The organism is Pseudomonas sp. 1D4, from assembly GCF_001728925.1.
GTDB lineage: Bacteria > Pseudomonadota > Gammaproteobacteria > Pseudomonadales > Pseudomonadaceae > Metapseudomonas > Metapseudomonas otitidis.
This window is the reverse complement of record NZ_LXJQ01000048.1, coordinates 1-47,695: the sequence shown is the minus strand read 5'-3', so window position 1 is coordinate 47,695 and position 47,695 is coordinate 1. Positions and strand designations below refer to the sequence as shown.

Here is a 47,695-nt window from a genome sequence, read left to right as displayed (position 1 = left end):
TATGCCGCCATGCCCCGATTCGAGGGTGGAGCGGGCTGTTGCCCCATGCAACGCCGGTGACCCCACGGGCGGGTCCGTAGGATGCGGTGAGCTGTGCGAACCGCATCGACTCCCGGCGCTCGGGCAATGATGTGCTTCGCACAGCTCAGCCCATCCTACGTTCGCCGCCATGGCCCGATTCGATGCCGGTCGGTGGAGGGAAAGAAACACCCACGGCAGCCCATGCAGGCGCTGCCGTGGGGTGTGGGGTCAGGCGTCGTCGGCGCCGCGGTAGCGGGGGTAGGGCAGGCTGTTCCAGGCGCGGTTGGCGAGGCGGGTGGCGTCCATCGCCGTGGGGATGTCGTCGAGAAGGGTGCGGGCGGCGCTCAGTTCCCGCTGCACTTCCGCCTGGTCCTGGTACATGAACTCGTCGGAGGCCTGCTCCGGCGCCTGCTTGAACTTCTCGTCCAGGTCATCGAGCAGGCGCCGCTGCTGCCGGTGCAGGGCGTCGCGCGCGTCGTCCACCCAGGCCGGTTGAAGACTGCGGTTGTGGTCCAGCAGGGCGGTGTATTCGCGGTAGACGCCGTCGTAGACATCGCCGGTGTGGGTGCGCGCCTCGTGGCAGGCCAGTTCCAGGTCGCGCACGGTGAGTGCCTCCGCGTCCAGCGGCTGCTGGCGCGGTGCGCCGCCCAGGCGGGTGAAGCGGGTGTAGAAGGGGAACAGGCTCTGGATCACCTTGGCCACCGGCAGGGTGCCTTCGCCGTCGTCCCCCAGCCCTTTGGGCTGGATGCCCTGCATGGCCGCCAGGGCCGACTCCGGGCGCACCACCTCCTTGGGCGGCACCAGGCCGTGGCGCAGCATCTCGCGGATGCCGGTGCCGGAGATGTTCAGCTGGTAGCGCTCGTCGTGGGGGCAGGTTTCGGTCGTGGCGTGGCTGGCGCAGCGCACGCAGTAGAACACCTCGTGGAACAGGCGCACTTCGATGCCCAGCTCGTCCGGGGTGAACTGGTCGAAGATGCTGTGGCTGGCGTACTTGTCGTAATAGCTGCCGATCCCCGCGTGGTCGCGGCCGATCAGCGCGTGGGTGCAGCCGTAGTTCTTCATGATCAGGGCGTGCAGCACCGTCTCCCGGGGGCCGGCGAAGATGTAGGTGACCCGCAGCGGGGAGAGGATGGCGCGGTCCTTCGGGTAGTAGGTCTCCAGCACGTTGCGGTAGGCCTGCATGCGGTATTCGTGGCGCACGTATTCACGCTTGGCCATTTCCACCAGCGGTTGCAGCAGCAGGCCGTCGATGCCTTCCAGGGCGTTGCGGTGGATGTATTCGTGGCCCCGGTGCAAAGGGTTGGCGCCGGTGATGAAGCCGGCCACGGAGCGGAAGCCGCGCTCCTCGTAGAAGCGCTTCCAGGTGTCCCGGGGCTCCAGGCGCAATGATTCGAAGGGGCCCCAGTCGACCCGTTGCAGCAACTGCAGCGTGCCGCCCAGGGCGACGTCGCCCATGCGCCGGTGGATGGCGTCCACCCCTGGGTGGTTGCGGTCGGTGGTGCCGAACAACTGGCGGGCGCGCTCTTCCTTGTCGTAATCGAAGATGTCCTCGATGGCGAGGATGGCCACCGGCTCGTTGCGGTTGTCGATCAGGGCCACTTCATCGCCCACCGCCAGGGCGGCGATCACCTCGCGGTTGCGCTCGCCCACCGGCGCGAAGCTCAGCGGCACCGGCCACACCACGCCGTTGGCCAGCCGGCCGCTGCCCAGCACGGACAGGTAGTCGGCCTGGTTCATGAAGCCCTTGTTGGGCGAGAGCACGCCGGTGGTGATCATCTCGATGGTGATCACCGCCTCCAGGTCGATGCGGATCGACGGCAATGCGCGTGCGCGCGCTATTTCTGCCCGTACCTGGTCGGCGGGCACCACCTGGTTGACCAGGGTTCCACCGTGGGGCTGCTGGGGGTAGCGATCGAAGGCGAGTTCCATGTTTCCTCCTGCTCGGCTCTGGCCCCGCTCGCTGGTCGCCTGAGCGGCGAACGGGTCGCACTGTGCCGTTTTGTTATGGGTAGGACATGGCCGGTCACTGCGGCCGTCCGGCCTGCCTGTGGGCGCACCGGACTGGCTGAACGGTAGGGGCCGGGGGCCGGGGCGGACAAGGACGTTGCCCTGTGGGGAAAGTCTGGAAGTTACCGGCGGAGCGTCTGCCGGGCGGGGTGGGTGTTGTGCGGGGGTGTGCAAGCGGGCGTTGGCCGTTTGCCGGGCGCACCCTGCGACGGCTCGGCTGCAGGGGCTTTGCGCGTTGCGCGGGGGCTCAGCCGATCACCCGTGCCGGTCGCTGCAGCAGGCGGTGGCATTCGCTGGCATCCAGCCAGGTGCGGCCCTGCCAGTGCAGCACCTCCAGCGGGCGTTCCTGCCAGTGCACCACGTCGCGGTAGGGGCGCAGGGCATCCGGGTGCTGGGCCTCGCGCAGGCGCGGGATCACCTCGCGGCTGATCCAGCGGCGGATGCCGCCGTTCTCCGGGTGGTAGTAGAAGATCAGCAGTGCGTAGACGCCGCAGTCGCTCACCAGCAGCTCGCGCTGGTACTCGCCCCTGCTGTCGCGCACCCAGGCGGGCTGCAGTTGGTCCGGGTCGAGGTTGCGGGGCGCGCGTTCGTCGAGCGGTACGCGGTTGATCAGCCGCGCCAGGTCGTTGAGGACGAACCAGGGCTCGTCGTCCAGCAGCAGCGCACGGAGCTGGCGGCGGTGGCGGGTGAACAGGGTGGGGATGAGGATCTCGTCGTGGAGCTGGGGTGAGTCGGGCATGTCCATTACCTCTGCTAGGTCTTACAGCTTTCTCAGGGCTGTTGGCGTCGGGAGTTAAGAAACCCCACCTAGAGGGCCGGACGTATTTCCCTTTCGGGTCTTGTATTAGCCCACTCCCGACATACAGAGGTTTTGAGCGTGCGCGAGTGTGCCGCATGCACAAAAAAGCCGCTGAACTTTCGGGAGCGGTCAGGCCGCTAGGTGAGTAAGCGTTTCTTAGGCGCCGGGGACGGAGGCTATGGGCGCACCCGGAAGGTGGCAATGCAGTTGCTGCGTGGGAAATGGCTGATCGGGCAGGCGGAAGCGTGAGGGCGGGGGCGGGTGGATCGCGCCTCATCGATCCACCGTTGTGTTGCGCTCAACGAAAGAGCGCCATCCACCCTAAATACTGATCGGCATGGCAGTTTTAAATTTCGGACTAGTGTCCACCAAATAGAAGGCCGCATATATCGCTAGCGGTGTTCTTTCCATTTCTATGGTCGCTGGGTGTTTTTGCTAGCGTTATTATATAGCGGTTGTCTCCGTTAAAGGTTAGCTTGTAATGATTACCTTCACTTATTATTTCAAATCCAATCCGCTCAAGCGTTCTTTTGGTGCGTTCATCCATTCTTTGATAGTTTGTTAGTGTGTCTTTTATTGTCTTTATGAGTTCGGTTTTTCTTCCTATTTTAGGGTTTTCTGATAAAACCGATTCTATTAAATCTAGGCGCCTTTTATGTTTTTCAGGAGTGTGCGTGCGCAGTGATTCAAATGCGTCGATAGCCATGTCTTGAAGTTCCCCAGCGTATAGTTCGGTTTCGCTGGTTGGAATGGAGATAGACGTGGGTTCATCCTGTTCCCTAGAAAAAGCTTGTGACTTGAGCCGTGTATTCTCTCGCTCAAGCTTAGAGATTTCTTCGCGTAGGGATTGGATTTCAGTGTCAAAGTGGCTTATGTATTCGTCTATCTGCGTTGAACCACTTGATATGAGTGCGTCAATTGCGGCTCTGGCTTTTTGCTCTGAGATATATTGGTAATTGCAATCTTTCAGTGGTCTCATTGAAAGGAGTGCGCTTTTAACTATCTTCCTTATTTCGGTCTCAACAGTCTCGGGGTCTTCATATTTTCCCCATGGCAGAAATAGATACCTTCCAAGTCCCTCTGGCCAGTAAATAGCAACTGCTCCTCCATATGCATTTTTATTTTTTGTTTCTCGGCGAAGCTCAAAGGAAAAATCCCGATTTGGCTCCACTATGATGTGCGCCATTCCAGACAGTTGATATGAAAGTTTTTCTATGTTGATTTTCTGACTGTCATCCTCGTTGGCGCTTACATAAATTGCTGGCATTAAATTTGAGGAGATGCCATTTATAATGTCTGCTGCTAGATTGATTTCTTTGCTATTTAATTCTGTGGGGGTTGTTGTGACAGTTATTTCCCCGTCTTTTCCTCCTTTCAGCTTCTCTAATAAGAGCTTTATTATGTGGGGTTTTTTTGTGTTGGGGATTTTATGGGTTGGTACTGAGTTGTCGCATGAAACCTGTATTGATATCCAAAAGGAGAATTTTTTCTTTGATCCTGAGATTTCAGTGGTCCAGCGTATAGAGTCACTGGTTGTCGTGTGTTTTGCCCCAATTAAATCGTGTTCTTCTCTGCTGAGGTAGATTAGTTGGAGCGATTCGTTACTTGTTCTTATGTAGCAGTCTTCTCCTTTTGTTAGGGCTTTTAATTGTTCTTTTTGAAGTTTTGAGTGAGGGCTTTTAAGTAGCCATGTCCTTATAATTTCAAATACATCGTCTATAGTGTTTTCTTTATCTATTGGAAACTGTGTATTAAAAGTAAGCATCGAATTTCTCTCAAAAAATAAACCCCGCACTAGGCGGGGTTCTAATTGAGGTTTAACCCAGCATCCTTGGCAGGTGTGGGGTTAATCTACTCTGATGCTAATTGGCCATCAATCCCAGCTCAGCGCACCACCGGTCTGATACTCGATCACACGGGTCTCGAAGAAGTTCTTCTCTTTCTTCAGGTCCATGATTTCGCTCATCCAGGGGAACGGGTTGGTGGTGCCCGGGTATTCCTCTTTCAGGCCGATCTGGGTCAGGCGGCGGTTGGCGATGAACTTGAGGTAGTCCTCCATCATCGCGGCGTTCATGCCCAGTACGCCGCGCGGCATGGTGTCGCGTGCGTATTCGATCTCGAGCTGGGTGCCCTGGAGGATCATCTGGGTGGCTTCGTCCTTCATCTGGGCATCCCACAGGTGCGGGTTTTCGATCTTGATCTGGTTGATCACGTCGATGCCGAAGTTCAGGTGCATGGACTCGTCGCGCAGGATGTACTGGAACTGCTCGGCGGTGCCGGTCATCTTGTTGCGGCGGCCCATGGAGAGGATCTGGGTGAAGCCGCAGTAGAAGAAGATGCCTTCCAGTACGCAGTAGTAGGCGATCAGGTTGCGCAGGAACTGGCGGTCGGTTTCCGGGGTGCCGGTGTTGAACTGCGGATCGGAGATGGAGCGGGTGTACTTGAGGCCCCAGGAGGCCTTTTTCGCGACGCTCGGAATCTCGTGGTACATGTTGAAGATCTCGCCTTCATCCATGCCCAGGGACTCGATGCAGTACTGGTAGGCGTGGGTGTGGATCGCCTCTTCGAAGGCCTGGCGCAGGATGTACTGGCGGCACTCGGGGTTGGTGATCAGGCGGTACACGGCCAGCACCAGGTTGTTGGCAACCAGGGAGTCGGCGGTGGAGAAGAAGCCGAGGTTGCGCATGACGATGCGGCGCTCGTCTTCGCTGAGGCCGTCCTTGCTCTTCCACAGGGCAATGTCGGCGTTCATGTTCACTTCCTGGGGCATCCAGTGGTTGGCGCAGCCATCCAGGTACTTCTGCCAGGCCCAGTCGTACTTGAAGGGTACGAGCTGGTTGAGGTCGGCACGGGCGTTGATCATCTGCTTGTCGCCGACCTGTACGCGCGCGGAGGCGCCTTCGAGGTCGTCCAGGCCTTCCTGGATGTCGAGGGCGTCGAGGGCCTTCTTGGCGCGGGCGACGGCGTCGGAGTCGTCAGCCGACACGGCGCGGGCCTCCTGCACGGAGCCGGCGGCTTCGTCATCGAGCTTGTCGGCGTTCTGCGCGGCCTGGGCAACGGCGGGCGCGGCCTTGGCTTCGGTGGGGTCTTCTTTGTCGAATTCGTCCCAGCTGAGCATGTTTCCTCTCCTGGTGTCTGGATGCGTGAAAGTGGGTTGCACGCTAAAGCGATCATCTGGCCGGCGGTGCTTTGCCTGGCCTGCACGCCCGGTTTGTGGACGTGCTGTTCGGATTCGGTACTGCTTGAGGTTTCCCTCTTTACCCATCCCCCTCTCCCGCCAGCGGGAGAGGGGAGGGCTGGCTGCGGGCGCGCCGCAGTTTCCGGCGTGAGTCAGCGCTAGGCGGTCACTTGGCCGGAGCCCCTGAGCGTACGTCCGTACGTGATGGGGTCCGGCCGAGTGGCCAACAACGCGATGGCCGCGCCGGGGACTGCGTTACTGGCACGCTTCGCAGTCGGGGTTGTCGATGGAGCACGCCTTCGGCACCGGCGCCGGCTGCGGCGCGGCGGCCGGGGCAGCCTGCAGGCCTTCGTCGATCACCGAGCTGACGGCGTTGAGCTTGCCGGTGTTGATGGTGGACTTCTCGGTGCTGGTGGCGGCCAGGGCACGGAGGTAGTAGGTGGTCTTCAGGCCACGGTACCAAGCCATGCGGTAGGTCACGTCCAGCTTCTTGCCGGAGGCGCCGGCGATGTAGAGGTTCAGGGACTGGGCCTGATCGATCCACTTCTGGCGGCGGCTGGCGGCGTCGACGATCCACTTGGTCTCGACTTCGAAGGCGGTGGCGTACAGGTCTTTCAGGTCTTGCGGGATGCGCTCGATCTGCTGCACGGAGCCGTCGTAGTACTTCAGGTCGTTGACCATGACCGGGTCCCACAGGCCGCGGGCCTTGAGGTCGCGTACCAGGTAGGGGTTGATCACGGTGAACTCGCCGGAGAGGTTCGATTTCACGTACAGGTTCTGGTAGGTCGGCTCGATGGACTGCGATACGCCGGTGATGTTGGCGATGGTCGCGGTCGGGGCGATGGCCATGATGTTCGAGTTGCGGATGCCTTTCTTGACGCGCTCGCGCACCGGGGCCCAGTCGAGGGACTCGGTCAGGTCGACGTCGATGTACTTCTGGCCACGGGCTTCGATGAGGATCTGCTGGGAGTCCAGCGGCAGGATGCCCTTGGACCACAGGGAGCCGTCGAAGGTCTCGTAGGCGCCGCGCTCGTCGGCCAGGTCACAGGAGGCCTGGATGGCGAAGTAGCTCACCGCTTCCATGGACTTGTCGGCGAACTCGATGGCCGCGTCGGAGCCGTAGGCGATGTGCTGCAGGTACAGGGCGTCCTGGAAGCCCATGATGCCGAGGCCTACCGGGCGGTGCTTGAGGTTCGAGTTGCGAGCCTGCGGGACCGAGTAGTAGTTGATGTCGATGACGTTATCGAGCATGCGCACGGCGGTCTTCACGGTCTTCTGCAGCTTGGCGGTGTCCAGCTTGCCGTCGACGATGTGGTTGACCAGGTTGATCGAGCCCAGGTTGCAGACGGCGATTTCGTCGGCATTGGTGTTCAGGGTGATCTCGGTGCACAGGTTGGAGCTGTGGACGACGCCCACGTGCTGCTGCGGGCTGCGCAGGTTGCACGGGTCCTTGAAGGTCAGCCACGGGTGGCCGGTCTCGAACAGCATGGAGAGCATCTTGCGCCACAGGTCCTTGGCCTGGACGACCTTGAACACCTTGATCTTGTTGTACTCGGTCAGGGCTTCGTAATACTCGTAGCGCTCTTCGAAGGCCTTGCCGGTCAGGTCGTGCAGGTCCGGCACTTCGGAGGGGGAGAACAGGGTCCACTTGCCGTCGTCGAAGACGCGCTTCATGAACAGGTCCGGAATCCAGTTCGCGGTGTTCATGTCGTGGGTGCGGCGACGGTCGTCACCGGTGTTCTTGCGCAGTTCGAGGAATTCCTCGATGTCCAGGTGCCAGGTTTCCAGGTAGGCGCAGACGGCGCCCTTGCGCTTGCCGCCCTGGTTCACGGCCACGGCGGTGTCGTTGACCACTTTCAGGAAGGGGACGACGCCCTGGGATTTGCCGTTGGTGCCCTTGATGTAGGAGCCCAGCGCGCGCACCGGGGTCCAGTCGTTGCCCAGGCCACCGGCGAATTTCGACAGCATGGCGTTGTCGTGGATCGCGTTGTAGATGCCCGACAGGTCGTCCGGCACGGTGGTCAGGTAGCAGGAGGACAACTGCGGACGCAGGGTGCCGGCGTTGAACAGGGTCGGGGTCGACGACATGTAGTCGAACGAGGAGAGCAGGTTGTAGAACTCGATGGCGCGGGCTTCACGGTCCTTCTCTTCGATGGCCAGGCCCATGGCCACGCGCATGAAGAAGACCTGCGGCAGTTCGAAGCGGATGCCGTCCTTGTGGATGAAGTAGCGGTCGTACAGGGTCTGCAGGCCGAGGTAGGTGAACTGCTGGTCACGCTCGTGGTTGATCGCGGCGCCCAGCTTGGCCAGGTCGAATTCCTTGAGCTTGGGGTCGATCAGCTCGAACTCGGCGCCCTTCTCGACGTAGGCGGCCAGGGCCTTGGTGTAGAGCTCGGCCATTTCGTGGTGGGTGGCGCTTTCGGCCACGCCGAGGAAGCCCAGGGCTTCGGCGCGCAGGGTGTCCATCAGCAGGCGGGCGGTGACGTAGGAGTAGTTCGGCTCACGTTCCACCAGGGTACGGGCGGTCATCACCAGGGCGGTGTTGACGTCCTTCTCGGCCACGCCGTCGTACAGGTTCTTCAGGGTTTCGCGCTCGATCAGGGCGCCGTCCACCTCGGCCAGGCCTTCGCAGGCTTCGCGGATGATGGTCTGCAGGCGGCCCATGTCCAGCGGCTGGACGCTGCCGTCGGCCTTGGTGATGCGGATGCTCGGGTGCGGTACGGCAACGTCGCTGGCGGCGGCGCCACGCTTGGCGCGCTCCTGGGCGCGGGCTTCGCGGTAGAGCACGTAGTCGCGGGCGACCTTCTGCTCGCCGGCGCGCATCAGGCTCAGTTCGACCTGGTCCTGGATTTCTTCGATGTGGATGGTGCCGCCGGAGGGCATGCGACGCTTGAAGGTCGCGGTGACCTGCTCGGTCAGGCGGGCAACGGTTTCATGGATGCGGGAAGACGCAGCGGCAGTACCGCCTTCCACGGCGAGGAACGCCTTGGTGATGGCAACGGTGATCTTGTCGTCGGTGTAGGGGACGACGGTGCCGTTGCGTTTGATCACGCGCAGCTGGCCGGGAGCGGTGGCGGCCAGGTCCTGGGCGGAGTCGGCTGCCAGCGGCGCGTTGGCCTGCGGGTTCTCGCGAGTGGTGTCGGTCTGCATGGGGGTCTCCATGTTCGTATAGGTCTGGTTGGGCGCCGGGGCACCCGTTATTCCGTTACAAAGCTCGCCGCGCCGGCCTGGACCGGGCGGTGGGTACTACTAAGGCAGAGAGGTCGGACTCAGGTGCCTCCCGGCCCTACTAAGTCTGGGGTCGCCGTGTTAAAGCACGACGACAGAAACACAATACCTAGTGGTGCGGCCTGCTCCGGCTGCGCACCGCTTCCGGTGGCGGTCACGTCTTGCGTGTCTCGCCCCGGCACCGTCTGCTTTGGCAGCGCGGTGGGTTGGGCTCTCGGTGGATCACCGGGTTCGAATGCACGGAAAAGGCTCTTCGGGACTTGATTCTGGTTGTGCCTGGTGATCTAGCAAAACCCCAATATGTAGGGGTGCTGCGCGATGGGGGTACAAGATAATGCGCTGTCTGGGCTATTGCAAGGCGAGGGGTACTGAACAAGCTGTGGATAAGTTGTGGGTGCGCTGTGCGCGGCGGCCGGCGGGTGCCGGGTAGGCCTAGGGTGGCGAGGGGTGGACCGTTCGTCGTCACTTCGCCGGCCTTCTGAGGGGCGATTCGAGGATGCCGACGGGTGCGCACGCTAACACAATATGTAGTGTTTTTGCGCCTTTCTGGCATGCGCTGTGCAGAACGGCCGGCATTGCTACAATCCGCGCGTTTTTCCTGGCCCTCGGGGCGCTGGAATGGGAGTAGGTGGTGGAACAAGAAGCCTGGCGCATCCTCATTGTCGAAGACGACCGGCGATTGGCCGAGCTGACCCGTGAGTACCTGGAAGGCAACGGCCTGCGGGTGGCCATCGAGTCGGACGGCGGCCAGGCGGTGGCGCGCATCCTGGCGGAGCGCCCGGACCTGGTGATCCTGGACCTGATGCTGCCGGGGGAGGACGGCCTGTCCATCTGCCGCAAGGTGCGGGGGCGCTACGACGGCCCGATCCTGATGCTCACTGCGCGCACCGATGACATGGACCAGGTGCTGGGCCTGGAGATGGGCGCCGACGACTACGTGTACAAGCCGGTGCGCCCGCGGGTGCTGCTGGCGCGCATCCGCGCTCTGTTGCGGCGCAGCGAGGGCTTGGCCGAGGCGGTGGATGACACCCCGCGGCGCCTGGGGTTCGGCAGCCTGGTGATCGACAACGCCATGCGCGAGGCCTGGCTCGGCGAGCGCAGCATCGAGCTGACCAGCGCCGAGTTCGACCTGCTCTGGCTGCTGGCGGTGAACGCCGGGCGCATCCTCTCCCGCGAGGAGATCTTCAATGCCCTGCGCGGCATCGAGTACGACGGCCAGGACCGCTCCATCGACGTGCGCATCTCGCGCATCCGCCCCAAGATCGGCGACGACCCGATGCACCCGCGCCTGATCAAGACGGTGCGCAGCAAGGGCTACCTGTTCGTCGGCGAGGCGGCCGACGGCCAGCCATGACCCGCGCCGCCCGCTCGGCCGTGGCCCGGGGGCGGCCATGAACTCCATCTTCCTGCGCATCTACGGCGGCCTGCTGGCCGCTCTGGTGCTGGTGGCGCTGCTGGGGGTGTTCACCCTGCACCAGGTCAACGAGGTGCGCGCCGACCGCTACCGGGAAAGCCTGGCGCGCGGCACCTTCCGCCTGATGTCCGACAACCTCGAACCCATGACCCAGGTGGAGCGCCGCCGTGCCCTGGTGCTGTGGAGCCGCCTGCTGGGCATTCCCCTGGCGCTGCAGGACCTGGACGAGGACCGCCTCGACAGCGGCGTGCGCTCCCGCGTGCTGCGCCGCCAGGTGATGGTGGAGCAGACCGGCCCCCACGCCGCCAAGGTCTACAGCCTGGTGAGCGAGAAGGACCACCTGGTGCTCACCGGCGAGGTGCAGCAGATCAGCGAGCAGTTGGCCCGGGCCACCGTCTACCTGCTGATCGACGAACTGGTGCGCTACCCGGTCAACGAGCAGCCGCAGCGCCTGGCCGCCCTTAAGGAGAGCAAGCAGTTCGGTTTCGACCTGCACCTGGTGACCCTGGAGAACGCCGACCTCGATGAGGACCAGCGGCGCCGGGTGGACGAGGGCGACACGGTCATGGCCCTGGGCAAGGGCGGCGACTCCATCCGCATCTTCGCCGGCATCGTCGATACGCCCTGGGTGCTGGAGATCGGCCCGCTGGTGCTGATGAACCCCTACCCGCCGGAGCTGCTGATCCTCATCGGCGTGCTCGGGCTGAGCCTGATCGGCCTCACCATCTACCTGCTGGTGCGCCAGTTGGAGCGCCGCCTGCTGGGGCTGGAGGCAGCGGCCACGCGCATCGCCCACGGCAAGCTGGACGCCCGCGTGCCGGCCCGTGGTGCGGACTCGGTGGGGCGCCTGGCGGCCGCCTTCAACGGCATGGCCGAGCAGTTGCAGCAGTTGCTGTCGGTGCAGCGCGAGCTGGTGCGGGCGGTGTCCCACGAGCTGCGCACGCCGGTGGCGCGGCTGCGCTTCGGCCTGGAGATGATCGCCGACGCCGAGACCGACACCGCGCGGCGCAAGTACATGGAAGGCATGGACGGCGACATCCAGGAGCTCGACAAGCTGGTGGACGAGATGCTGACCTACGCCCGCCTGGAGCAGGGCGCGCCGGCGCTGAACTTCCAGCGGGTCGACCTGGATGCGTTGATGGAGCAGGTGATCGCCGAGCTGGCGCCGCTGCGCCCGGCCATCCGCGTCGAGCGCGGCCATGCCTTTGGCCGTGGCGAGGAGGGGGCCTGGGTGGAGGCTGAGCCGCGCTACCTGCATCGGGCTCTGCAGAACCTGGTGAGCAACGCCATGCGCCATGCCGAGTCGCGGGTGCGCCTGAGCTTTCAGATCGGCGAAGCACTGTGCCGCATCGACGTGGAGGACGACGGTCCGGGCGTGCCGGAAAGCCACTGGGAGCGCATCTTCACTCCCTTCCTGCGGCTGGACGACAGCCGCACCCGCGCCTCCGGCGGGCACGGCCTGGGCCTGTCCATCGTCCGGCGCATCATCTATTGGCACAGTGGGCGCGCACAGGTCGGCCGCAGCGAGGCCCTGGGCGGCGCGCAGTTCAGCCTAGTCTGGCCGTGCCGGCAGGGCGAGCGCCTGCCCTCCTGAGTCAGCGCACCGCCACCAGGGTCAGCAGGCGGTCCGGGTAGTGGCGCACTTGCCCCTGCAGCTCGCGGCCCTGGTGCCATTCGGCGGACAGGTCGATCAGCAGGCGCAGTTGCACGCGGTGGTCGTCCACTGCCAGCACTTCCGCATCGTGGAAATAGAAGCGCACCCCCACCAGCGGGTAGAGCGCTTTGAACAGGCTCTCCTTGATGGAGAAGGTCAGGGTCACCCGCTCGGCCCTGGCCTCCCGCGGCAGGGCGTCGAGCCGTTGCAGCTCGGCCTCGGTGAGGATCTCCCCGGCCAGGCGCAGGGCGCGCTCGGGTTCCAGGTGCTGCTCCAGGTCCAGCCCCAGGCCGCGCCATGCCTCGGCACGGGCCACCACGCTGGCCGCCTGGCCGGTGCCGTGGGTGATGGAGCCGACGACGCCGGCCGGCCACACCGGCGCCCGGTCCTCGCCGGTGGCGGGCACCTCGGCCTGCCCGGTGAGTGCCTGCAAGGCCGCTCGCGCGCAGAGCCGCCCGGCCAGGTACTCCGCACGGCGCTTGGCCACCGAGCGCTGGATGCTCGGCGTGGTGGGGATGTTGCAGCGGGCGAAGTCGCCATCGTCGAGGGCCGCCGGGTCGAAGCGGCAGCTGTGGAAACCCACGCCCTCCAGCGCCTTGGCGAAGGGCCAGGCGGCATCGGGCTGGGTGCAGAAGGGGGGCAGGGTCAGGTTCATGGCGCGCATTCTGCCGCGCCGGCGGGACGGCCACCAGACGGTGGCTCGGTTACATATGTTTGCAATCGGGTTACCAAAGCTAAACGGATCGTCCAGTCGGCTTTTGCCAGACTAGCCGTGCGTTTCTTCTGGAACGCAGGTGAGGTTGTAGCCTGGGGCCGTTATCGGCCCCGGCGTTTTCTCTGAATCGAGAACGGGAGCCCTGTGGCTCCCGTTTTTTTTGCTTTGGATTCCGCACCTGGCTCAGCGTGCCTTATTCAGGATTCTCCAGGTCCACCAGCAGCCGGGCGGGGTAGACCTTCTCCCAGTGGGCCTTGAAGCGCTTGTGCACGCGGTCGATATCGAAGGTGCTTTCCCGGCCCACCTTCTGTGCGTGGGCGATGTCATGGGCCCGCATGTAGGCGATCAGGAACTGTTCGCCGTTCAGCTCCAGGTGAAACCAGGATTCGACGGTCACGCCCTCCGCCTTGAGGGTTTCCACGGCTTCGGCCTTGCGGCGTTCTATTTCGCTCCTCCAGGCCTCGACCTGTTCCATCGAGTCGCTCTTCAGCTTGATCAGTACGGAACCGACATCCATTGCGGCGCTCCAGCGTGCGGTGAGAGGGGATGCCGAGGTTAAACGCGGGCTGGTCGTGCGGTGGGGCGGCTGCCGATTGCTCAGCCAGCAGTTCACGCCGTTGGAGCCGCCACGGGCGGGCGTTGGCGGCTCAATGCGCCGTGTTCGTCAGCGAGGGGAGGTGGACACGTTGGGCGGAGTCCGACGGGCTCAGTCGTCAACGCACCCTGGGATCAGCGCCCTGGTTCGTCAGGACCTGATGCACCCAGGCGCTGCCAGCGCCGGAACACCGGTTCGGCCAGGAACAGCACCAGCAGCAGCCGGGCCACCTGCAGGGCGGTGACCAGCGGGACGGAGAGCTGCAGGGGCTCGGCGGTGAGGCTCATCTCGGCGATGCCGCCGGGCATCATCCCCAGGGTCAGGGAGCGCAGGTCCAGGGCGCTGGCCCAGGCGATGCCGAGGGCGCAGAGGCTGGCGAAGCCGATCATCAGTGCGGTGCCCAGCAGGGTGCGGGCGAGGAAGGTGGGGGCACGGCGGAAGAAGGGGCGGTCGAAGTGGCAGCCCAGGCCGCTGCCGATCAGCAACTGGCCTATCTGGCTGGCCCCTGGAGGCAGGCCGATGTGCAGGTCCCAGGCGACGCTGGCGCAGGCGCTGACCAGCAGCGGGCCGAACAGCCAGGGGTTGGGTTGGCGCAGGCGTTGCCAGAGCAGCGCCACCAGGCCGCCGGCCGGGACCAGCACGGCCAGCCAGGCCCAGTCCACCGGGGCGTTGGTGTGCAGGGCGGGGCCGTCGCCCAGCAGCAGTTTGAACAGCGCCGGTATGCACAGCACCACGGCCACCACCCGCAAACTCTGGGCCGCGGCCACGCGGCTGGTGCTGGCGCCGTTGCGCTGGCCGAGGTTGACCATCTCCCCGGAGCCGCCGGGCATGCAGGCGAAGAAGGCGGTGGCGCGGTCCTCGCCGCTGCGGCGCAACAGCCCGATGGCGAGGACGCTGGAAAGGCTGGTGAACAGGGCACCGAAGAGCACCAGCGCCCAGTGGGCGGTGACCTGCTCCAGCACCTGGGGGGTGAAGTGCAGGCCGATGCCGATGCCGATGATCCATTGGCCGGTCTTGCGCCCGCCCGGCAGGTCACGGATTGGCCAGGGCGTGGCGCAGCGGAACAGGATGACCGCCACCAGGGCGCCGATCATCCACGGCAGCGGCCAGTGGGCGAGGCTGGCGAGCAGGCCGCCCGCCGCGCCCACCAGGGGCGTCGCCCACCAGTTGCGCCAGCCATCACGCATCCGCCAGGGCCTCCCGACGGGCGCGGCGGCGCCAGATGCGCACCAGCGGCAGGGCCAGCATCACCGCTACCAGCACCCAGGTGCCGATGGCGATGGGGCTGGACCAGAGGATGCCCAGCTCGCCGTTGGAGATGGACAGCGCGCGGCGCAGGTTCTGCTCCATCAGCCCACCGAGGATGAAGCCCAGCAGCAGCGGCGAGAGGGGGAAGTCCAGCTTGCGCAGGATGTAGCCGAAGATGCCGATGGCGACCATCAGGAACAGGTCGAAGGTGGTGGCGTGCACGGCGTAGACGCCGATGGAGGTGATGATGGCGATCACCGGCACCAGCGCCCAGTTGGGCACGGCGAGGATGCGGATGAACACGCGGATCATCGGGATGTTGAGGATCACCAGCATGACGTTGGCGATGAACAGCGAGGCGATCAGGCCCCAGACGATGTCCGGCTGCTGCTGGAACAGCATGGGGCCGGGGGTGATGTTGTACAGCGTCAGTGCGCCGATCATTACGGCCGTGGTGCCGGAGCCGGGAACGCCCAGGGTCAGCATCGGCACCATGGCGCCGCAGGCGGAAGCGCCGATGGCGGTTTCCGGGGCGGCCAGACCGCGTAGGTCGCCTTTGCCGAACCTGCCGGAGTCGCCGGCCATCTTCTTCTCGGTCATGTAGGCCACGGCGCTGGCCAGGGTGGCGCCGGCGCCCGGCAGCACGCCGAGGATGAAGCCCATCACCCCGCAACGCAGGTTGACCACGGCGACCGAGGCGGCCTCCTTGAGGTTGAACAGCATGCGTCCGGTGGCCTTCACGGCGACGTGGCCGTGGTGGGTCTTCTCCAGCAGCAGGAGGATCTCGCTCACCGAGAACAGGCCCAGCACCAGCACCACGAACTGGATGCCGTCGGCGACATGGATGCTGTCGAAGGTGAAGCGGTACACGCCGCTGTTGGCGTCGATGCCGATGGTGGAGAGGAACAGGCCGAGCAGGGCGGCGATGAAGGTCTTCAGCGGCCGGTCGCCGGCCATGCCGCCGAGGGCGACGATGGCGAACACCATCAGCACGAAGTACTCCGCCGGGCCGAAGGCGATGGCCCATTTGGCCAGCAGCGGGGCGAACAGCACCATGCCGCAGGTGGCGATGAAGGCGCCGATGAAGGAGCTCCAGGCCGACAGCGACAGGGCGACGCCGGCCAGGCCCTGGCGGGCCATGGGGTAGCCGTCGAGGGTGGTCATCACGGTGGAGGCTTCGCCGGGGATGTTCAGCAGGATGGAGCTGATGCGCCCGCCGTATTCGCAGCCCAGGTACACGGCGGCCAGCAGGATCAGCGCCGACTCCGGCGGCAGGCCGAGGGCGAAGGCCACCGGGATCAGCAGGGCCACGCCGTTGATCGGGCCGAGGCCCGGCAGCAGGCCCACCACGGTGCCGATCAGGGTGCCCACCAGGGCGGTGACCAGGTTGTAGGGGGAGAGGGCCACGCCGAAGCCCTGGCCGAGGTAGCTCAAGGTATCCATGTCGTCACTCCAGGAAGTCGAGGAGGCCCAGGGGCAGGGGCACGTCCAGGGTCTTGTCGAACAGCAGGTAGAGGCCAACGCTGATGGCCAGCGCGGCGATGGTGCCGGGCAGCCAGCGGCCGCCGTACAGGCGGGCCATCAGCAGGCCGGCGAGGGTGCTGGAGAGGATGAAGCCCAGCGGCTCGAAGAGCCCGGCGTAGACCAGCAGCAGGGCGATGCAGGCGATCACCTTGCGCAGGGCGGGGGCGTCCAGCGGGGTGTCGTCGTGCTTGTGCAGCAGGGCGCCGGGGCGCAGCACCTGCCACAGCAGGGCGGCGGCCATCAGCCCGAGGGTGAGCAGGGGGAAGGCGCGGGGGCCGACCGGTTCATAGGAGAAGGCGGCGTGGTAGTCCCAGGCGAGCGCGGCAAAAAACAGGCATGCGACCAGCCAGCCCAGACTGAACAGGCGTTGAAAAAGCATGGGGGATTCCTCGCGGAATGGGGGCGCGGAAGGCCGGCTGGCGGGGGCGCTCAGCCGGCTGTTCGGGGCCTTAGCGTCTGTTCACGCTCTCTTGTGAGCGCTTATTGGGTGAGGCCGAACTCCTTGGCCATCTCCTTGTACTGGGCGACGCGCTGCTTCACGTAGGCGTCCAGTTCCGGGCCGGTCATGGCGAAGGGGAACAGCTCGCGCTGGCCGCGCAGTTTGGCGAAGTCCTCGGAGGCCAGCAGTTGGTCGAAGGCGGCCTTCCACCAGGCGTAGTCCTCGTCGCTCACCTTCGGGCCGAGGTAGAAGCCGCGCACCACCGGCCAGGTGATGTCGTAGCCCTGTTCCTTGGCGGTGGGGATGTTGGCCTTGTCCTCACCCGGCAGGCGCTCTTCGGAGAGCACGGCGAGGATGCGCATGTTGCCGGCGAGGATGTGCGGCATGGAGTCGGCGATGTCGGTACTGCCCACCTGGATGTGCCCGCCGAGCAGGGCGGTGGCGATCTCGCCGCCGCCTTCCAGGGCCACGTAGCGCAGGTTGCGCGGGTCGATGCCGGCGGCCTTGGCCAGCAGGGCGGTCTGCATCCAGTCCTGGCTGCCGACGGTGCCGGAGGAGCCGATCACCACCTTGCCCGGGTCGGCCTTGAGGGCGTTGATCAGGTCGTCGAGGGTCTTGTAGGGGGAGTCGCTGCGCACGGCGATGGCGCCGTAGCTGGTGCCGATGCCGGCCAGCCAGCGCACGGCGTTCTCGTCGAAGCGGCCGAACTTGCCCTGGGCCAGGTTGAGCAGCGAGCCGCTGGACCAGGCGGTGATGGTGCCGGCGTCCGCCGGGCGCTGGGCGACCACGGCGTTGTAGGCGACGGCGCCGACGCCACCGGGCATGTAGGTGACGCGCATGGGTTTGCTGAGCAGCTTGGCGTCCATCAGGGCGCTCTGGGCCAGCTTGCAGGTGAGGTCGAAACCGCCGCCGGGGGCGGCCGGGGCGATGCACTCGGGGCGCTTGGGCTCGGCCATCAGTTGGGTGGAGAGCAGCAGGCCGGTGGCGAGCAGGGCGAAGCGGGAGAGGGCGGTCTTCATCGGTTGTCTCCTGTGGAGTCTTATTGTGGGTCACCAGATGGCGAGGGCGTAGCTGACGATCAGGCGCAGTTCGTCGGCATCCCGGGCGAAGCTGGAGCGGAAGCCGGCGTGGCGGGCGCGGAAGGTGAGGTCCTTGAGGGCGCCGCTCTGGACGACGTACTTGAACTCCACGTCGCGTTCCCATTCGCGGCCTTCCCGGTCGCTGCCGGTGACCTGGGCGTTGTCGCTGGTGATGTAGCGGGTCATGAAGCTCAGGCCGGGGACGCCGAGGCGGGCGAAGTCCAGGTCGTAGCGGGCCTGCCAGGAGCGCTGGTCGGCGTTGGCGAAGTCGTTGATCTGCACGAAGTTGACCAGGAACGGGTCGCTGCCGTCGATGTAGGCGTAGCCGGTGTCGCCGCTCATGCGCTGGTAGCCGAGGCCGACCTTGTGGGCGCCCTGGCCGTAGCTGAGCATGCCGTTCAGCGCGCGGTTGTCCACCTTGCCGGCGGCAGCGCGGCCGGTGTCGTCGCTGATGGCGTAGCGCAGGTCGGCGCTGAGGGTGCCACTGCCCAGGGGCTGGGTGGCGAGCAGGCCGAAGAAGTGCTGGCGGTAGACGTCGTCCAGCTCGGCGAAGTAGTAGCGCCCGGTGAGCTGCTTGCTGAACACGTAGTCGGCGCCGGCCAGGTCGTAGTGGTCGCCGCTGGCGCCACTGGCGAAGCGCCGGTTCTTGTTGTTCAGGGCCAGGTCTTCGGAGTGGGTGGAGGCGCGGTCCTTCACTTCGCGCAGGCGGCCGCCGGTGAAGGTGAGGCCTTCGATCTCCCTGGAGGTGAGCAGGCCGCCTTCGAACACCTGGGGCAGGATGCGGCTGTCGCTGGCCTTGACCACCGGCAGTTCGGGGATGTGGCTGCCGATGCGCAATTCGCTCCTGGAGACGCGCACCTTGCCGGTCAGACCCAGCTTGCCGTAGGTGTCCGGGGTGCCGCCGTCGTCCTGTACCGGCAGCAGGTCGGTGCCACTGCTGCCCTTGCCCGAGTCGAGCTTGACGCCAACCATGCCGAGGGCGTCCACACCGAAGCCGACGGTGCCTTCGGTGAAGCCGGATTCGATGTTGAGGATGAAGCCCTGGGCCCATTCGTCGCGCTTGGACTGGCCGGTGCCTTCGCGAAAGTCGCGGTTCAGGTAGATGTTGCGGGCTTCGAGGGTGGCCGAGCTGTCCTTGATGAAGTCAGCCTGGGCGAGCGGGGCGAGGGTGCAGCCGGCGATGGCCAGGCTGACGATGCGTGCAGGCGGCAACGCCTGCCGGGAGGCAGTGTGCATCGGTGGTCTCCGTTGTTGTTCTTGTAAGCCGGCTCAACCAAGGCCGGCTATGGATGGGTGGTTCTGTCCACCCTGTGCCGATGCTAGGGGGCGAAGCTTTCGCCAGGCTTTCAGCGTGAAAGAATTCGGCAGGCCGCTTTTTTGCGGGTTGCTGGCCGTTACACTGCGGGCCGTTTCCTACAGCCTGGAGGACTCCACCGTGCGCATCCTGCTCGTCGAAGACCACCTGCAATTGGCCGATAGCGTGGCCCAGGCGCTGCGCGCAGCGGGCTGGACGGTGGACGTGCTGCACGATGGCGTGGCGGCGGACCTGGCCTTGTCCAGCGAGGAATATGCCCTGGCGGTGCTGGACGTGGGGCTGCCGCGCCTGGACGGCTTCGAGGTGCTGTCGCGCCTGCGTGGGCGGGGCAAGACGCTGCCGGTGCTGATGCTCACTGCGCGGGGCGAGGTGAAGGACCGGGTGCTGGGCCTGAACCTGGGCGCGGACGATTACCTGGCCAAGCCCTTCGAGCTGTCGGAGCTGGAGGCGCGGGTGAAGGCGCTGCTGCGGCGCACGGTGCTGGGCGGCGAGCAGCAGCAGCGCTGCGGGCCGCTGCTCTATGACCTGGGCACCCGGCGTTTCAGCCTGGACGGCCAGCCGCTGACGCTGACCTCGCGGGAGCAGGCGGTGCTGGAGGTGCTGATCGCGCGCCCCGGCCGGGTGATGAGCAAGGACCAGTTGGCCGCTCAGGTGTTCGGCCTGGACGAGGAGGCCAGCCCGGACGCCATCGAGATCTACATCCACCGCCTGCGCAAGAAGCTGGAGGGCAGCACGGCGCGCATCGTCACCTTCCGCGGCCTGGGCTACCTGCTGGAGCACCAGGATGCGTGAGTCGGGAAGCCTGCGCGGGCGGCTGCTGCGGCGGCTGGCGCTGCTGCTGGCGATGCTGCTGGTGATCGGCAGCCTGAGTGCCTACTTCAATGCCCGCCAGGCGGCAGACACCGCCTACGACCGCACCCTGCTGGCGTCGGCCCGGGCCATTTCCGCCGGGCTCTACGAGGCCGACGGCCGGCTCAAGGCCGATGTGCCCTATGTGGCGCTGGACACCTTCGCCTACGACAGCGCGGGGCGGATCTTCTACCAGGTGACCGACATCGAGGGGAAGCTGGTCTCCGGCTACGAGAACCTGCCCGGCCCGCCGCCGGGCACGCCGCGCACCGATGACTACCCGGCCCTGGCGCGCTTCTACGACGCCAACTACGGCGGGGTGGACGTGCGGGTGGTGAGCCTGCTGCGCCCGGTGAGCGAGGCAAGCATCAACGGCATGGCGGAAATCCGCGTGGCGGAGACCGAGGAGGCCCGCGAGCGCCTGGCCCGGGGGCTGCTGGTGGATACGCTGTGGCGCCTGGCGCTGATGTCCCTGGCGGCGCTGGGCCTGGTGTGGCTGGCGGTGAGTGCGGCGATGCGCCCGCTCAATCAGTTGCGCTCGGCGGTGGAGGAGCGCCAGCCGGACGACATGCGCCCGTTGCCGGTGGTGGTGGTGCAGAGCGAGCTCAAGCCGCTGGTGGATGCGCTCAACCGGTTCACCGAGCGCCTGCGCGGGCTGTTCCAGCGCCAGGCGGACTTCATCGCCGACGCCTCCCACGAGTTGCGCACGCCCCTGGCGGCCCTGAAGGCGCGGATCGAGCTGGGCCTGCGCGAGCAGGACCCGGCCGCCTGGCGCCGGACCCTGGAGGAGAGTGCGGCGAACACCGACCGGCTGACCCACCTGGCCAACCAACTGCTCTCCCTGGCCCGTATCGAGAGCGGGGCGCGGGCGATTGCCGAGGGCGGTGCCGAACGCATCGAGCTGGGCGCCCTGGCCCGTGAGCTGGGGATGGCCCTGGCGCCCCTGGCCCACGCCCGGGGTATCGCCCTGGCGCTGGAGGCGGAGGACAGCGCTTGGGTGAGGGGGGAGCCGACGCTGCTCAACGAGTTGCTCAGCAACCTGGTGGACAACGCCCTGGCCCATACGCCCAAGGGCGGCAGCGTGACCCTGCGGGTGATGGCGCCGGCGGTGCTGGAAGTGGAGGACGAGGGCAGCGGCATTCCGCCGGAAGAACGCGAGCGGGTGTTCGAGCGTTTCTACCGGCGCACGGCCCAGGCCAGCGGGGCGGGGTTGGGCCTGGCCATCGTGGGTGAGATCTGCCGGGCGCACATGGCCGAGATCAGCCTGCACGACGGCGGCGCGGGCGGGTTGCGGGTGCGGGTGAGCTTTCCGCCCGCCTGAGCAGCACTGCCATTACTGCAGGCTGCTCAGCGGCTCTTCGGCTTCGAGCAGGTAGCGGGCGATCTTGCCGCTTTCACGCAGTTGCGCCAGGCCCTGGTTGAAGCGCGCCATGAGCTGTTCGTTGCCGGGAACCGAGCGGGACAGCAACAGGTGCAGGGTGTCGCTGCGCAGTGGCTGGGGGTGAAAGGTGACTCGGCTGCGTTCTTCGCGGCTGAAGCTTTGCAGGTTGGCGATGCCGACCACCTTGTCCATGGGGAACACGTCGATGCGGCCGGCCAGGAGCATGCGCAGGCCCTGTTCCTCGGCGGCCAGGCGCTGCACGCGCAGGCGGCCGTCCTGCTCGGCGCGCTGGAAGGCTTCGCCGTAGTCGTAGCCGATGGTGGCGCCCAGGCGGTAGTGCCGGAGGTCGTCCACGCTCTGCCAGTCGAGGGGGGTGTCCTTGCGGTGGAACAGTACGTAGCCGCTCTCGATCACCGGATCACTGACGTAGAAATCCCGTTCGCGATCAGCATTGCGCAGCCAGATAGCGGTGCCGTGGCGCTCGCCTTTCTCCGCCAGGCGCAGGGAGCGGGCCCAGGGGTGGAACTCCCAGTGGACGGTGACGCCCTCCAGGGCGAAGGCTTCGGCGACGATGCGCGAGGCTACGCCCTGGTGCGGCAGCGAGGCGCCGAGGTAGGGCGTCCATTCACCGTTGGTGAGGCGCACGTCTTCGGCGGCGGCGAGGCTGCCGAAGGCGAGGGTGAGGATGAATAGAAGGGCGCGCATCTGGGTCCGCTACTCCATGTATGCAGGGAGTCTAGACAGGTATGGCGCGCCCGTTAGTTCACTGCAGCATGCTCATGGCCGCCTCCATGGCGGCGGAGAGGTCTTCGTCTGCCTGCATGTCGACCTGCGGGTCGAGGCCGAGTTTGGCGAAGGCGGGGATCTGGCTCCAGTCGAGCTGGGTGTAGGGGTGTTCGCTGCCCAGGTAGCTCTGCAGGGTGGCGACCTGGACGATGTCCACGTAGTCGACCTTGGGCGAGTTGCGGGTGAAGTCCAGGTACTGGCTGGGGATCTGCGCGATCGGGGCGGGGAATTCCCAGGCTTTGAGGATGCGGTCGCCGATGATCGGGTGGATGCGCTCGATCACGTGGTTGAGGCTGATGGAGTCGGCCAGCAGCTCGTAGTGTTCTTCGGCGTAGGTGAGGATCGGCAGCACGCCGATCTGGTGCACCAGGCCGGCGAGGGTGGCCTGGTCCGGCGCGAGGCGGGTGTAGTGGCGGCAGAGGACGTGGCAGATGCCGGCGATCTCGGTGCTCTTGTTCCAGACTTCGCGCATTTTGCGGTCGACCACATCGGAGGTGGCCTGGAACATCTGCTCCATGGCCAGGCCCGTGGCGAGGTTGCAGGTGTAGTTGATGCCGAGGCGGCTGATGGCCATCTGCAGGTCGGTGATTTCCTTGTTGGTGCGCAGCAGCGGGCTGTTCACCACCTTGATGATGCGGGCGGTGAGGGCGGCGTCGTTGCCGATCACCTTGGACAGGGCGGGGATGCTCACGTCGGGGTCTTCTGCGGCTTCGCGCACCTTCAGCGCCACTTCGGGCAGGGTGGGCAGCACCAGCTCATCGTTGTCGATGGCGCGGATCAGGTCTTCCTGGACTTTCTCGGCAAGCTTGCTCATGGGGGCTCTCTAGGCGTGGTAGGCGGTTGGACCGGCCCTCAGCGCTGGATCTCGCGGTCGGCGTCCAGCGTGTAGGGGAGGTCGAGCAGGTTCAGCACGGGGCCATCGATGGCGCCCAGGTGGATCCGTCCGTCGTTGACCGCGTCTTCCTGGAGCACGGCGAGGAGTTCGTAACCCTGTTCCGCCGGGGCGGCCAGCACCACTTCGCCGACGCTGCTCTGGTGGACGGGGGAAAAGAGTTCGAGGCCGGGGGCCGGGCGTTCGCCTTCGGGCAGGGCCAGGCGCTGCAGGCGGCGCTTGAGTTTGCCCAGGTACTGCATGCGGGCGACGATCTCCTGCCCGGTATAGCACCCTTTCTTGAAGCTGACGCCGCCGACCGCCTGGAGGTTGATCATCTGCGGGATGAACAGCTCGCGGGTGGCAGCGAAGACCTGGCCGACCCCGGCGCGCACCTGGGCCAGCAGCCAGGCGTCCAGCGGGGCCTCGGGCAGGTGGGCGGCGAGGTGGGTGCGCAGGCTGTCGGCCTCATCAGCTGCTGCCCAGAGTTCTGCGCGGCCGTCGGAGAGGCGCAGGGCGATGCGGCCCTCGGCGCGCACGACGGCGCCGGCTTCGGTGGGCAGGTCGAGGCCCAGCGCTACGAGCACGCCGTCGCCCTGGGCCAGGCCGAAGCGCACCCAGGCGGCGCTCTCGTCGGCCAGGGTGGCCTTGGAGAACACGGCGTATTTCTTCAGGTCGGCGAGTTGCACGTCCAGCAACCGGGCGTCGAGGGCGAGCAGGTAGCCGTCGCCTTCGGGCAGGACGCGGAAGCTGGAGACCATGCGCCCCTTGGGGGTGCAGCGGGCGCCGAGGCTGGTGGTGGTGTCGTTGAGGTAGGCGAGGTTGCAGGTGACCTGGCCCTGAAGGAACTTGGCGGCGTCCACGCCACGGACGGCGATGATGCCTTCGTGGGTGAGCGGGCAGAAGAATGCGGTTTCAGCCATGGGATATCGCTGGAAAGGGTGTCCGGGGCGTCATCATAGAGCCCGGTCGGCGGCTTGTCAGCGGGTGCCGGCCGGCGTCCGTGCCGTTATACTGCGCGCCTGTTTACTGGAGGCACCCCGATGGCCGACGCAACTGAACTGAACCGACTCTTCTGGCACAGCCGCCGCGGCATGCTGGAGCTGGATGTGCTGCTGGTCCCCTTCGTGCAGGAGGCGTACCCGCACCTCGACGAGGCCGACCAGGCCCGTTACCGCAAGCTGCTGGAATGTGAGGACCAGGACATGTTCGGCTGGTTCATGCAGCGCGGTGAGCCGGAAGATGTGGACCTGCGGCGCATCGTGAAAATGATCCTGGACCGTGTCCAGCCCAAGTAGCCCCTTCGAATGCCACTGGCGCCCGTCGCGGCGCCTGCTGGCGATCTACCTCTTCCTTCTAGTGCTGTGCCTGGTGGCGTTGGCGACGGCCGAGTGCCCGGCCTGGGTGCGTCTGCTCGGTGCGCTGCTGTGCGCTGGCCACGCGGCCTGGGTGCTGCCCCGGCGCATCCTGCTGACGGCGCCTTCGGCGATCCTCGGGTTGCGCCTGTCGTCTGATGGGCTGGCGTTGCTGCGCCGGGATGGCGACTGGCTGCCCGTGCAACTGTCGCCTGACAGCCTGGCGCTACCCCTGGCGGTGCTGCTGGTCTATCGCCAGCCGGGTCGCCCCTGGGCCCAGGGGCTCTGTGTGCCGGCCGATGCGATGGACGCCGATTGGCATCGGCGCCTGCGGGTGCGGCTGCGTTTCAGTCGCCAAAGGTGGGCGGCACCAGAATAGTGTCGTGGGCTTCGGGCAGGGTGTCGGGGTAGTCCAGGGTGTAGTGCAGGCCCCGGGATTCCTTGCGCTGCATGGCCGAGCGGATGATCAGGTCCGCCACCTGGGCCAGGTTGCGCAGCTCGATGAGGTCACGGCTGACCTTGTAGTTGGAGTAGAACTCGTCGATCTCGCTGAGCAGCAGACGCACCCGGTGCTGGGCGCGCTGCAGGCGCTTGTTGGTGCGCACGATGCCGACGTAGTCCCACATGAATCGCCGGAGTTCGTCCCAGTTGTGCGCGATGATCACGTCCTCGTCCGAGTCGGTCACCTGGCTGGCGTCCCAGGTGGGCAGGCCGTCGGGCAGGGGGATCTGTTCCATCTGGCCGAGCATGTCTTCGGCGGCGGAACGGGCGTAGACGAAGCACTCCAGCAGGGAGTTGCTGGCCATGCGGTTGGCGCCGTGCAGACCGGTGAAGCTGGTCTCGCCGATGGCGTAGAGGCCGGGGACGTCGGTGTGGCCGTGGCGGTCCACGACTACGCCACCGCAGGTGTAGTGGGCGGCGGGCACCACGGGGATGGGCTGGCGGGTGATGTCGATGCCGAAGCCCAGGCAGCGCTCGTAGACCGTGGGGAAGTGGCTCTTCACGAACTCGGCGGGCTTGTGGCTGATGTCCAGGTAGACGCAGTCGATGCCCAGGCGCTTCATCTCGTGGTCGATGGCGCGGGCGACGATGTCGCGCGGGGCCAGTTCGGCACGCTTGTCGAAGCGTTGCATGAAGCGCTCGCCGCTGGGCAGGCGCAGCAGGCCACCTTCGCCGCGCACCGCTTCGGTGATCAGGAAGCTCTTGGCTTGCGGGTGATACAGGCAGGTGGGGTGGAACTGGTTGAACTCCAGGTTGCCCACCCGGCAGCCGGCCCGCCAGGCCATGGCGATGCCATCACCGCAGGCGCCGTCGGGGTTGCTGGTGTAGAGGTAGACCTTGGCTGCGCCGCCCGAGGCGAGCACGGTGAAGCGCGCGCCATGGGTGTCGACTTCGCCGCTGCTGCGGTTCAGCACGTAGGCGCCGAGGCAGCGCTGGCCGGGCAGGCCGAGCTTGCGCTCGGTGATCAGGTCGATGGCGACATGCTGCTCCAGCAGTTCGATGTTGGGGCACTGACGGGCGCGTGCCAGCAGGGTGTTGAAGATGGCGGCGCCGGTGGCATCGGCGGCATGGATGATGCGTCGGTGGCTGTGCCCGCCCTCGCGGGTGAGGTGAAACTGGAATCCGCCGTCTTCGCGGGCGCTTTCGTCCTCGCGGGTGAACGGCACGCCCTGGTCGATCAGCCACTGGATGGCTTGGCGGCTGTGCTCGACGGTGAAGCGGACGGCATCCTCGCGACAGAGCCCGGCCCCGGCGACGAGGGTGTCCTCGACATGGGAATCGACGGTGTCGGTGTCGTCCAGGACAGCGGCAACGCCCCCCTGGGCCCAGAAGGTCGAGCCTTGGGACAGGTCGCCTTTGCTGAGGATGGCGATGCGCAGGTGGGAGGGCAGGGTCAGCGCAAGGGTGAGGCCGGCGGCGCCGCTGCCGATCACCAGTACATCGTGCTGAAAGTGTTGGCTCATGTCGGGGATCCCGCGGGAAGGCGGCCCCTAGTATATAGAGGGGGTGGTCGGCACAATAGCGCGTTCATGGTCGCCGAAGAAATCGTGGGAACTTTCCATCCACACCCGCTTTCTTAGGTATGTCGCACATGAAGTGACGTGCTTGGCGAGTTGTGCCGCGAGGAGCTTCCTGCTCCTCTGGCTGCGGCAAATCAGGCGAATAAATTATCCGCGCAGCAGCGGTTGAACCCTGCTGCGTGATTCCGTGCAAGAAGGAAACGGTCTTGCAGGAAGCTTGCTTGGAGGGGAGAACTTTTGCGTAACGCCCGAGTCTATCTTGGCAAGCCGATCCACTGGGCGGCGCGGTGCCCCTCAAGCTCCAACGAGGAGTATCCATGCTAACCCAGGAACAGGATCAGCAACTGGTCGAGCGGGTGCAGCGAGGCGATAAGAGGGCTTTCGATCTTCTGGTGCTGAAGTATCAGCACAAGATCCTCGGGTTGATCGTGCGGTTCGTGCACGACACTCAGGAGGCCCAGGATGTCGCTCAGGAAGCCTTCATCAAGGCGTATCGTGCGCTCGGCAATTTCCGCGGTGACAGTGCTTTCTATACCTGGCTGTACCGCATCGCCATCAATACGGCGAAGAATCATCTGGTGGCGCGTGGTCGGCGTCCTCCGGACAGTGATGTGAGTGCGGAGGACGCGGAGTTCTACGATGGCGATCATGCTCTCAAGGACAACGAATCGCCCGAGCGCTCGCTGCTGAGGGATGAGATCGAGGGTACCGTCCATCGAACCATCCAGCAGCTACCTGAGGATTTGCGCACGGCGCTGACGTTGCGTGAGTTCGATGGTCTGAGTTACGAGGACATCGCCAATGTCATGCAGTGTCCGGTTGGTACAGTCCGCTCGCGTATTTTCAGGGCGCGAGAAGCGATCGATAAAGCCCTGCAGCCCTTGCTGCAGGAATCCTGAGACAGCGGCGACAGCTATTAGAGAGGAATCGCCATGAGTCGTGAAGCCCTGCATGAATCGCTGTCCGCGGTGATGGATAACGAAGCGGATGAACTTGAGTTGCGCCGAGTGCTCGCCTCCAGCGGTGATGAGGAGATCCGTGCCACATGGTCGCGCTACCAGATAGCCCGTGCCGTGATGCACAAGGAACTGCTCGAGCCCCGTCTCGACATCGCGGCGGCGGTATCCGCAGCGCTGGCGGATGAGGCTGCGCCTGCTACAGCAGCCAAGGGGCCCTGGCGTACCTTGGGTCGCCTGGCGGTCGCAGCGTCGGTGACTGTTGCCGTGCTGGCCGGTGTGCGTCTGTACAACCAGGACGAGGTAGGCACCCGTCAACTGGCCCAGCAAGGTGGCGTGCAGCCGCTGATCACCGCGCCCCAGGCCAACAAGGATGCGGTGCTGGCGGGATACAGTGTCGAGTCACCGCGTGTATTGCCGCAAGGTTCGGCTGCGCCGTCTGGCTGGCATGACCAGCGCCTGCCGGCCTACCTGCGCCAGCATGCCCAACAGGCCGCCATGAGCGGTTCCGAGAGCGCGCTGCCCTACGCACGCGCTGCCAGTCTGGAGAGCCGCTGAGCAGTAATCCATGCGTGCACTACCACTCTTCGTGTTGCTCGGTGGTTGGCTGGTCCAGGCCGCCCACGCCGCCGAACCCCAGGATTGGCTGAAGCGTATTGCCCAGGCCGAGCAGCAGAACTTTCAGGGAACATTCGTCTACGAGCGCAGCGGCAGCTTTTCCACTCACCAGATCTGGCACCGGGTCGACGCCAGTCAGGTGCGTGAGCGTCTGCAGCAGCTCGATGGTCCGGCCCAGGAGGTCGTGCGGGTAGACGGCAGAACGCAATGCGTGAGCGGTGCGCTGGCCGACCAGATGGGAGGCCAGGTGTGGCCCGCTCGGGATTTGGATGCGGCACAGATCGCCAAGTCCTACGAGATCCGTGTGGTGGGCGAGTCCCGTGTTGCAGGGCGTGCCGCCGTGGTTCTCAGTCTCGTGCCGCGGGATCAGCATCGTTATGGCTTCGAGCTGCACCTGGATCGTGAGACTGGCCTGCCACTGAAGTCGTTGATGCTCAACGACAAAGGCGGGTTGTTGGAGCGCTTCCAGTTCACCCAGTTCGAGACAGTTCGCCCGGAGGATGCCGAGCTTCAGCCCGGTGTCGATTGCCAGGCGGTGAGTTTCTCCGAGGCTCCGGTGGGGCAGGCCAGTGCCTGGCACTCAGACTGGTTGCCGCCAGGCTTCAGTCTTTCCAGTTCCACTCAACGCCGCAGCCCCGCGTCATCCGATACCGTGGTCTGTCTGTTGTTTGGTGACGGCCTGGCACGTTTTTCGGTGTTCCTGGAGCCTCTGCACGGCGCGCGAGTGGAAGACATCGTGCCCTACGAGCTTGGGCCTACCGTGGCGGTATCCCGTCGGTTGAGCACGGCAGACGGGGATGTGATGGTCACCGTCGTGGGTGAGATTCCTGTGGGAACTGCGGAGCGCGTCGCGTTGTCTATGCGTTCGGCGGGTACCGCTGGCAGCTCCGCGCCCCAGTGAGTTGAGGGTGCCGCAGGCGACAGTGCTGGGCCTTCTGCTTGAAGGAGGCTGGTAATTGATAGCGATCTGCTATCGATTCGTATCCCAAGTTGTGCAATGGTTCATCGGGCTGGAGGCCTCGCTTCCGGCCCCATTTGCGTTTGCCCGCTCCGCCCCCGGGGCGCTCGGCGGGTTCAAATTCCTCGTGTAATGACGGGAGCTGTATGTCGATGCTAAGCATGAAATCCTGCATGTCCGCCGTGGCGGCGCTGCTGCTGCTCGGACAAACCCTCGCGGCGCGCGCCGAACTGCCTGACTTCTCCCCGCTGGTGGAGCAGGCGTCACCCGCCGTGGTCAACATCAGTACGCGACAGAAGCTGCCCGAGCGCGCCGTCGCCAACCAGATGCCGGACCTGGAAGGCCTGCCGCCGATGCTGCGGGAGTTCTTCGAGCGCAGCATCCCCCAGGCCCCGCGTGGCCAGGGTGGTCGCCAGCGTGAGGCGCAGTCCCTGGGCTCTGGTTTCATCATCTCCAGGGATGGCTACATCCTGACCAACAACCATGTGGTAGCGGACGCCGACGAGATCATCGTGCGCCTGTCCGACCGCAGCGAGCTGGAAGCCAAGCTGATCGGCGCCGATGCCCGCACCGACGTGGCCCTGCTGAAGGTGGAAGGCAAGGACCTGCCCATCGTCAAACTCGGCAAATCCGATTCGTTGAAGGTTGGGAGCTGGGTGCTGGCCATCGGTTCGCCGTTCGGTTTCGACCATTCCGTCACCGCCGGCATCGTCAGCGCCAAGGGCCGTAGCCTGCCCAACGAGAGCTACGTGCCGTTCATCCAGACCGACGTGGCGATCAACCCGGGTAACTCCGGTGGGCCGCTGTTCAACCTGGACGGCGAAGTGGTCGGCATCAACTCGCAGATCTTCACCCGCTCCGGCGGCTTCATGGGGCTGTCCTTCGCCATCCCGATCGATGTGGCGATGAGCGTGGCCGATCAATTGAAGGCCAGCGGCAAGGTCAACCGTGGCTGGCTGGGCGTGGTGATCCAGGAAGTGAACAAGGACCTCGCCGAATCCTTCGGTCTCGACAAGCCGGCAGGTGCGCTGGTGGCCCAGGTGCTGGAGAACGGCCCGGCTGCCAAGGGCGGCCTGCAAGTGGGGGATGTGATCCTCAGCATGAACGGGCAACCCATCGTCATGTCCGCTGACCTGCCGCATCTTGTGGGCGCGCTGAAACCGGGTACCAAGATCGACCTGGGCATCGTCCGCGATGGCAATCGCAAGAACCTGTCCCTGAGCATCGGTGCGCTGCCTGAGGACGGTCAGGAACTGGCCGCCGGCGAGTCCTCGGGTGCCGAGCGCAGCAGCAACCGTCTTGGTGTGCTGGTCGCCGGTCTCTCCGGGGAGCAGCAGAAAGCGCTGGACATCAAGGGTGGCGTGGTCATCCGCGAGATCCAGGAAGGGCCGGCTGCACTCATGGGGCTGCGCCCGGGTGACGTGATCACCCACCTGAACAACCAGGCCATCGATTCGGTCCAGACCTTCGCCAAGGTCGCCAAGGAACTGCCGAAGAATCGTTCGGTGTCCATGCGCGTGCTGCGCCAGGGGCGCGCGAGCTTCATCACCTTCAAATTGTCGGAGTGATCCGATGCACTGAAAAAGGGCGGCCCAGGTCGCCCTTTTTCATGGGCGGGCGTCGTCGGTCGTGCGTGACGCCTGTGATGGCGATCAGGTAAACTCCCCGGCTATTTTTCGGCAAGCAACCAGCTTGCGGCTTTTTTCGAGTGTCGATCCCGTGAGTGACCTGAGTCATATCCGCAACTTTTCCATCATCGCCCATATCGACCATGGCAAGTCGACCCTGGCGGATCGCTTCATCCAGCTCTGTGGTGGCCTTTCCGATCGCGAGATGGAGGCGCAGGTGCTCGACTCCATGGACCTGGAACGTGAGCGCGGCATCACCATCAAGGCCCACAGCGTCACCCTGCACTACAAGGCGCAGGACGGCCGGACCTACCAGTTGAATTTCATCGATACCCCCGGTCACGTGGACTTCACCTACGAGGTGAGCCGTTCCCTGGCTGCCTGCGAAGGCGCGCTGCTGGTGGTGGATGCAGGGCAGGGCGTCGAGGCCCAGTCCGTGGCCAACTGCTACACCGCCATCGAGCAGGGCCTGGAAGTGATGCCCGTGCTGAACAAGATGGACCTGCCCCAGGCCGAGCCTGAGCGGGTGAAGGACGAGATCGAGCACATCATCGGCATCGACGCCACTGACGCCGTGCCCTGCAGCGCCAAGAGCGGCATGGGTGTGATCGAGGTGCTGGAGCAACTGGTCAAGGTGATCCCGCCGCCGGAAGGCGAGATCGAGGCACCGCTGCAGGCGCTGATCATCGACTCCTGGTTCGACAACTACCTGGGCGTGGTCTCGCTGGTTCGGGTCAAGCACGGTCGAGTGAAGAAGGGCGACAAGATCCTGGTGAAGTCCACCGGCAAGGTCCACCAGGTGGACAGCGTCGGCGTCTTCACTCCCAAGCACACCGAGACCGCAGACCTCAAGGCCGGCGAAGTGGGCTTCATCATCGCCGGCATCAAGGACATTCATGGGGCGCCGGTGGGCGACACCCTGACCCTGTCCAACACCCCGGATGTGGACGTGCTGCCGGGCTTCCAGCGCATCAAGCCGCAGGTCTACGCCGGCCTGTTCCCGGTCAGCTCCGATGACTTCGAGGACTTCCGCGAGGCCCTGCAGAAGCTGACCCTGAACGATGCCGCGCTGCAGTACGAGCCGGAAAGCTCCGAGGCCCTGGGCTTCGGCTTCCGCATCGGCTTCCTCGGCATGCTGCACATGGAGATCATCCAGGAGCGTCTGGAGCGCGAATACGACCTGGACCTGATCACCACCGCGCCGACTGTGGTCTTCGAGATCGTCCTGAAGAGCGGCGAGACCGTTTACGTCGACAACCCGTCCAAGCTGCCCGACCTGGCGTCCATTCAGGAAATGCGCGAACCCATCGTGCGCGCCACCATCCTGGTGCCCCAGGAGCACCTCGGCAACGTCATCACCCTGTGCATCGAGAAGCGTGGCGTCCAGCGCGACATGCAGTTCCTCAGTTCCCAGGTTCAGGTTTGCTACGACCTGCCGATGAATGAGGTGGTGCTGGATTTCTTCGACCGTTTGAAGTCGGTGAGCCGTGGCTACGCTTCGCTGGACTACAGCTTCGACCGCTTCGAGCCCGCCAACCTCGTCCGCCTGGATGTGCTGATCAACGGTGAGAAGGTCGATGCGCTGGCACTGATCGTTCACCGCGAGCAGGCCCACTACAAGGGCCGAGCGCTGACCGAGAAGATGAAAGACCTGATTCCTCGGCAGATGTTCGACGTTGCCATCCAGGCCGCCATTGGCGGCCAGATTGTGGCCAGGACCACTGTCAAGGCTCTCAGGAAGAACGTTCTGGCCAAGTGCTACGGCGGTGACGTCAGCCGTAAGAAGAAACTGCTGGAGAAGCAGAAGGCCGGTAAGAAACGGATGAAGCAGGTAGGCAGCGTGGAAATCCCGCAGGAAGCCTTCCTCGCTGTTCTCAAAGTGGATAGCTAGGGTCTATGTCGATCAATTTCCCGCTCTTGTTGGTTATCGCCGTGGCGGTCTGCGGCGTGCTCGCGCTCCTCGATCTGCTCCTGCTGGCACCGCGCCGGCGTACTGCGATCGCCACCTACCAGGGGCAGGTCAGCGAGCCCGATCCGGCAGTGCTGGAAAAGCTCGGCAAGGAGCCCCTGCTGGTCGAGTACGGCAAGTCGTTCTTCCCGGTGCTGGCCATCGTGCTGGTGCTGCGTTCTTTCCTGGTGGAGCCCTTCCAGATCCCGTCCGGTTCGATGAAGCCGACGCTGGAGGTGGGCGATTTCATCCTGGTGAACAAGTTCGCCTACGGCATCCGCCTGCCGGTGCTGGATACCAAGGTCATCGAAGTGGGGGACCCGCAGCGGGGTGATGTGATGGTGTTCCGCTACCCCAGCGACCCGAACGTCAACTACATCAAGCGCGTCGTCGGTCTGCCGGGTGATCGCATCGCCTACAGCAACGACAAGCGCCTGACCGTCAATGGCCAACTGGTTGCCGAGACACTGGTGGGTGACGAGCCCGGCACCTTGGGCAGTGCGCGCCTCTATCAGGAAAAGCTGGGCGAGGCCGAGCACATGATCCGCAAGGAAATGCGCCGCAACCTCATGGAGCCCGGCAAGGAGTGGGTGGTCCCGGAGGGGCACTACTTCATGATGGGCGACAACCGCGACAACTCGAACGACAGTCGCTACTGGAACGACCCGAACATTCCCCGCGACCTGCTGGGCATGGTTCCGGACCGCAACATCGTCGGCAAGGCCTTTGCCGTGTGGATGAGCTGGCCTGACCCCAAGCTGCGCAGCCTGCCGAACTTCTCCCGCGTCGGCCTGATTCACTGAGCGACCTGAGATTTCGCTTTTGCGGCGCTGTTCACGACGGCGCCGCCCGCTATATATAGTTTTGCGACGGGCCGGCCGGCCCGAACAACAACCACATTGAGGTCAATATGACGTTCGCACGCTCGCAGCGCGGCCTTTCGCTCCTGGGTTGGATGGTGGTCCTGGCCATCGTCGCCTTCCTCGCCAGCACCGCCTTCAAGATCGTTCCCCACTACATGGACTACTACGCGCTGGAAAAGCTGATCACGTCCGTGGAGAACGAGAAGGGGCAGGGAATCTCCACTCCGGGTGATTTTGAAGCCTATGTACGCAAGGGGATGCAGATCAACAGCATCCGCGACATCGACCTGGAAAAGGCCTTGAGCGTGAAGGTTGAGAACAACGACTTCTACGCCACCCTGAAGTACGAGAAGCGCGAGCCGCTGATCGAGAACCTCGACCTGGTGGTCCATTTCGACAAAGAATTCCGTGTAAGAGTCCCGTGAGCGCATCCCTCAGCCGTCTCGAGCGCCAGCTCGGCCATACCTTCAATGACCAGGGTCTGATGACCCTGGCCCTCACCCACCGCAGCTACGCCGGGCGCAACAATGAACGCCTGGAGTTCCTGGGTGATGCCGTGCTCAACTTCGTCGCGGGCGAGGCCCTCTACGAGCGCTTTCCCCAGGCCCGCGAGGGGCAGCTCTCACGGTTGCGCGCGCGGCTGGTGAAGGGCGAGACCCTGGCCCTGCTGGCACGCGGTTTCGAGCTTGGCGAATACCTGCGTCTGGGTTCCGGCGAGCTGAAGAGTGGTGGCTTCCGCCGCGAATCGATCCTGGCGGATGCCTTGGAGGCGCTGATCGGTGCCATCTACCTGGACGCCGGCATGGACAAGGCCCGCGAACGGGTCCTGGCCTGGCTGCAGAATGAGCTGGAAAGCCTGACCCTGGTGGACACCAACAAGGACCCCAAGACCCGCCTGCAGGAGTTCCTGCAGTCCCGGGCCTGCGAACTGCCCCGCTACGAAGTGGTGGATATCCAGGGTGAGCCTCACTGCCGCACCTTTTTCGTCGAGTGCGACATCACCCTGCTGAACGACAAGACCCGTGGCCAAGGGGCCAGCCGGCGCATCGCCGAGCAGGTGGCTGCGGCCGCCGCCCTGGTGGCCCTGGGCGTGGAGAATGGCCATGACTGATCTCGAAACCTCCCGCTGCGGCTACGTGGCCATCGTCGGACGCCCCAACGTGGGCAAGTCCACCCTGCTGAACCACATCCTCGGGCAGAAGCTGGCGATCACCTCGCGCAAGCCCCAGACCACCCGCCACACCATGCTCGGCATCAAGACCGAAGGCGCGGTGCAGGCGGTCTACGTCGACACCCCCGGCCTGCACAAGAACAACGAGAAAGCGCTCAACCGCTACATGAACAAATCCGCCGCCGCCGCCCTCAAGGACGTCGACGTGGTGGTGTTCGTGGTGGACCGCACCCGCTGGACCGATGAGGACCAGATGGTGCTCGAGCGCGTCCAGTACGTGCAGGGCCCGGTGATCATCGCCGTGAACAAGACCGATCGCCTGGAAGAGAAGTCCGAGCTGCTGCCGCACCTGACCTGGCTGCAGGAACAACTGCCAAAGGCCGAGATCGTGCCGATCTCCGCCCAGCACGGCCACAACCTCGATGCCCTGGAACGCCTGGTGGCGGACAACCTGCCAGAAAACGAGCACTTCTTCCCGGAAGACCAGATCACCGACCGCAGCAGCCGCTTCCTCGCCGCCGAACTGGTGCGGGAGAAGATCATGCGTCAGCTGGGTGCCGAGTTGCCCTACCAGATCACCGTCGAGATCGAGGAGTTCAAGCACGATGGGCGCACGTTGCACATCCATGCGCTGATCCTCGTCGAGCGCGACGGGCAGAAGAAGATCATCATCGGCGACGGTGGCGAGCGCATCAAACGCATCGGCCAGGACGCGCGCAAGGACATGGAGGTCATGTTCGACTCCAAGGTCATGCTCAACCTCTGGGTCAAGGTTAAAGGCGGCTGGTCCGACGACGAACGGGCCCTGCGCTCCCTGGGCTACAACGACCTCTGACCCGCCATGCAGACGCCCGCGCAGGCGGTACCGGCCTTTGTCCTGCACAGCCGGGCCTACCGCGAAAGCAGTGCGCTGGTGGACCTGTTCACCCCGGATGGGCGCCTGCGCGCAGTGTTGCGCGGCGCCCGTGGCAAGGCCGGCACCCTGGCCCGGCCTTTCGTCCCCCTCGAAGTGGAACTGCGCGGCCGCAGCGAGCTGAAGAACATCGGCCGGCTCGAAGGCGCGGGCATCCCGCATTTCCTCACCGGAGAAGCTCTGTTCAGCGGGCTCTACCTCAATGAGCTGCTGGTGCGCCTGTTGCCGGCGGAAGCGCCTCACCCCGATCTGTTCCAGCATTACGCTGTGACCCTCCAGGCCCTTGCCGCCAACCGCCCGCTGGAGCCGCTGCTGCGCGCCTTCGAGTGGCGCCTGCTGGACGAGCTGGGCTACGGTTTCGCCCTGGACATCGACCTGCACGGCGCGCCTATCGCCGTCGACGGCATCTACCGGCTGTTGCCGGACGCCGGCCTGGAGCCGGTCGGCCACCTGCAGCCCGGCCTCTTCCAGGGCGCCGAGCTGCTGGCCCTGGCCGAGGCCGACTGGTCGGCACCGGGGGCCCTGGCCGCCGCCAAGCGCCTGATGCGCCAGGCCCTGGCCCCTCATCTCGGTGGCCGGCCGCTGGCCAGCCGCGAACTCTTCATGACGATCAAGGAACCTGCCCGTGACTGAAGCCAACCGTGTACTGCTCGGCGTGAACATCGACCACGTCGCCACCCTGCGCCAGGCCCGTGGGACCCGTTACCCCGATCCGGTCAAGGCCGCCCTGGATGCCGAGGAGGCTGGCGCCGACGGCATCACCGTGCACCTGCGCGAAGACCGCCGGCACATCCAGGAGCGCGACGTGCGTGTGCTCAAGGAGGTCCTGCAGACCCGCATGAACTTCGAGATGGGCGTCACCGAGCCGATGATGGCTTTCGCCGAAGAAATCCGCCCCGAGCACATCTGCCTGGTGCCGGAAACCCGCCAGGAGCTGACCACCGAAGGCGGCCTCGACGTGGCCGGCCAGGAGGCGCGCATCCAGGCCGCCGTCGAGCGCCTGGCCAAGCTCGGCAGTGAGGTTTCGCTGTTCATCGACGCCGACCCGCTGCAGATCCAGGCCGCCCACCGCGTCGGCGCGCCGGCCATCGAGCTGCACACCGGCCGTTACGCCGATGCCCACACTCCGGAGGAAGCCGAGCAGGAGCTGCAGCGCATCCGTGAGGGCGTCGCCCTGGGCCTCAAGCTCGGCCTGGTGGTCAATGCCGGTCATGGTCTGCACTACCACAACGTCGAGCCGGTGGCGGCGATCCCCGGCATCAACGAGCTGAACATCGGCCACGCCCTGGTGGCCCACGCGCTGTTCGTCGGCTTCAAGCAGGCGGTGGTGGAGATGAAGCAGCTGATCCAGGGGGCGCAGGCGTCGCGCGTCTGACGCAGGCCAGGGTCACCACTCGCTGACCCCTGATGAAACGCCGGCCTACCCGTGGCGCACGGATAGGCCGGTTCGTTTGTGGCGGGCGTTCCCGGGCTGAAGCCGGGTTGCGGTTCAGGGCTTGCGGGCGACGATCACCGCGCGAGCGGGGGCGGGGAGGCCTTCGACGGTGCGGCTGTGGTCGGCCGGGTCGAGGAACTCGGGCAGCGACTGGAAGCGCATCCATTCCGTGCTGCGCTGTTCCTCCACGCGGGTGACGCTCACGTCCACGCAACGCACGTCCACGTAGCCGGCGCGGCGCAGCCACAGCTCCAGCGCCGGCACCGACGGCAGGAACCACACGTTGCGCATCTGCGCGTAGCGGTCCTCGGGCACCAGCACCTGCTGGGCATCGCCTTCCACCACCAGGGTTTCCAGCACCAGTTCGCCGCCGCGCACCAGGCAGTCCTTCAGGTCGTACAGGTGATCGATGGGCGAGCGCCGGTGGTACAGCACGCCCATGGAGAACACCGTGTCGAAGCCTTCCAGCTTCGCCGGCAGCTCCTCCAGGGCCAGGGGCAGGTGCCAGGCGGGGAGGTCGGGCAGGAAGCGCTTCATGGCGAGGAACTGGCAGAAGAACAGCCAGTTCGGGTCCACGCCCACCACGCAGTCGGCGCCGGCGCCGAGCATGCGCCACTGGTAGTAGCCGTTGCCGCAGCCCACATCCAGCACCCGCTTGCCGACGAGGTCCAGGTGGGGCGAGACGCGCGCCCATTTCCAGTCCGAGCGCCACTCGGTGTCGACATGCACGCCAAACAGCTCGAACGGCCCCTTGCGCCAGGGAATCAGCCCTTGCAAGGCAGTTTTCAGTTGGGCCCGGGTGGCCTCGTCGCAGGGGCCGTCCAGCAGGAAGCGCTGGGCCAGTTCCACCTGCTGCGGTTGCAGCGCGGGGAGGGCGTTGACGGCAGCCCTCCAGCGCTCCAGGTCGCCGTGGCCGACGGCCAGCTTGGCGTCCAGTTGCGCCGGCAGGTCGGCGGCCCAGTCCTGCAGGCGGGTGCCGGCCAGTTGCTGTTGCAGGCTGTCGAGGTCGAGGGTGCGGATCATGGCAGGGCGATCAACGAGGCGAAGTTGAGGCACTGGAACCAGGGCACCACCTTGGAGAAGCCGGCGGCGAGCAGGCGTTCGCGGTGTTCTTCGAAGCTGTCCGGGTGCATGACGTTCTCCAGGGCACTGCGCTTCTGGGCGATCTCCAGTTCGCTGTAGCCGTTGGCGCGTTTGAAGGCGACGTGCAGGTCGGTGAGCAGCGCGTGGGCCTCGGCATCCTCGAAGCGCAGCTTCTCCGAGAGGATCAGCGCCCCGCCCGGCAACAGGGCCTGGCGGATGCGCCCCAGCAGTTCCTCGCGGCGCTCGCGGGGGACGAATTGCAGGGTGAAGTTCAGCGCCACCAGGCTGGTGGGCTGGAGTTCCAGGGCGAGGATGTCCGCCTCCATCACCTCCACCGGCAGCAGCTCCTGGAACATCGCGTCCTGGGCGTGCAGGTACTCCCGGCAGCGCGTGACCATGGCGCTGGAGTTGTCCACCGCGATCACCCGGCAGCCTTCGGTCTTCACGTGGCGGCGCAGGGCCTGGGTCACGGCGCCGAGGGAGCTGCCCAGGTCGTAGAGCGGGGTGTTGGGCTGGGTGAACTGCGCGGCCAGCACACCGATGTTCTCGACAATGGTGGGGTAGCCCGGCACCGAGCGCTTGATCATGTCCGGGAAGACCCGGACCACGTCCTCGTTGAAGGCGAAGTCGGCCACCTGGGCCTGGGGCGTGGCGTAGATGCGGTCGGGTTGTTGCTTCACGGGCCGGTACCAGCAGTTGGAAAGGGCGGCATTCTAGCCAAGACTGCCCGCCGTCCCAAATGCCGCTACGTCGGGTTGGAGGCTGTGCCTGCTTTCAAGCGCGCCGAGGCGGTAATGCCCCACTGGCCGAGCCAGTAGCTGAGGATGATGGCGTAGCCGTCACCGGGGAAGCTGCCGACGAAGCGCGCGATGCCCAGCAGGCTGTCCGAGACCACGAAGCACAGCGCCCCGGCCACGGCGGCCAGCACCGACCCGCGTGCTATCCCGGTCTCGCCGATACGGGCCAGGGCGCGCCAGAGCATGCTGCTGATGGTCAGGGCGTAGAGCGCCACGGGCAGCGCCAGGGGCCCCAGGCCGCCGCTGCCGAGCAGGGCGAACATGGTGCCGCCATAGACCAGGCAGGCCACCAGGGCGAGGGGCGCCAGGCGGCGGCTGTCGCTCAGGTAGGCGGCGATGTAGCACAGGTGGCCCAGCAGGAACGCCGCCAGACCGGGGACGAACAGGTCGCCGGGCCATTGCAGCAGCACATCCCCCAGCAGGCACAGCGCCAGGCCGAGGGCGACGCGGTTGCGGTAGGTACCGGCCGGTGCGCCGCGCAGCCAGAGCATCAGGGCGATGATCGGCAGCGGCTTGCTGGCGAAGCACAGCCAGGGCAGGTCGAGTGCACGGCCGATGAGGAAGGCGCAGGCGCCGGTCAGGCCGATCAGCAAGGCAGGCATGGGGCCGCTCCATCGAAGGGAGGGCGCACTTTGCTTCAGCATTCGGCTGGGCCGCCAGGCGTCGCGCGCCAGGGCGGCTCGCCAATTGCGCCGTCACTCCACGTGGACGGAGCAGTCGAAGGTCTGTTCGGGGGCGACGTCGGTTTCCCAGGGGCGCTGGTAGACCAGCAGCAGGCGACCGTCGCCCGGCTGGGCGGCGCTGAAGCGCCAGGTGGATTCCCCGGCGCCGCCGACCAGGCCGGCGTCCTCTGGGGCGTTGTAGACCTCCGGGCCGAGGCTGCGCAGCACGCCGGGCGCGGCGTCCTTCACCACCCAGCGGAAGCCGGTGGTGGGGTTGCTCGGCAGGGTGAGCACCAGGGCCTGGCCCTTGTCCAGCTTCAGGGGGCAGCGGTCCTGTTTCTGCACCAGCAGGGTGGTCGACTCGTGGGCGCAGCCGGCCAGCAGTGCGAGGGCACCGGGCAGCAGCAGGCGGGGGAGGGGATTCAGGCGCATGGACGGCTCCATCGTTCAAGGGCCGGTGCAGCATATCCGCTGCTCCGGCCCCTGGGTAGGCACCGCAGGTTCAGCCGAAGAGTACCTTGGCGACATCCGAGAAGCGCTTGGCGAAGTGCACCGTCATGCCCTCGCGCAGGTAGTCCGGCAGCTCCTCGTAGGCACCCCGGTTGGCTTCGGGGAGGATCAGCTCATGGAGCTTCTGCCGCCGCGCGGCGATGACCTTCTCGCGCACCCCACCGATCGGCAGCACCTGGCCGGTGAGGGTCAGCTCGCCGGTCATGGCCACGCCTTTCTTCGGCGCCTGGTCGCGGGCCAGGGACAGCAGGGCGCTGGCCATGGTGATGCCGGCGCTGGGGCCGTCCTTGGGCGTGGCGCCTTCCGGTACGTGAAGATGCACGAAGGCCTGGTCGAAGAAGGTCGGGTCGCCGCCGAACTGCTTGAGGTGCGAACTCACGTAGCTGTAGGCGATCTCGGCCGACTCCTTCATCACGTCACCCAACTGGCCGGTGAGCTTGAAGCCCCGGTTGAGGGTGTGGATGCGGGTGGCTTCGATGGGCAGGGTGGCGCCACCCATGCTGGTCCAGGCCAGCCCGGTGATCACGCCCTTGCCCACCAGCACCTGCTCCTTGCGGAAAGGCGGTGTGCCCAGCAGCGGCTCCAGGTCCTTGTTGCCGACGCGGATCTTCGCCTCGGGCTCCTCCAGCAGGCGCACCACCGACTTGCGGATGATCTTGCCCAGCTGCTTCTCCAACTGGCGGACGCCGGATTCCCGCGCATACCCCTCGATCACCGCAGTGAGCGCGGCGTCGGTGATGGCCAGGCGCTGCTTCGGCACCCCGGTGCGCTCCAGCAGGCGCGGCCACAGGTGACGCTTGGCGATGGCGTGCTTTTCCTCGGTGATGTAGCCGGACAGGCGGATCACCTCCATGCGGTCCAGCAGCGGGCCGGGGATCGAATCCAGCGTGTTGGCGGTGCACACGAACAGCACCTTGGACAGGTCCAGGCGCAGGTCCAGGTAGTGGTCGAGGAACTCGACGTTCTGCTCCGGGTCGAGGGTCTCCAGCAGGGCCGAGGCGGGGTCGCCCTGGTAGCTGGCGCCGAGCTTGTCGATCTCGTCGAGCATGATCACCGGGTTCATCACCTCCACTTCCTTCAGCGCCTGCACCAGCTTGCCGGGCAGGGCGCCGATGTAGGTGCGGCGGTGGCCCTTGATCTCGGCCTCGTCACGCATGCCGCCGACGCTGAAGCGGTAGAAGGGACGCCCCAGGGACTCGGCGATGGACTTGCCGATGCTGGTCTTGCCGACGCCGGGCGGGCCCACCAGCAGCACGATGGAGCCGGCGATCTCGCCCTTGAAGGCGCCGACGGCGAGGAATTCGAGGATGCGGTTCTTGATGTCGTCGAGGCCCGCATGGTGGCGGTCCAGCACCTGGCGCGCGTGCTTGAGGTCCAGCCGGTCCTTGCCGTACACGCCCCAGGGCAGGGCCGTGGCCCAGTCCAGGTAGTTGCGGGTCACCGCGTACTCGGGGGAGCCGGTCTCCAGGATCGACAGCTTGTTCAGCTCCTCGTCGATGCGCTTCTTCGCCTGCTCCGGCAGGGTCTTGCCCTCCAGGCGCTGGCGGAACTGCTCGGCGTCGGCGCTGCGGTCATCCTTGGTGATGCCCAGCTCCTGCTGGATCAGCTTCAACTGCTCCTTGAGGAAGAACTCCCGCTGGTGCTTGCCGATCTTGCGGTTCACCTCTGCCGACAGCTCGCTCTGCAAGCGCGCCACCTCGACTTCCTTGCGCAGCATCGGCAGCACCTTCTCCATGCGCTTGAGCACGGGGATGGTGTCCAGCACTTCCTGCAGGTCGTTGGCCGGTGCGGTGGTGAGGGCGGCGGCGAAGTCGGTGAGCGGCGACGGGTCGTTGGGGCTGAAGCGGTTCAGGTAGTTCTTCAGCTCCTCGCTGTACAGCGGGTTGAGCGGCAGCAGCTCCTTGATGGCGTTGATCAACGCCATGCCGTAAGCCTTCACCTCGTCGCGCGGGTCGGATTGCGGGCGCGGGTAATCCACCTCCACCAGGTAGGGCGGGCGGTGGCGCTTGAGCCAGCCACGGATGCGCACCCGCGACAGGCCCTGGGCCACGAACTGCAGCTTGCCGCCCTCACGGGTGGCGTGGTGAACCCGCACCAGGGTGCCGTGCTCGGGCAGGGTGCTGGGGTCGAAATGGCGCGGGTCACCCGGCGGGCTGTCGACGAAGAACAGCGCCAGGCTGTGGTGGTTGGTCTTGGCCACCAGCTCCAGGGTTTCTGCCCAGGGCTCCTCCTCGACGATCACCGGCAGCACCTGCGCCGGGAAGAACGGGCGGTTGTGGATGGGGATGACGTACACGGTGTCCGGCAGCGTCTGGCCGGGCAGCGCCAGGCCCGTACCGGTGGCACTGGTGTCATCGACGAGAGTGGCGTGGATCTCCTGATCGCTCATTGGGCACCTGATGGAAACGAATGGGCTTGGGGTGGGGCGTGCAGGCTAGATGGGGCGGCTCCGGGGGCTTTTCAACCACTGTGGGCGCCCGGTGGTGCTGGGCAGGCGAGCATCGCTTGTTTAAAATGCGCAAATTTTGAGCAAGTCCCGCCATGCTCGTCGCCCGCCTGCAACGCCTGGATGAACAGGCCCATGCCCATGCCCACGACCACCATCAACTGGTGATGTCCCTGGCTGGCCGCGCCGCTTTTGAAGTCGGCGGTCGCGGTGGCGAGGTGTGCCGCATGCGCGCCTGCGTGGTGCCGGGCACCACCGAGCACGTCTTTGCCGGCTGCGGTGACAACCGCATGCTGATCCTCGACCTGAACGCGCCGGAGGCTGCCAGCGAGGACCGTGAGCTGCTCCAGCGCCTGTTCGACATTCCTCGCTTCCCCGACCTCGACGCCGACTTCCAGCACCTGTTGAGCTACGCCGGCGCCGAGCTGCAGCGCTACGGCGACGACCCGCTGCTGGCCCGCGCCCTGGGCGGTGTCCTGCTGCGAGCGCTGTACCTGCGGCTGTTCGGCGAACACGGGCGGCGCAGCAACCAGGGCCTTGACCTGGAGCCGCTGGATGCCTACATCGCCGACAACCTGGCCCGGCGCATCAGCGTGGCCGAGCTGGCCCAGGTGGCCTGCCTCAGCCCCAGCCATTTCCACGCCCTGTTCAAGGACAGCGTCGGCCTGACACCCCACCAGTACCTGCTGCGCGCTCGCCTCGACCGTGCCTCCCGCCTGCTGCGCGAAAGCGACCTCGCCCTGGTGCGCATCGCCGAGGAATGCGGCTTCTCCAGCCAGAGCGCGCTGACCACCGCCATGCGCCGCCACCTGGGGCTGACGCCGAAGCGACTGCGCGACCACGCCTGACGAGGCCGTAAGGCCCGTTCTAAAGCCTTTGTCAGTAATTTGCCGGCCAATGCGATTCGCTCTTAATTGTTACGTTATAACGCTATATAGTCGCAGTCCGGCGCGGCTTGCCCGTGCTCACGTCCAACTGCCTTACAGGCGCGCAAGGTTGCGCGCTGACGACTATTCGAGGACCTGCGATGAAACCTATCCACTCACCACTCGCCCTGGCGATTGCCCTGTTTTCCGGCTCGATGGCCCTTGCGGCCGAGTCTGAACAGCCGCTGGAACTGGACCCCAGCGTGGTGCGCGCCAGCGCCCTGTCCACCGCAACCCGTGACATGACGACCCCCGCCGAGGTGCTGGAAGGCGACGCCCTGCGCCTGCGCCGCGAGGCGACCCTCGGCGAGACGCTCGACGGTCTGCCCGGGGTGCATGCCAGCAGCTTCGGCCCCGGCGCCAGCCGCCCGGTGATCCGCGGGCTGGACGGCGCACGGGTGCGGGTTCTGAGCGACGGCGTGGACACGCTGGATGCGTCCACCGTCAGCCCGGACCACGCCGTTGCGATCGAGCCGCTGCTGGTGGAGCGCGTCGAAGTGCTGAAGGGCCCTGCCACCCTGTTGTATGGCGGCGGTGCCATCGGTGGGGTGGTGAACGTGATCGACAAGAAGATTCCCGTCGCGCTCCCCGAGAAGGGCTACGAAGGCGAACTGGAGCTGCGCGGTAACACCGTGGCCGACGAGGGCCTGGGGGCCGGCGGCCTGACCATTGGCACCGGACCGTTCGCCTGGCGCATCGAGGGGCTCAAGCGCCAGGCCAATGCCTACGACATCCCCGGCGCGGCCGGCGACCCGCGATCCTCGAAGCAGACCGGGGCCTACACCGACACCGACAGCGCCACCCTCGGGGGCAGTTGGATCGGGGACCGTGGCTATCTGGGCCTGGCCTACACCGAGCAGAACAATCGCTACGGGCTGCTCGCCCACGAACATGCCCACTGCCACACCCATGGCCCGCGCGACTGGCATTGCGGCTCCCACGGGCACGGCCATGCTCATGATGACCACGAGGAGGGCGGGCTGCCCTACATCGACATGAAGCAGAAGCGCTGGGACGTGCGCGGTGAGTACAGCGACCCGTTGCCGGGCTTTGAGCTGGCCCGTGTGCGAGGGGGCTACAGCGACTACCAGCACGAGGAGATAGAAGGCGGGGTGGCCGCGACCACCTTCAAGAACAAGGCCTACGACTCCCGCCTGGAGCTGACCCACGCACCGCTGTTCGGCTGGCGTGGCGTGCTGGGCGGGCAAAGCTCGCGCCGGGATTTCCAGGCCCTGGGCGAAGAGGCCTATGTGCCGCCGAGCCTGACCCGCAACCACGGCCTGTTCCTGCTGGAGGAGTACACCCTGGATGACTGGCGTTATGAACTGGGCCTGCGCCACGAGTGGCAGGACATCTCCGCCCGTGGGGAGCGTAGCCGCCAGCACCGTGGCACTTCCGTATCCGCCGGGGCGGTCTGGACCTTCGCGCCGGAATACTCCCTCGGTTTCTCCCTGTCCCGCTCCCAGCGCCTGCCTACGGCCGAAGAGCTTTACGCCAACGGCCCCCACGCCGCGACCCGTACCGTCGAACTGGGGGACCCGAACCTGAGCGAGGAGACCTCGCGGAACGTCGAACTGACCCTGCGCAAGTTCGCCGGTCGCACCCATTTCAGCCTCAGCGTCTACCGCAACCAGATCAATGACTTCATCTACGCGGCGGACACCGGGCGCGACATCGGCGGCGAAATGCGCGAGATCCAGTACCGCCAGCAGGATGCCGTCCTGACCGGCGCCGAGGGCGAGCTGGGCTATCGCTTCAGCGATGACACCGACGTCACGCTCTTCGGCGACCGCGTGCGTGGCCGCCTGCGCAGCGGTGGCGGCGACCTGCCGCGCATCCCGGCCGATCGCCTGGGCATCCGCCTCGACCAGCGCCTGGCACCGGCCCTCGCCGGGCAGTTGGAGTTCTACCGCGTGCAGCGCCAGGACCAGCTCGCCGACTACGAGACCCGTACCGGCGGCTACAACATGCTCGGTGCCGCCCTGACCTACACCGGGAAGCTGGAGATGGCCGACTACGAGCTCTACCTCAAAGGGAGCAACCTGCTGGATGCCGAAGGGCGCAACCACAGCTCCTTCATCAAGGACGAGGTGCTACTCCCTGGGCGCAACCTGACCATGGGCGTGCGCCTGGCTTTCTGAGCCAAAGTGCCGGCTACTCTGACGAGTAGCCGGTTGCACCTTTTGGCAGAAAGTTCCCCTTATCGGACTATCCCGAAACTAAATCAGAGGATTTTGTAAGAAAATCGGGGTGCCACCTCTCTACATTCCACCCTTCCGAATTTTCAGCCCACCCCTGTTGACGGATTGGGCTGTACTGAAACCAACGCGATGGTCATGGAAGACAACGGGTAACGCGCCCGGGAATCACGCCTTTCCGCGTACAGGCGCTATCCCCGACCGGGCCCCATGCCTTGATGATGTGGCCGCCTGGCCCCGCAGCGGTTAATACACGCACTGTCCTGGGCGGACCGTGCGTTCAGCCAAGAGGCCATGTACTTCTGAGAATGTTCGCGAGGGCCGCTCCCTATGAGCAGGGCCTTCGACGACGGGTGGGGCCGGATCGCCTCGCTTGAGGTTCGATCGGACGTGAATCGGCTACTGGCCGACAGGGTCGAGAAGCCAAGCGGTCATCGCCACGTGCGGTCGCCAAACAATCACCACGGGAGCAGACCACCCTCAGCTCCCGAATAACAACAAACGAGCAGGGGAGACCCCATGACACTCAGCAACCCGATGCTGATCACGTTCGTGATCTATATCGCCGCCATGGTACTGATCGGCCTGGCCGCCTACCGTTCCACCAACAACCTGTCCGACTACATCCTTGGGGGCCGCAGCCTCGGCAGCTTCGTCACCGCGCTGTCCGCTGGTGCTTCCGACATGAGCGGCTGGCTGCTGATGGGCCTGCCCGGCGCCATCTACCTCTCCGGCCTGTCCGAGGCCTGGATCGCCATCGGCCTGATCGTCGGTGCCTACCTCAACTGGCTGCTGGTAGCCGGTCGCCTGCGCGTACAGACCGAGCACAACGGCAACGCCCTGACCCTGCCGGACTTCTTCACCAACCGCTTCGAAGACAACAGCCGCATCCTGAGGATTTTCTCCGCGGTGGTGATCCTGGTGTTCTTCACCATTTACTGCGCCTCCGGCATCGTCGCCGGTGCCCGCCTGTTCGAAAGCACCTTCGGCCTGTCCTACGCGACTGCCCTTTGGGCCGGCGCGGCCGCCACCATCGCCTACACCTTCATCGGTGGCTTCCTGGCAGTGAGCTGGACCGATACCGTGCAGGCGACCCTGATGATCTTCGCCCTGATCCTCACCCCGGTCGTGGTGGTGATGATCAACGGCGGCATCGAGCCGACCTTCGTGGCCATCGAGCTGCAGGATGCCGCCCACTTCGACATGCTCAAGGGCGCCACCTTCATCGGCGTGATCTCGCTGATGGCCTGGGGCCTGGGCTACTTCGGCCAGCCGCATATCCTGGCGCGCTTCATGGCCGCTGACTCGGTCAAGTCCATCCCCAATGCACGTCGCATCTCCATGACCTGGATGATTGCCTGCCTGGGCGGCGCGGTTGCCGTCGGCTTCTTCGGTATCGCCTACTTCTCCGCGCACCCGGACGTGGCCGGCCCGGTCACCGCCAACCCCGAGCGCGTGTTCATCGAACTGGCCAAGCTGCTGTTCAACCCCTGGGTGGCCGGCGTGCTGCTGTCCGCCATCCTGGCGGCCGTGATGTCCACCCTGAGCTGCCAGTTGCTGGTGTGCTCCAGCGCCCTGACCGAAGACTTCTACAAGGCCTTCTTCCGCAAGAACGCCAGCCAGAACGAACTGGTCTGGGTCGGCCGCGCCATGGTGCTGCTGGTGGCCGTGATCGCCATCGCCATCGCCTCCAACCCCGAGAGCAAGGTGCTGGGCCTGGTCTCCTACGCCTGGGCCGGCTTCGGTGCCGCCTTCGGCCCGGTGGTGATCCTCTCCCTGGTGTGGAAGGGCATGACCCGCAACGGTGCCCTGGCGGGCATGGTGCTGGGTGCCGTCACCGTGATCCTGTGGAAGAACCTCCTCGGCTGGACCGGCCTGTACGAAATCATCCCGGGCTTCATCCTCGCCACCCTCGGCATCCTGGTCTTCAGCCGCATCGGCGCTGCGCCGACGGACTCGATGATCAAGCGCTTCGACGCTGCCGAGAAGGAATACCAGGACGCCAGCGCCTGACCGGCGTCCTCCAGCGGGGCGCAGACTCCGCCTGACGATTGCGATAGCGCCTCAACGGCCCACGTCTTCCAAGACCTGGGCCGTTTTTTTT

General features: G+C 65.7%; 41 protein-coding genes. 20 read left to right on the top strand and 21 right to left on the bottom strand.

Annotated features, from left to right (window positions below):
• Positions 1–249: 249 nt before the first annotated feature.
• The 5 genes from A7D27_RS21270 to A7D27_RS21255 form a co-directional block, all read right to left on the bottom strand.
• Positions 250–1,950: a sulfate adenylyltransferase gene (locus tag A7D27_RS21270; RefSeq protein WP_069566006.1), complete on the bottom strand. Its 1,701-nt coding sequence runs from the start codon at positions 1,948–1,950 to the stop codon at positions 250–252.
• Between the two features lie 325 nt (positions 1,951–2,275).
• Positions 2,276–2,767 (bottom strand): phage antirepressor, encoded by a 492-nt coding sequence (locus A7D27_RS21265; RefSeq protein WP_240920422.1) that lies wholly within the window; start codon positions 2,765–2,767, stop codon positions 2,276–2,278.
• A gap of 418 nt (positions 2,768–3,185) precedes the next feature.
• Positions 3,186–4,592 (bottom strand): hypothetical protein, encoded by a 1,407-nt coding sequence (locus tag A7D27_RS28055; RefSeq protein WP_139134149.1) that lies wholly within the window; start codon positions 4,590–4,592, stop codon positions 3,186–3,188.
• 108 nt (positions 4,593–4,700) lie between these two features.
• Positions 4,701–5,945: a ribonucleotide-diphosphate reductase subunit beta gene (locus tag A7D27_RS21260; protein ID WP_069560911.1), complete on the bottom strand. Its 1,245-nt coding sequence runs from the start codon at positions 5,943–5,945 to the stop codon at positions 4,701–4,703.
• 315 nt (positions 5,946–6,260) lie between these two features.
• Entirely contained in the window at positions 6,261–9,155 is a 2,895-nt protein-coding gene (locus A7D27_RS21255; protein WP_069560910.1) for a ribonucleoside-diphosphate reductase subunit alpha, read from the bottom strand.
• A gap of 709 nt (positions 9,156–9,864) precedes the next feature.
• Between A7D27_RS21255 and A7D27_RS21250 the strand changes: the two genes are divergently transcribed.
• Both A7D27_RS21250 and A7D27_RS21245 read left to right on the top strand, forming a co-directional pair.
• Positions 9,865–10,587, top strand: coding sequence for a response regulator (locus tag A7D27_RS21250; protein ID WP_069560923.1), 723 nt, complete (start codon positions 9,865–9,867; stop codon positions 10,585–10,587).
• Between the two features lie 37 nt (positions 10,588–10,624).
• Complete coding sequence (locus tag A7D27_RS21245) at positions 10,625–12,241, top strand: ATP-binding protein (RefSeq protein WP_069566005.1); 1,617 nt, start codon at positions 10,625–10,627, stop codon at positions 12,239–12,241.
• A 1-nt stretch (position 12,242) separates the two neighbouring features.
• Here the strand turns inward: A7D27_RS21245 and A7D27_RS21240 are convergent, their stop codons facing one another.
• From A7D27_RS21240 to A7D27_RS21210, 7 genes are all read right to left on the bottom strand, one after another.
• Positions 12,243–12,965 carry a 4'-phosphopantetheinyl transferase gene (locus tag A7D27_RS21240; RefSeq protein WP_069566004.1) on the bottom strand — a complete coding sequence of 241 codons (723 nt, stop codon included), beginning with the start codon at positions 12,963–12,965 and terminating at the stop codon, positions 12,243–12,245.
• 244 nt (positions 12,966–13,209) lie between these two features.
• Positions 13,210–13,533 (bottom strand): DUF6176 family protein, encoded by a 324-nt coding sequence (locus tag A7D27_RS21235; protein ID WP_069560907.1) that lies wholly within the window; start codon positions 13,531–13,533, stop codon positions 13,210–13,212.
• A gap of 212 nt (positions 13,534–13,745) precedes the next feature.
• Entirely contained in the window at positions 13,746–14,798 is a 1,053-nt protein-coding gene (locus A7D27_RS21230; protein WP_069566003.1) for an AbrB family transcriptional regulator, read from the bottom strand.
• Complete coding sequence (locus A7D27_RS21225; RefSeq protein WP_069566002.1) at positions 14,791–16,302, bottom strand: tripartite tricarboxylate transporter permease; 1,512 nt, start codon at positions 16,300–16,302, stop codon at positions 14,791–14,793. The genes A7D27_RS21230 and A7D27_RS21225 overlap by 8 nt, the downstream gene beginning before the upstream one ends.
• A gap of 4 nt (positions 16,303–16,306) precedes the next feature.
• Positions 16,307–16,762, bottom strand: coding sequence for a tripartite tricarboxylate transporter TctB family protein (locus A7D27_RS21220; protein ID WP_069566001.1), 456 nt, complete (start codon positions 16,760–16,762; stop codon positions 16,307–16,309).
• A gap of 101 nt (positions 16,763–16,863) precedes the next feature.
• Positions 16,864–17,841, bottom strand: a complete 978-nt coding sequence (locus tag A7D27_RS21215; protein WP_069566000.1) for a tripartite tricarboxylate transporter substrate binding protein — start codon at positions 17,839–17,841, stop codon at positions 16,864–16,866.
• A gap of 30 nt (positions 17,842–17,871) precedes the next feature.
• Complete coding sequence (locus A7D27_RS21210; protein ID WP_069565999.1) at positions 17,872–19,137, bottom strand: OprD family porin; 1,266 nt, start codon at positions 19,135–19,137, stop codon at positions 17,872–17,874.
• A 199-nt stretch (positions 19,138–19,336) separates the two neighbouring features.
• On the opposite strand from A7D27_RS21210, the gene A7D27_RS21205 reads away from it, so the two are divergent.
• Both A7D27_RS21205 and A7D27_RS21200 read left to right on the top strand, forming a co-directional pair.
• Entirely contained in the window at positions 19,337–20,008 is a 672-nt protein-coding gene (locus A7D27_RS21205; RefSeq protein ID WP_044407382.1) for a response regulator, read from the top strand.
• Positions 20,001–21,386 carry a sensor histidine kinase gene (locus tag A7D27_RS21200; RefSeq protein ID WP_069565998.1) on the top strand — a complete coding sequence of 462 codons (1,386 nt, stop codon included), beginning with the start codon at positions 20,001–20,003 and terminating at the stop codon, positions 21,384–21,386. Before A7D27_RS21205 ends, A7D27_RS21200 begins: the two co-directional genes overlap by 8 nt.
• 12 nt (positions 21,387–21,398) lie before the next feature.
• Here the strand turns inward: A7D27_RS21200 and A7D27_RS21195 are convergent, their stop codons facing one another.
• From A7D27_RS21195 to A7D27_RS21185, 3 genes are read right to left on the bottom strand one after another with little or no spacing between them, the layout of a single operon-like run.
• Positions 21,399–22,151 carry an ABC transporter substrate-binding protein gene (locus A7D27_RS21195; protein WP_069565997.1) on the bottom strand — a complete coding sequence of 251 codons (753 nt, stop codon included), beginning with the start codon at positions 22,149–22,151 and terminating at the stop codon, positions 21,399–21,401.
• Positions 22,152–22,209: 58 nt separating this feature from the next.
• Entirely contained in the window at positions 22,210–23,046 is an 837-nt protein-coding gene (locus A7D27_RS21190; RefSeq protein WP_069560899.1) for an HDOD domain-containing protein, read from the bottom strand.
• Between the two features lie 38 nt (positions 23,047–23,084).
• Positions 23,085–24,026, bottom strand: coding sequence for a folate-binding protein YgfZ (locus A7D27_RS21185; RefSeq protein WP_069565996.1), 942 nt, complete (start codon positions 24,024–24,026; stop codon positions 23,085–23,087).
• 120 nt (positions 24,027–24,146) lie between these two features.
• Here A7D27_RS21185 and A7D27_RS21180 point away from each other — a divergent pair, with 120 nt between their 5' ends.
• Both A7D27_RS21180 and A7D27_RS21175 read left to right on the top strand, forming a co-directional pair.
• Entirely contained in the window at positions 24,147–24,401 is a 255-nt protein-coding gene (locus A7D27_RS21180; protein WP_069565995.1) for a succinate dehydrogenase assembly factor 2, read from the top strand.
• On the top strand, positions 24,385–24,837 hold the full coding sequence (locus tag A7D27_RS21175) for a protein YgfX (RefSeq protein WP_069565994.1): 453 nt from the start codon (positions 24,385–24,387) through the stop codon (positions 24,835–24,837). Before A7D27_RS21180 ends, A7D27_RS21175 begins: the two co-directional genes overlap by 17 nt.
• On the opposite strand, the gene nadB is transcribed toward A7D27_RS21175, so the two are convergent.
• A complete protein-coding gene (gene nadB, locus A7D27_RS21170; RefSeq protein WP_069560896.1) occupies positions 24,806–26,422 on the bottom strand; it encodes an L-aspartate oxidase in 1,617 nt (538 codons plus the stop codon). The genes A7D27_RS21175 and nadB overlap by 32 nt on opposite strands.
• A 374-nt stretch (positions 26,423–26,796) precedes the next feature.
• On the opposite strand from nadB, the gene rpoE reads away from it, so the two are divergent.
• The 11 genes from rpoE (at position 26,797) to pdxJ (ending at position 36,909) form a co-directional block, all read left to right on the top strand.
• On the top strand, positions 26,797–27,378 hold the full coding sequence (gene rpoE, locus A7D27_RS21165; RefSeq protein ID WP_069560895.1) for an RNA polymerase sigma factor RpoE: 582 nt from the start codon (positions 26,797–26,799) through the stop codon (positions 27,376–27,378).
• A gap of 33 nt (positions 27,379–27,411) precedes the next feature.
• Positions 27,412–27,993 carry an RseA family anti-sigma factor gene (locus A7D27_RS21160; protein WP_069565993.1) on the top strand — a complete coding sequence of 194 codons (582 nt, stop codon included), beginning with the start codon at positions 27,412–27,414 and terminating at the stop codon, positions 27,991–27,993.
• 10 nt (positions 27,994–28,003) lie between these two features.
• Positions 28,004–28,954: a MucB/RseB C-terminal domain-containing protein gene (locus tag A7D27_RS21155; RefSeq protein ID WP_069565992.1), complete on the top strand. Its 951-nt coding sequence runs from the start codon at positions 28,004–28,006 to the stop codon at positions 28,952–28,954.
• A gap of 209 nt (positions 28,955–29,163) precedes the next feature.
• Complete coding sequence (locus A7D27_RS21150; protein WP_069560892.1) at positions 29,164–30,579, top strand: DegQ family serine endoprotease; 1,416 nt, start codon at positions 29,164–29,166, stop codon at positions 30,577–30,579.
• A gap of 151 nt (positions 30,580–30,730) precedes the next feature.
• Positions 30,731–32,530, top strand: coding sequence for a translation elongation factor 4 (lepA, locus tag A7D27_RS21145; RefSeq protein WP_069560891.1), 1,800 nt, complete (start codon positions 30,731–30,733; stop codon positions 32,528–32,530).
• 5 nt (positions 32,531–32,535) lie between these two features.
• Entirely contained in the window at positions 32,536–33,390 is an 855-nt protein-coding gene (gene lepB / locus A7D27_RS21140) for a signal peptidase I (protein ID WP_069560890.1), read from the top strand.
• Positions 33,391–33,497: 107 nt separating this feature from the next.
• Positions 33,498–33,875: a DUF4845 domain-containing protein gene (locus tag A7D27_RS21135; protein ID WP_069560889.1), complete on the top strand. Its 378-nt coding sequence runs from the start codon at positions 33,498–33,500 to the stop codon at positions 33,873–33,875.
• A complete protein-coding gene (gene rnc / locus A7D27_RS21130) occupies positions 33,872–34,561 on the top strand; it encodes a ribonuclease III (protein ID WP_069560888.1) in 690 nt (229 codons plus the stop codon). Before A7D27_RS21135 ends, rnc begins: the two co-directional genes overlap by 4 nt.
• The gene (gene era / locus A7D27_RS21125) at positions 34,554–35,456 is read left to right on the top strand and encodes a GTPase Era (RefSeq protein WP_044407217.1); all 903 of its coding nucleotides are present in this window, start codon (positions 34,554–34,556) and stop codon (positions 35,454–35,456) included. The genes rnc and era overlap by 8 nt, the downstream gene beginning before the upstream one ends.
• Before the next feature lie 6 nt (positions 35,457–35,462).
• Positions 35,463–36,167, top strand: coding sequence for a DNA repair protein RecO (recO, locus tag A7D27_RS21120; RefSeq protein ID WP_044407215.1), 705 nt, complete (start codon positions 35,463–35,465; stop codon positions 36,165–36,167).
• Positions 36,160–36,909, top strand: a complete 750-nt coding sequence (pdxJ, locus tag A7D27_RS21115; protein WP_044407213.1) for a pyridoxine 5'-phosphate synthase — start codon at positions 36,160–36,162, stop codon at positions 36,907–36,909. Before recO ends, pdxJ begins: the two co-directional genes overlap by 8 nt.
• Positions 36,910–37,023: 114 nt before the next feature.
• Here the strand turns inward: pdxJ and cmoB are convergent, their stop codons facing one another.
• The 5 genes from cmoB to lon all read right to left on the bottom strand — a co-directional run bounded on the left by cmoB (position 37,024) and on the right by lon (position 42,410).
• A complete protein-coding gene (gene cmoB / locus A7D27_RS21110) occupies positions 37,024–37,992 on the bottom strand; it encodes a tRNA 5-methoxyuridine(34)/uridine 5-oxyacetic acid(34) synthase CmoB (RefSeq protein ID WP_069565991.1) in 969 nt (322 codons plus the stop codon).
• Positions 37,989–38,732 (bottom strand): carboxy-S-adenosyl-L-methionine synthase CmoA, encoded by a 744-nt coding sequence (gene cmoA, locus A7D27_RS21105; protein ID WP_069565990.1) that lies wholly within the window; start codon positions 38,730–38,732, stop codon positions 37,989–37,991. Before cmoA ends, cmoB begins: the two co-directional genes overlap by 4 nt.
• 65 nt (positions 38,733–38,797) lie before the next feature.
• A complete protein-coding gene (locus A7D27_RS21100) occupies positions 38,798–39,451 on the bottom strand; it encodes a lysoplasmalogenase (protein WP_069565989.1) in 654 nt (217 codons plus the stop codon).
• Between the two features lie 93 nt (positions 39,452–39,544).
• Positions 39,545–39,943, bottom strand: a complete 399-nt coding sequence (locus A7D27_RS21095) for a protease inhibitor I42 family protein (RefSeq protein WP_240924759.1) — start codon at positions 39,941–39,943, stop codon at positions 39,545–39,547.
• A gap of 70 nt (positions 39,944–40,013) precedes the next feature.
• Entirely contained in the window at positions 40,014–42,410 is a 2,397-nt protein-coding gene (lon, locus tag A7D27_RS21090) for an endopeptidase La (protein WP_069565988.1), read from the bottom strand.
• A gap of 152 nt (positions 42,411–42,562) precedes the next feature.
• Here lon and A7D27_RS21085 point away from each other — a divergent pair, with 152 nt between their 5' ends.
• The 3 genes from A7D27_RS21085 (at position 42,563) to putP (ending at position 47,604) form a co-directional block, all read left to right on the top strand.
• Positions 42,563–43,315, top strand: a complete 753-nt coding sequence (locus A7D27_RS21085) for an AraC family transcriptional regulator (protein WP_069565987.1) — start codon at positions 42,563–42,565, stop codon at positions 43,313–43,315.
• A gap of 179 nt (positions 43,316–43,494) precedes the next feature.
• Positions 43,495–45,534, top strand: a complete 2,040-nt coding sequence (locus A7D27_RS21080; protein ID WP_069565986.1) for a TonB-dependent receptor — start codon at positions 43,495–43,497, stop codon at positions 45,532–45,534.
• Positions 45,535–46,110: 576 nt separating this feature from the next.
• Complete coding sequence (putP, locus tag A7D27_RS21075; RefSeq protein WP_069565985.1) at positions 46,111–47,604, top strand: sodium/proline symporter PutP; 1,494 nt, start codon at positions 46,111–46,113, stop codon at positions 47,602–47,604.
• The last annotated feature ends 91 nt before the right edge of the window (positions 47,605–47,695 follow it).

Coding starts and splice junctions, on each gene's coding strand:
- A7D27_RS21270 (WP_069566006.1), bottom strand. CDS start 1,950: ATGGAACTCGCCTTCGATCGCTACCCCCAGCAGCCCCACGGTGGAACC.
- A7D27_RS21265 (WP_240920422.1), bottom strand. CDS start 2,767: ATGCCCGACTCACCCCAGCTCCACGACGAGATCCTCATCCCCACCCTG.
- A7D27_RS28055 (WP_139134149.1), bottom strand. CDS start 4,592: ATGCTTACTTTTAATACACAGTTTCCAATAGATAAAGAAAACACTATA.
- A7D27_RS21260 (WP_069560911.1), bottom strand. CDS start 5,945: ATGCTCAGCTGGGACGAATTCGACAAAGAAGACCCCACCGAAGCCAAG.
- A7D27_RS21255 (WP_069560910.1), bottom strand. CDS start 9,155: ATGCAGACCGACACCACTCGCGAGAACCCGCAGGCCAACGCGCCGCTG.
- A7D27_RS21245 (WP_069566005.1), top strand. CDS start 10,625: ATGAACTCCATCTTCCTGCGCATCTACGGCGGCCTGCTGGCCGCTCTG.
- A7D27_RS21240 (WP_069566004.1), bottom strand. CDS start 12,965: ATGCGCGCCATGAACCTGACCCTGCCCCCCTTCTGCACCCAGCCCGAT.
- A7D27_RS21235 (WP_069560907.1), bottom strand. CDS start 13,533: ATGGATGTCGGTTCCGTACTGATCAAGCTGAAGAGCGACTCGATGGAA.
- A7D27_RS21230 (WP_069566003.1), bottom strand. CDS start 14,798: ATGCGTGATGGCTGGCGCAACTGGTGGGCGACGCCCCTGGTGGGCGCG.
- A7D27_RS21225 (WP_069566002.1), bottom strand. CDS start 16,302: ATGGATACCTTGAGCTACCTCGGCCAGGGCTTCGGCGTGGCCCTCTCC.
- A7D27_RS21220 (WP_069566001.1), bottom strand. CDS start 16,762: ATGCTTTTTCAACGCCTGTTCAGTCTGGGCTGGCTGGTCGCATGCCTG.
- A7D27_RS21215 (WP_069566000.1), bottom strand. CDS start 17,841: ATGAAGACCGCCCTCTCCCGCTTCGCCCTGCTCGCCACCGGCCTGCTG.
- A7D27_RS21210 (WP_069565999.1), bottom strand. CDS start 19,137: ATGCACACTGCCTCCCGGCAGGCGTTGCCGCCTGCACGCATCGTCAGC.
- A7D27_RS21200 (WP_069565998.1), top strand. CDS start 20,001: ATGCGTGAGTCGGGAAGCCTGCGCGGGCGGCTGCTGCGGCGGCTGGCG.
- A7D27_RS21195 (WP_069565997.1), bottom strand. CDS start 22,151: ATGCGCGCCCTTCTATTCATCCTCACCCTCGCCTTCGGCAGCCTCGCC.
- A7D27_RS21190 (WP_069560899.1), bottom strand. CDS start 23,046: ATGAGCAAGCTTGCCGAGAAAGTCCAGGAAGACCTGATCCGCGCCATC.
- A7D27_RS21185 (WP_069565996.1), bottom strand. CDS start 24,026: ATGGCTGAAACCGCATTCTTCTGCCCGCTCACCCACGAAGGCATCATC.
- A7D27_RS21180 (WP_069565995.1), top strand. CDS start 24,147: ATGGCCGACGCAACTGAACTGAACCGACTCTTCTGGCACAGCCGCCGC.
- nadB (WP_069560896.1), bottom strand. CDS start 26,422: ATGAGCCAACACTTTCAGCACGATGTACTGGTGATCGGCAGCGGCGCC.
- rpoE (WP_069560895.1), top strand. CDS start 26,797: ATGCTAACCCAGGAACAGGATCAGCAACTGGTCGAGCGGGTGCAGCGA.
- A7D27_RS21160 (WP_069565993.1), top strand. CDS start 27,412: ATGAGTCGTGAAGCCCTGCATGAATCGCTGTCCGCGGTGATGGATAAC.
- A7D27_RS21155 (WP_069565992.1), top strand. CDS start 28,004: ATGCGTGCACTACCACTCTTCGTGTTGCTCGGTGGTTGGCTGGTCCAG.
- A7D27_RS21150 (WP_069560892.1), top strand. CDS start 29,164: ATGCTAAGCATGAAATCCTGCATGTCCGCCGTGGCGGCGCTGCTGCTG.
- lepB (WP_069560890.1), top strand. CDS start 32,536: ATGTCGATCAATTTCCCGCTCTTGTTGGTTATCGCCGTGGCGGTCTGC.
- A7D27_RS21135 (WP_069560889.1), top strand. CDS start 33,498: ATGACGTTCGCACGCTCGCAGCGCGGCCTTTCGCTCCTGGGTTGGATG.
- era (WP_044407217.1), top strand. CDS start 34,554: ATGACTGATCTCGAAACCTCCCGCTGCGGCTACGTGGCCATCGTCGGA.
- recO (WP_044407215.1), top strand. CDS start 35,463: ATGCAGACGCCCGCGCAGGCGGTACCGGCCTTTGTCCTGCACAGCCGG.
- cmoB (WP_069565991.1), bottom strand. CDS start 37,992: ATGATCCGCACCCTCGACCTCGACAGCCTGCAACAGCAACTGGCCGGC.
- A7D27_RS21100 (WP_069565989.1), bottom strand. CDS start 39,451: ATGCCTGCCTTGCTGATCGGCCTGACCGGCGCCTGCGCCTTCCTCATC.
- A7D27_RS21095 (WP_240924759.1), bottom strand. CDS start 39,943: ATGCGCCTGAATCCCCTCCCCCGCCTGCTGCTGCCCGGTGCCCTCGCA.
- lon (WP_069565988.1), bottom strand. CDS start 42,410: ATGAGCGATCAGGAGATCCACGCCACTCTCGTCGATGACACCAGTGCC.
- A7D27_RS21085 (WP_069565987.1), top strand. CDS start 42,563: ATGCTCGTCGCCCGCCTGCAACGCCTGGATGAACAGGCCCATGCCCAT.
- A7D27_RS21080 (WP_069565986.1), top strand. CDS start 43,495: ATGAAACCTATCCACTCACCACTCGCCCTGGCGATTGCCCTGTTTTCC.
- putP (WP_069565985.1), top strand. CDS start 46,111: ATGACACTCAGCAACCCGATGCTGATCACGTTCGTGATCTATATCGCC.